Origin of the sequence: Streptomyces sp. Ru73, assembly GCF_002920575.1 — a bacterium.
GTDB lineage: Bacteria > Actinomycetota > Actinomycetes > Streptomycetales > Streptomycetaceae > Streptomyces.
In genome coordinates, this window is record NZ_PQSQ01000014.1 from 1 (window position 1) to 56,416 (window position 56,416).

Genomic DNA, 56,416 nt, shown 5'->3' on the forward strand with positions numbered 1-56,416 from the left:
TGGGCCGGGAATCGCATTTCCCGGCCCACCATTTTCCGTCACCGGACCGCCCGTATGCACTTGCGGCCGAGGGGGTATCGACCCACACAGCGTCCGCGGGTAAACTCCCCCGCAGCGCCGCCGGTAATTCCGTCGGCGCGCCGAGGGCCTTTGCAGCCCGAGACGAAAGAATTGTTGCAGGGAGGTGACGTGTTGATGAAGCCGCGGCAGAAGCCTGCCCAGCGCCGGGCCCAGTGCCTGACGGAGCGGCGCCACGTCGACCTCGTCAGGGTCTCCAGCGCCCTGTGTCGCCGCTCGGCCTGAGCGCCTTCCCCCCGCCACGGACGTCCACCGGTCCGGTAATTCCGCGTACGCGCGGGTCTCGTACGCGCGGGTCTCGTACGCGCGGGTCTCGTACGCGTACGTCTCGACCGGATGACGACTCATTCCGCCCGCATCCCGGGCGTGTCATTTCCCGCTGCCCGCGCGCATTTCGCGTGCCGGAAATCCTGCGGCGATTTCGCCTGCCCGGACGGGAAATTCCCGCGAATCCTCGCCCACTCCTCTCTCGATTCCCCCCTGCCCTTTTCCACCCTCCGGAGTTCTTCCATGTCCGCAACCGATCACGTTCCGCAGCCCGCCGGCGGCCCGGCGCGGTTCGCCTACTGGGTGCCCAACGTCAGCGGCGGCCTGGTCACCAGCACCATCGAGCAGCGCACCGACTGGGGCTACGAGTACAACCGCAAGCTCGCCCGGCTCGCCGAGGACAACGGCTTCGAGTACGCGCTCAGCCAGGTCCGCTACATGGCCAGCTACGGCGCCGAGAACCAGCACGAGTCCACCTCGTTCAGCCTGGCGCTGCTGCTCGCCACCGAGCGCCTGAAGGTCATCGCCGCGGTGCACCCGGGGCTGTGGCACCCCGGCGTGCTCGCCAAGTTCGGGGCCACCGCCGACCACCTCTCCGGCGGCCGGTTCGCCGTCAACGTCGTCAGCGGCTGGTTCAAGCAGGAGTTCACCGCGCTCGGCGAGCCCTGGCTGGAGCACGACGAGCGGTACCGGCGCGCGGAGGAGTTCATCCGGGCCCTCCGTGCGGTGTGGACCGAGGACCACGCCGAACTGGCCGGGGACTTCTACCGGATCCGGGACTTCTCGCTGAAGCCGAAGCCGCTGAACAGCCCGGACCGCCCGCACCCGGAGATCTTCCAGGGCGGCAACTCCACCGCGGCCCGTGCCATGGCCGGCCGGGTCTCCGACTGGTACTTCAGCAACGGCAAGGACTTCGACGGGGTCACCGAGCAGCTCACCGACGTCCGTGCGGCCGCCGCGGCCGCCGGCCGTACGGCCCCGAAATTCGGCCTGAACGGCTTCCTGATCGCCCGGGACACCGAGAAGGAGGCCCGGGAGGTCCTGCGCGAGATCGTCGCCAAGGCGGACAGTGAGGCGGTTCGCGGCTTCGGCCGGGCGGTCCAGCAGGCGGGCAGCTCCACCGCCGACGGCAAGGGCATGTGGCAGGACTCCTCGTTCGAGGACCTCGTCCAGTACAACGACGGGTTCCGTACGGGGCTGATCGGCACCCCGGAGCAGATCGCCGAGCGCATCGTGGCCTACAAGCGGCTCGGCGTCGACCTCTTCCTGCTCGGCTTCCTGCACTACCTGGAGGAGGTCGAGTACTTCGGCGAGCGGGTGCTGCCGCTCGTGCGCGAACTGGAAGCCCAGGACGAGAACCTCACCGAAGGAGCACTGGTATGAGCACCGCCGCACACACCGACTGGCAGCACCGCCCCGCCCCGGCCACCCCCGGGGCGTGGATCGACCGTGCCGCCGAGGTCGCCGCCGTCCTCGCGACGGACGCCGCGGCCCGGGACCGGGCCGGCGCCACCCCGTACGACGAGGTCCAGCTGCTCAAGGACTCCGGGCTGGTCACCCTGCTGGGTCCCGTGGAGCACGGCGGGGGCGGCCAGGACTGGCCGACCGCGTACCGGGTGATCCGCGAGGTCGCCAAGGCCGACGGCTCGATCGGCCAGCTGCTCGGCTACCACTACCTGTGGAACTGGGCCGCCCGGCTGGTCGGCACCCGGGAGCAGTGGGAGCACGTGGAGGCGGAGGCAGCGCGCCACCGCTGGTTCTTCGGGGGCGCCGTCAACCCCCGCGACAACGACGTCGTCGTACGGGACGAGGGTGAGACGCTCACCTTCACCGGCCGCAAGTCCTTCTCCACGGGCAGCAAGGTCTCCGACGTCACCGTGCTGGAGGGCGTCCTGGAGGGCAGCGTCGGACCGGACAACCCGGAGGGCGACCATGTCTTCGCCATCGTGCCGTCCGACAGCGCGGGCCTCACCTTCCACGACGACTGGGACAACATCGGGCAGCGGCTCACCGAGAGCGGCAGCGTGACGATCGACGAGGTGCGCGTCCCGTGGAGCGCCGCGGCCGGTTACGTCGACAAGTCGTTCCAGCGACGTGTCTACAACACGCTCAACGTGCCCACCATTCAGCTGGTGTTCGCGCACTTCTACCTGGGGATCGCGGCCGGCGCCCTGGAGACGGCGCGGACCTACACCCGTACCAAGTCGCGCTCGTGGCTGCACGGCGGGCACGAGCGGGCCGTCGACGAGCCGTACGTGATCGACACCTACGGCGACCTGACGGCGAAGCTGTGGGCGGCCGAGGCGCTGGCCGACCGGGTGGCCGAGGAGGGCTGGGAGCTGCATCAGGACCCCGACGCGGTGACCGAGCAGGCCCGCGGCGAGCACGAGGTGCGGGTCGCAGCCGTCAAGGCACGGGCCACGGACGTGGCCCTGGAGACGGCGAACCGGATCTTCGAGGTCACCGGTGCCCGGTCCACCGCCACCGCCGAGGGCCTGGACCGCTTCTGGCGCAACATCCGTACCCACACCCTGCACGACCCCGTCGCCTACAAGCGCCGCGAGGTCGGCCGCTTCGTGCTCACGGGTGAGCTGCCGCAGCCCACCTGGTACTCGTAGGACCGCCCGCCCCTCGTAGTGCGGAGGCGCGGGCCCCCTCAGGCACACGGGCCCGCGCCTCCGTAGGGCCGCGTTCCCGCGGCATCCGTAGCACCGCGTCCGCGCGCCCCCCGTCACCACGCACCGTCTCCGTTGGCGCGACCACAGATCCGCACGACACACAGACCCGCACGACCACACACCCCGAGGTGAAGTTCCATGGCCACCGTGCTGTCCCTCTCCGGCAGCCCCTCCCCCACCTCCCGTACGGCGCGCCTGCTGCGCCACCTGGACGCCGCGCTCGTCGCCCAGGGACACGAAGTGATCCCGCTGGACGTACGGACGCTGCCCGCCGAGGCCCTGCTGGGCGCGGACTTCGCCCACCCGGCGATCGTCCGGGCGACCCGCCTCGTCGAGCAGGCCGACGGCATCGTCATCGGCACGCCCGTCTACAAGGCGGCCTACTCCGGCCTCCTGAAGTCCTTCCTCGACCTGCTGCCCCAGTACGCGCTGGCCGGGAAAACCGTGCTGCCGCTGGCCACGGGAGGCTCCACCGCGCACGTCCTGGCCATCGACTACGCGCTGCGGCCCGTGCTGTCCTCGATGGGCGCCGCGCACATCGTGCAGGGCTGGTTCGTCCTCGACCGTGACATCACCGCGCAGGACGGCGGCGGGGTCCACGTGGCACCGCAGACGCGTGAGGCGCTGGACGGCGTGCTCGGCCAGTTCGCGGCCGCGCTGGACCGCGCGCCCCTGCGGGTGGCGGCATGACCGCCACCGCGCACGTGATCGGCGGCGACGCCGAGGCGCTGGCGGTCGCGGCCGAGCTGGCGGCGGAGTTCCGCACCGGCGCGGCCGGCCGGGACGCCCAGCGCCGGCTGCCGCGCGCCGAGCTGGACCGGCTCTCCGACAGCGGGCTGCTCGGCATCACCGTGCCGCGCGAGCACGGCGGCGCGGACGTCACGGCCGAGACGCTCGCCGGGGTCTTCCGGCTGCTGGCCGGCGCGGACGCGAGTCTGGCGCAGATCCCGCAGAGCCACTTCGTGTACGTGGCGGTGCTGCGCCGCCAGGGCGACGCCGAGCAGCGGAAGTTCTTCTTCCAGGAGGTGCTGGCCGGGCGGCGGCTGGGCAACGCGCAGTCGGAGGCGGGCACCAAGCACGTCCAGGACATCCGCACCCGGCTCGTCCCCCAGCCGGACGGCTCGTACGTCCTGGAGGGCACCAAGCACTACTCCACGGGCGCCCTGTTCGCCGACTGGATCCCGGTCCTGGCCCGCGGTGCGGACGAGGAGCTGCACGTCGCCTACGTGCCGCGGGAAGCGCCCGGGGTGACGGTCGTGGACGACTGGGACGGCATGGGCCAGCGCACCACCGCCAGCGGCACGGTGCGCCTGGAGTCCGTACAGGTGCCGCGCAACCGTGTGGTGCCGCACCACCTCACCTTCCGGGGCCCGCAGCTGCACGGCGCGCTCGCGCAGCTGCTGCACGCGGCGATCGACACGGGGATCGCCGAGGGGGCGCTCTCCGAGGCGGCGGAGTTCGTGCGGGCCAAGAGCCGGCCGTGGTTCGAGAGCGGGCTGGAGCAGGCCGCCGAAGACCCGCTGCTCATCCAGCAGTTCGGTGAGCTGGCGCTGGCCGTACGGGCCGCGGGCGCGCTGCTCTCCGAGGCGGCGCGTGCGGTCGACGCGGCGGCCGGTGGCCTCACCGACGACAGCGCGGCCGCGGCGTCCATCGCGGTGGCCGCCGCGAAGGTGCAGGCGGCGCGCGCCGCCGTGGAGACCGGCAGCGCGCTCTTCGAAGTGGCCGGCACCCGCGCGGCCCTGGACGGGCTGAACCTGCACCGGCACTGGCGCGACGCGCGTACGCACACGCTGCACGACCCGGTGCGCTGGAAGGTGCAGCACATCGGCCGGTACGTGCTGAACGGCACCCGGCCGCCCCGGCACGGCCTCCTCTGAACGGCGGGCGCACATCCGGTGAAGAGCCGGATGTGGTCGCAATCGGGAGGCGGGCGTGCTTCGCTGGCGGCATGGTGCCGTACGAGGAAGACGTGCCGCTTTCCGAAGCGCGTTCCGCAGCGGACGTGCCGTACTACGAAGACGTGACGCCGGGGAGCGGCTGCCTGCCGCCCGCCGCCCGGCTCCCCCGGTCGGACGCCCGGCGGCTGTCGCTGGACGGGACCTGGCGGTTCCGCCTGTCGCCGGCCGCGACCACCGAGGACGAGGACTTCGCCCGCCCCGAGTACGACGACTCGGCGTGGGCCGCACTGACCGTACCGGGGCACTGGGTCCTCCAGGGACACGGCGCCCCGGCCTACACGAATACCGCCTATCCCTTCCCCGTGGACCCGCCCCGGGTGCCGGACGAGAACCCCACCGGCGACCACCGGTACGCGTTCGACCTCCCGGCGGACTGGCCGGCGGGCTCCGCCGTGCTGCACTTCGGGGGCGTCGAGTCCTGCGCCCGGGTGTGGCTGAACGGCGCGGAGCTGGGCCACTTCAAGGGCAGCAGGCTGCCGCACGAGTTCGAGGCGGGGGCGCTGCTGCGCCCCGGGCGCAACGTCCTGGCCGTCCGCGTCCACCAGTGGTCCTCCGGCACGTACCTGGAGGATCAGGACCAGTGGTGGCTGCCGGGCGTCTTCCGTACGGTGGAGCTGCGGCACCGTCCCGAAGGCGCGGTGCTGGACCACTTCGTGCACGCCGGGTACGACCACCGCACCGGCAACGGCACCCTCCGGGTGGACTGCGCTCCGGCGGGCCGGGTGACCGTGCCGGAGCTGGGCCTGGACCTGGCGACCGGGGAGAGCGCGACGGTGCCGGCCGAGCCGTGGACGGCGGAGACGCCGAGGCTGTACGACGCGGAACTGGTCACCCCCGGGGAGCGCGTGCCGCTGCGCATCGGGTTCCGCACGGTGTGCGTCGAGGACGGGCTGCTGAAGGTCAACGGGCGGCCGCTGCTGCTGCGCGGTGTGAACCGGCACGAGTTCGACCCGGCGCACGGGCGCGCGGTGGGAGCGGACGTGATGCGGCGCGACCTGCTGCTGATGAAGCAGCACAACGTCAACGCCGTGCGCACCAGCCACTACCCGCCCGACCCGGCCTTCCTGGACCTCTGCGACGAGCTGGGGCTGTGGGTGGTCGACGAGTGCGACCTGGAGACGCACGGCTTCGCGCAGCAGGGCTGGCGGGGCAATCCCGTGGACGACGAGCGCTGGACGCCGGCGCTGCTGGACCGGGCGCGGCGGATGGTGGAGCGCGACAAGAACCATCCGTCGGTCATCCTGTGGTCCCTCGGCAACGAGTGCGGCACCGGGCGCGGGCTGACCGCGATGGCCGCGTGGATGCGGGAGCGCGACCCGTCCCGGCCGCTGCACTACGAAGGCGACCCCAGCTGTGCCGACACCGACGTGTACTCCCGGATGTACGCCGATCACGCCGAGGTGGAACGGATCGGGCGGCGTACGGAGGAGCCGCTGCCGGACGCCGCTCTGGATGCCCGGCGGCGCGGCCTGCCCTTCGTGCTGTGCGAGTACGCGCACGCCATGGGCAACGGGCCCGGCGGGCTGAGTGACTACCAGCGGCTCTTCGAGACGTACGAGCGCTGCCAGGGCGGCTTCGTGTGGGAGTGGATCGACCACGGCCTGCGGCGGCGGACCGCGGACGGCGTCCCGTACCACGCGTACGGCGGGGACTTCGGCGAGGAGCTGCACGACGGCAACTTCGTGTGTGACGGGCTCGTGTTCCCGGAGCGCACGCCCTCCCCCGGGCTGATCGAGTACAAGAAGGTCATCGAGCCGGTGCGCATCGAGGGGGCCGGCCCCGAGTCCGCCCCCGGAGCGGTGCGCGTCACCAACCTGCAGGACTTCGCCGACCTCTCGGCGCTCGCCTTCCCCTGGTCCTACGAGGTCGAGGGCGTGCCGGTCGCGGAGGGGACGCTCGCGGTGCCGCCCCTGCTGCCCGGTGAGAGCGCCGAGCTGAAGCTGCCGCCGCCTCCTCACGGAGCGCCGGCCGGTGAGGCGCTGTGGACGGTACGGGCCGTGCTGGCCGAGGACTCCGCCTGGGCGGCGGCCGGGCACGAGGTGGCGTGGGGCCAGTGGCCGGCCGCGCCGCGCCCGGAACCGCGTCCGGTCACGCCTGCCGTGCCGCCCCGGCGGGAGGCCGGCCGCACGATCACGCTCGGCCCCGGTGTCTTCGACGCCGCCACCGGCGTCCTGACCGGGCTGGGCGGCCGCCCCGTGACGGGCCCGCGGCTGGACGTCTGGCGGGCGCCCACGGACAACGACGAGGGCGCGCCGTGGCAGCCGGGACAGCGCTGCGGCCCCGAGTGGCGGCGGCTCGGGCTGCACCGGATGCGGCACCGTACGGACGCGGTGGCGGCGGACGGGAACGCGCTGGTCGTCCGCTCCCGGGTGGCGCCGGCCGCCACGTCGTCGGGGCTCGCGGTGGTGCACCGCTGGACCTCGGACGGTACGGTCCTGCGGCTGGAGGTGGCCGTGACGCCGGAGGGCGACTGGCCGGTGCCGCTGCCGCGGCTGGGGCTGCGGATGGCCCTGGACGGCGATCAGAGCGCCGTGGAGTGGTTCGGCGGCGGTCCGGGTGAGGCGTACCCGGACACGTCCGCAGCGGCCCGCGTGGGGCGTTGGAGGCTGTCCGTCGACGAGCTGCAGACCCCGTACGTCCGGCCGCAGGAGAACGGGGCGCGGACCGGGGTGCGGTGGGCCGAGCTGACCCGCGCTGACGGCACGGGGCTGCGCATCGAGGGAGAGCCGGACTTCTTCCTCACGGCGCGGCGGTGGACCACCGAGGAGCTGGACGCCGCCCGGCACACGCCGGACCTGGTGCCCGGCGACCGGGTGTGGGTCAACCTGGACCACGCCCAGCACGGCATCGGCAGCCAGTCGTGCGGCCCCGGCGTCCTGCCCCGGTACCGTCTGGAGGCCGCCCCGGCCACGTTCGCCTTCGCCTTCCGGCCGGTGGGGTGACAGGCTTCTCGGTATGAGCACTGCCAGCACCACCTCCCCCTTCGCAGCCGCCCTGGCCCGCGGCCCCGTCGCCCTCGACGGCGGACTCTCCAACCAGCTGGAGTCGGCCGGGCACGACCTCAGTGACGAGCTGTGGTCGGCCCGGCTGCTCGCCGAACAGCCCGAGGCGATCACCGCGGCGCACCAGGCGTACTACGAGGCGGGCGCGCAGGTCGCGATCACCTCCAGCTACCAGGCCACCTTCGAGGGCTTCGCACGGCGCGGCATCGGCCACGAAGCGGCGGCCGGGCTGCTGCGCCGCAGTGTGGAGCTGGCGCGGGAGGCCGCCCGCCGCGCCACGAAGGGCGGCGTTCCCGGGCCCCTGTACGTGGCGGCCTCCGCGGGCCCGTACGGGGCGATGCTCGCGGACGGCTCGGAGTACCGCGGCCGGTACGGGCTGAGCGTCGACGAGCTGGAGCGGTTCCACCGGCCGCGGCTGGAGGTGCTGGCGTCCGCCGAGCCGGACGTGCTCGCGCTGGAGACGGTGCCGGACGCCGACGAGGGCCGGGCGCTGGTGCGCGCCGTGCGCGGCCTCGGCGTGCCCGCCTGGCTGTCGTACAGCGTCGCTGACGGCCGGACGCGGGCCGGGCAGCCGCTGGAGGACGCGTTCGCACTCGCCGCCGAGGTGCCGGAGATCGTGGCCGTGGGCGTCAACTGCTGCGTGCCGGAGGACGCGGACGCTGCGGTGGAGGTGGCGGCCCGGGCGACCGGCAAGCCCGTCGTCGTCTACCCCAACAGCGGTGAGCAGTGGGACGCGCAGGCGCGTGCGTGGCGCGGACGGGCGACGTTCACGACGGAGCGGGTGGCGGCCTGGAGGGCGGGCGGCGCGCGCCTCATCGGTGGCTGCTGCCGCGTGGGGCCCGATGCCGTCTCGGCCCTCGCCGGCCTCCTCGCGCACTGACGCACCCTTGAGGCACCGCGGCCCCGCCCGTACGTGGCGGGGCCGTTCCCGTGCCTGCCGGACCAAGGTCGTTATGCAGACGCAACCCTCACGGCGGAGACACCGGACACGGCCGATGGCAGGATTCAGCGCAACTCGCCGTCAGCAGCCCGCTGTTGATCTTCACACTTCCCTGGAGGACCGGTGTCAGCTCGCTCGTCGCTGCCTGTCATAGCCGTCGTCGCGGCCGTCGCCCTGGCGACCGGCTGCACCAGCACGAAGTCCGAGGGGAAGCAGGGAGCCGGGTTGCAGCTGGTGTCCAAGGGGACGCTGAAGACCTGCACCCACCTGCCGTACGCGCCCTTCCAGGTGAAGAAGGGCGAGAAGATCGTCGGATTCGATGTGGATCTGGTCGACCTGGTGGCCAAGGACATGAAGGTCAAGCAGGAGATCGTCAACACGCCCTTCGAGGGCATCGAGACCGGCCAGGACTTCAACATTCGCAAGTGCGACCTGGCCGCGGCGGGCATGACGATCACTCCCGAGCGCAAGAAGGTCATGGACTTCTCGGACCCGTACTTCAACGCCACCCAGGCGCTGATCACCAAGAAGGGCGCGCCCTACAAGAAGATCTCCGACCTCAAGGGCAAGAAGCTCGGCTACCAGAAGGCCACCACCGGCGGCATCTACGCCAAGAAGCACGCGGGCAAGGACGTCGACCTCGTGGAGTACGAGGACCTCGGGCTGCTGCTCACCGCGGTGAAGACCGGCAAGGTGGACGCCGGCATCAACGACAACGGGGTGCTGTTCGACTACGTGAAGTCCAACCCCGACACCCAGGTCACCGCGGAGTTCGACACGGGCGAGCACTACGGGATCGGCGTGCGCAAGGGCAATGAGGCGCTGCTCGAGAAGATCAACGCCTCCCTGAAGAAGGCCCGGTCGGACGGCAGTTACGACCGGATCTACAAGAAGTGGTTCGGCACCACTCCGCAGAGCTGATCCGCGCCGCCCGTCCCGAGGAGCTCTACAGGCATGTCCCTGTCCAAACGGCAGCGGACCCGCGCGGTCCGCGGGTCGCAGTACGCACTCCTGGTCCTCGCAGTGGCCGTCCTCGCGGTGGTCGCCGACTGGGGACAGCTGCGCCGGGCCTTCTTCGACGTCAGCATCGTCCGGGACCTGTTCCCCGACATCCTCACCACCGCACTGGTCAACACCGTTCTCTACACCCTGCTCGGCTTCGGGTTCGGGCTGGTGCTCGGGCTGATCCTGGCGCTCATGCGGCTCTCCTCCGTGCCGCCGTACCGCTGGATCGCCGTCACGTACATCGAGTTCTTCCGCGGTGTGCCCGCCCTTCTGGTCTTCATCGCGCTGGGCTTCGGTGTGCCGCTCGCCTTCGAAGTGGCGCTGGACCAGTACGTCACCGTCATGCTGTCCCTCGGACTGGTCGGCGCCGCCTACATGGCGGAGACCATCAGGGCGGGCATCCGCGCGGTGCCCAAGGGGCAGACGGAGGCGGCCCGCTCGCTCGGCATGTCGCACGGCCGGGCCATGGTCTCCATCGTCATCCCGCAGGCGTTCCGCATCGTCCTGCCGCCGCTCACCAACGAGCTGATCCTGCTCACCAAGGACTCCTCGCTGGTGTACCTCCTGGGGCTTTCGATCGGCCAGTACGAGCTGGCCAACTTCGGCCGGGACGCGCTCAACCAGTACAAGAGCCTCACGCCCATCCTGGTGGCGGGGCTGCTCTACCTCGTGATCACCCTCCCGCTCGGCCATCTGGTGCGGCGGCTGGAGGCCCGTACGGCGAAGGCCAGGTGACCGGCATGACGACCGACAGCACCACCGCGGGCGAGGCGCCGGCGGGCGCGACCGCCATCGAGGTGTCCGCGCTGCACAAGTCCTTCGGCGACCTCGAAGTGCTCAAGGGCATCGACTTCACGGTGCGGCGCGGCGAGGTGGTGTGCGTCATCGGGCCCTCGGGGTCGGGCAAGTCGACACTCCTGCGCTGCGTAAACCTGCTGGAGGAGCCCACCTCGGGCCGGGTCACGGTGGCCGGTACCGAGGTCACCGACCCGGATGTGGACATCGACCGGGTACGGCGCCGGATCGGGATGGTCTTCCAGTCCTTCAACCTCTTCCCGCACCTGACCGCGCTGGAGAACCTCACGATCGCGCAGCGCCGGGTGCTGCGCCGCGAGAAGTCCGAGGCGGAGCGGATCGCGCGGGCCAACCTGGCGCGCGTCGGGCTGAGCGACAAGGAGCGCTCCTACCCTGCGCAGCTCTCCGGGGGCCAGCAGCAGCGGGTGGCGATCGCCCGCGCGCTCTCGATGGACCCGGAGCTGATGCTCTTCGACGAGCCGACCTCCGCGCTCGACCCGGAGCTGGTCGGTGACGTGCTCGCCGTCATGCGGTCGCTCGCCGACGAGGGCATGACCATGCTCGTCGTCACCCATGAGATGAGCTTCGCGCGGGAGGTCGCCGACCGGGTGGTCTTCATGGACGGCGGGGTGATCGTCGAGCAGGGGCCGCCCGACCGGGTGGTGGGCTCCCCACAGCACGAGCGGACCCGTACCTTCCTGGCCCGGGTGCTGGATCCGGCGGCGGCCGAGGTCGGCGAGGTGGCCGACAGCGGCCCGGAGGGCAAGCGCGTGGGCCAGTGAGCCACGTGGGCGCCCGGAGGCGGGCAGCCGGCCGGTGAGCGGTGCGGGCGGGTGGTGTGCGCGGACGCTCGCCGCCCGCCCCGTGGTCGCACCGGCCGCTCACGGGGCATGGTGTCCGGTGATCGGATTTCCCCGAGCCTCAGGAGCCCGCCGGTGTTCGTCGACATGCCCCTCGAAGACCTGCGTACCTACCGTCCCGAACGGCCCGAGCCGGCCGGTTTTGACGCCTTCTGGCAGCGCACCCTCAAGGAGACGCGCGCCTTCCCCCTCGATGCGCGGTTCACCGCCGTCGATATGGGCCTGGACCTGTTCGACACCTACGACCTGGAGTTCTCCGGGTTCGGCGGACACCGCATCCGCGGCTGGTTCCTCGCGCCGCGCGGTGCGGGCCGGCCGCTCCCGTGTGTCGTGCGCTATCTGGGCTACGGGGGCGGGCGCAGCCTGCCGCACGACTGGCTGCTGTGGCCGGCGGCCGGGTACGCCACCCTCGTGATGGACCCGCGCGGCCAGACGGGCCCCAACCGGCCCGGTGACACGCCCGATCCGGTGGGCTCCGCCAATCCGTCCGTCGGCGGGATGATGACGCGCGGGGTGCTCGACCCCGACGAGTACTACTTCCGGCGGCTGTACGCGGACGCCGTACGGGCCGTGGAGGCGGCGCGCGAGCACGCGGCGGTGGACCCGGACCGGATCGTCGTGGAGGGCAACAGCCAGGGCGGCGCACAGGCGCTGGCCGTGGCGGGGCTGGTGCAGGGGCTCGCGGCCGCGCTCGTGCGGGTGCCGTTCATGGCCCACATCCGGCGCGCCGTGGAGGTCGCCGAGGACGGCCCGTACACCGAACTGGCCGCGTACTTCGCCGGGGAGCGGCTGCACATCGACACCGCGCTGGACACGCTGGACCACTTCGACGGGCTGAACTTCGCCGCGCGCGCGACGGTTCCCGCGCTCTTCGGGACGGGCCTGGCGGACACCATCACGCCGGCGTCCACCGGCTTCGCCGCGTACCACCACTACGCGGGCCCGAAGGACCTCCGGGTGTGGCGCTTCAACGGGCACGAGGGCGGCGGGGTGCACCATCAGGCGGACGAGGTCGTGTTCGTGCGGGAGCTGTTCGCATGAGGCCGCGCGCGCAGGCCCAGGAGGCGACGGGTGCGCGGCACCTGAAGGAGGAGCGGCGATGAGCGCGTGGGGAGCGGGACCGCTGGTGGTCGGCGTGGACAGTTCCACGCAGTCCACCAAGGTGCTGGTCGTGGACGCGGCGACGGGCGAGGTGGCGGCGCGCGGCCAGGCGCCGCACACCGTCACCGCCGGCCCCGGCAAGGAGAGCGACCCCGAGGAGTGGTGGGCGGCGCTCGGCCGGGCGCTGGCGGAGTGCGGTGACGCGGCGCGGCAGGCGTCGGCGGTCTCCGTGGCGGGCCAGCAGCACGGGCTGGTCACCCTGGACGCCGCGGGGCGCCCGGTGCGGCCCGCGCTGCTGTGGAACGACGTACGGCCGGCGCCGCAGAGCCGCCGCCTCATCGAGGAACTGGGCGGCCCCGAGGCGTGGGCGGCGCGGGCGGGCAGCCTGCCGGGCCCGTCGTTCACGGTGGCCAAGTGGGCCTGGCTGCGGGCCGAGGAGCCGGCGGCGGCGCGGGCCACGGCCGCGGTGCGGCTGCCGCACGACTACCTCACCGAGCGGCTGACCGGCGAGGCCGTGACCGACCGCGGTGACGCCTCGGGCACCGGCTGGTGGTCCTCGGCCGACGAGACCTACGACGCGGAGGTCCTCGGCCATGTGGGGCTGCGCACCGAGATGCTGCCCCGGGTGGCGCGCCCCGGTGAGGCGGCCGGAACCGTACGGCCCGACGCGCTGCCGCTGCCGCGCGGCGCCCTCGTGGCCGCCGGTACGGGCGACAACATGGCGGCGGCGCTGGGCCTCGGGCTGCGCCCCGGGCATCCGGTGCTCAGCCTCGGCACCTCGGGGACGGTGTACGCGGTGACCGGCCGGCGCCCGGCCGATCCGACCGGCACGGTTGCCGGCTTCGCGGACGCGCGCGGCGACTGGCTGCCGCTGGCCTGCACGCTGAACTGCACGCTCGCGGTGGACCGGACGGCGGCGCTGCTGGGCCGGGACCGGGAGGCGGTGGAGCCGGGCGGCTCGGTGGTGCTGCTGCCGTTCCTGGACGGCGAGCGCACCCCGAACCTGCCGCAGGCCACGGGGCTGCTCCACGGACTGCGGCACGACACCACGGGCGGGCAGGTGCTGCAGGCGGCGTACGACGGCGCGGTGTTCGCGCTGCTGCGGGCGCTGGACTTGGTGGCGGGGCCGGAAACGGCCGCGGACGAGGCGCTGTTGCTGATCGGCGGCGGGGCGCGCGGGCGGGCCTGGCGGGACACCGTACGGCGGCTGTCGGGCCGGCCCGTGGTGGTGCCCGCCGAGGGCGAGCTGGTGGCGCTGGGCGCGGCGGCCCAGGCGGCGGGGCTGCTGCTGGGCGAGGATCCGGCGGCGGTGGCGCGGCGCTGGGAGACGGACCGGGGCGAGCGGTACGAGGCCGTGGAGCCCGACACGGCGGCGTGGGAACGGCTGTCGGGCACGCTGACGGCGGCGGGCCCGCTCCTCGGGGCCTGACGACGGCGGGACACGAAGGCACGGCGCACGGGGCCGCCTCCGGCGCGGCAGGCCGCGGCGCCCCGCGCGCGTGCCGTCGTACGCCCCGCGCGCCATTCCGACCGGTTCCGGCCCGCGCGCGCCCGAAGAGACAGCTATTCCTGCGAGCCTGTCCACCCAATTCCTATTTCATGCCACTCATTTGAGGGATTGTGCAGATAAAATCAAAGCTACTACCTTCTCTGTTCGGCGATAGACCGATTTCAACTTCTTCCAGAGATGGGTGGGGCAGCTGTGACGGTTCCGGAAGAAACACTCTCCGACACCGGGGGCGAAAGCCAAAATTCGGGCCCGACCAGTCTGGCCACTACCGCAGCGCGCAATCTCGCGACCACCACCAAGACCGTACCGCAGATGCAGAACATCAGCTCTCGCTGGCTGCTGCGCCTGCTGCCCTGGGTGGAGGTCTCCGGTGGCACGTACCGTGTCAACCGCCGCTTGACCTATGCCGTCGGGGACGGACACATCGACTTCGCCGCGGACGGCGGTGAGTTGCGCGTCATCCCGGACGAGCTGCGCGAGTTGCCCGCGCTGCGCAATTACACCGACAGTGAGGTACTCACGGCGCTCGCCGACCGGTTCGAGCGCCGGCAGTACGCGGCGGGCGACGTGATCGCCGAGGCGGGCGGCCCGGCCGACCGCGTCGTGCTCGTCGCGCACGGCAGGGTGGACCGGATCGGCACCGGCAAGTACGGCGACGAGACCGTGCTCGGCGCGCTGGCCGGCGGCGACCACCTCGGCGACCGGCCCTTCACCGACCCGGACGCCACCTGGGAGTTCACCTACCGGGCCGTGACCCGGGTGACCGTGCTGTCCCTGCCGAGCAGCGCGCTCGCCGAGGTCCGGGACCGCGCGGAGGGCCTGCGGGAGCACCTCGAAGCGGTGCGCTCCGGCGCCCCGACGCCGCACAACGAGAGCGGCGAGGCGGCCATAAAGATCGCTTCGGGGCACAGCGGTGAGCCCGTCCTCGACAGCACGTTCGTGGACTACGAGCTCAAGCCCCGGGAGTACGAGCTGAGCGTGGCGCAGACCGTGCTGCGCACGCACACCCGGGTCGGGGACCTGTACAGCGACCCGATGAACCAGGTCGAGGAGCAGCTGCGGCTGACCATCGAGGCCCTGCGGGAGCGGCAGGAGCACGAGATGGTCAACAACCGCGACTTCGGCCTGCTGCACAACGCCGACCCGCGCCAGCGGATCCCCACCCGCAGCGGCCCGCCCACCCCCGACGACATGGATGAACTCCTCGCCACCGTGTGGAAGGAGCCGACCTTCGTGATGGCGCACCCGAAGGCCATCGCGGCGTTCGGGCGGGAGTGCAGCAAGCGGGGCCTGTATCCGACGGCCGTGGACTTCATGGGCCACTCCCTGCCGTCGTGGCGCGGCGTGCCGATCTTCCCCTGCGGCAAGATCCCGGTGGCCGCCGACGGCACCAGCTCGATCATGGTCATGCGTACCGGCGAGGAGCGCCAGGGCGTCGTCGGACTGCACCAGACCGGAATTCCCGATGAATACCAACCGAGCCTGTCCGTCCGTTTCATGGGCATCGACGACAAGGCCGTTCTGAACTACCTCGTGAGTGCTTACTACTCCGCGGCCGTCCTGGTCCCGGACGCACTCGGAATTCTCGACGACGTGGCAATCGGTCACTGAGGCGGGTAATTCCAGCCAGCACGGCACACATTTCAGCCGCTGCACGGCGCACCACCGGGGGACGGTACCCCGCCACAATGCCGCCCGCGCCGCCGGGCGGGGCTTCGGCCGCACGTAACACACCGGCACAGGAATAGGTGAGCATCTCCATGACCACTTCGCTCGACCCGACATCCGGCCTCGACGACTCCGCGAACGAACAGGCCCGGTCGAGCCTCGCCACGGCGGCGGCCCGGAATCTGGCCACCACGACCAAGACCGTGCCGCAGATGCAGGGGATCTCCTCCCGCTGGCTGCTGCGCGTACTGCCCTGGACGGAGGTCTCCGGCGGCACGTACCGGGTGAACCGGCGGCTCACCCACACCCTCGGCGACGGCCGGGTGGAGTTCACCAGCACCGGCAGCGAGGTGCGCGTCATCCCCGTGGAGCTGCGGGAGCTGGCGCCGCTGCGCGGCCTGACCGACCAGGCGGCGCTGGAGGCCCTGGCCGGCCGCTTCGAGCAGCGTGACTTCGCCCCGGGCGACGTGCTCATCGAGCGCGGCACGCCGACGGACCAGGTGGTGCTCATCGCGCACGGCAAGCTGGAGCGCGTGGGCCAGGGCAAGTACGGCGACGACACCGTCCTCGGTGTGCTCGCCGACGGCGACCACACGGGCGTCACGGCGCTGCTCTCCGGGGAGGGTACCTGGGAGTACACGGTACGCGCCGTGACCCGGGGCACCGCGCTGGTGCTGCCCCGTGCCGCGTACGAGGAGGTGGCCGGGCGGTCCGAAGCGCTGCGCAGCCACATCGAGCAGTTCCGCGCCGCACTCGTCCCGGCGCAGAACAAGCACGGTGAGGCGGCCATCGAGGTGGCCTCGGGCCATGTCGGCGAGCCGCAGCTGCCGGGTACGTTCGCGGACTACGAGCAGGCGCCGCGGGAGTACGAACTCAGCGTCGCGCAGACCGTGCTGAAGATCCACAGCCGGGTCGCGGACCTCTACAACGACCCGATGAACCAGCTGGACCAGCAGCTGCGGCTGACGGTCGAGGCGCTGCGCGAGCGGCAAGAGCACGAGATGATCAACAACAAGGAGTTCGGCCTGCTGCACAACGCCGACCTCAAGCAGCGCATCCACACCCGCTCGGGGCCGCCCACCCCGGACGACCTGGACGAGCTGATCACCCGCCGCCGGAAGACCCAGGTCCTGCTGGCGCACCCGCGCACCATCGCGGCCATCGGCCGGGAGTGGAACGCCCGCGGCATCTACCCCACGGGCGTGGAGTTCGGCGGCCAGGAGGTACGGGCCTGGCGCGGCATCCCGCTGCTGCCCTGCAACAAGATCCCGGTCAACGCCGACCAGACCAGCTCCATCATCGCCATGCGTCTGGGCGAGGAGAACCAGGGCGTGGTGGGCCTGCACCAGACGGGCCTCCCGGACGAGTACCAGCCCGGCCTGTCGGTGCGCTTCATGGGCATCAACGAGCAGGCGGTCATCAAGTACCTGGTCAGCGCGTACTTCTCGGCGGCCGTGCTGGTGCCGGACGCGCTGGGCATCCTGGAGGACGTCGAGATCGGGCACTGAGAGGCCCGCCGGTCCCTGCCGACGGTGCGGTGTCTCCGCAGGGACCGGTCCCCTCCCCGTACGTGCCTCACCGCCTCCCCCGTTCCCCTGCCCGGTCGCAGGGGGCGGGGGATCGGCGGTTCCCGGCGGGGTGCGGCGGCGTGCGGCGGGACGGTGCCGGTCAGGGTCCGGGCCGCCGCCGGGAAACTTTCCCGCGATTGTTGGTCGAGCCATGGGCGGACCGGGCAGAACCCTGTCAGGAGGCGTGCGGTTCCGCGTGACGGCGGAGCCGCACGTCCCTGACATCGCGCCACGGTCAGCGGGCCGTGGCAGGTACGCGAGCATCCCTCCCCCCATGGCACTCTGGCAGGAGATCGCATGCAGCACGAGAGCCCCCAGCCGTCCCGCCGCAGGCTGCTCACCGGCGCCGTCGCCGCGGCCGCCGCCCTCGTCCCGCTCGGCACCGGCCTGGCGCACGCCGCCCCCCACCGCTCCCGCGGCGCCCTGCGCGCCGCCTACCCCGACGTGCACTGGACGCCGGCAGCCGCCGCCAACTTCACCGCGGCCAACCGGCCCGAGCAGTACGCCATCGACAGGGTGATCATCCACGTCACCCAGGAGACGTACGCGGACACCGTGGAGATCTTCCAGAACCCGAAGAAGGGCGTCTCCGCGCACTACTGCGTGCGCTCGGCCGACGGGTACATCGGCCAGTTCGTCCGCGAGAAGGACGTCGCCTGGCACGCGGGCAACTGGGGCTACAACACCCGCAGCATCGGCATCGAGCACGAGGGCTGGGTGGACCGGCCGCAGTGGTTCACGGACGCGATGTACGAGCAGTCGGCGCTGCTCACGGCCGCGATCTGCACTCGGTACGGCATACCGAGAGACCGTACGCACATCATCGGGCACGTGGAGGTGCCCGGGACCGATCACACGGACCCGGGCCCCTACTGGAACTGGGCGCGCTACATGGACCTGGTGCAGGCCGCCTGAGAGCCGGCGCCCGGCCCCGCGGGCTCACCCCGACGCGCGCAGGAAGCGCTCCAGGCCGGCCAGGTCGTCGGTGTTGAGGTGGTCAACGCCCGCCGCGAGCAGTTCCCGCCACACCGCCTCGCGTGCGGGCCCCGGCGCGTCGGGCGTCGCCCAGAACCGCAGCCGCCGCCCCTCGCCGTGCGCTGCGGCCACGATCCGGTGCAGTTCGGCGCGCTCGGCGGCGGGCATCGGCCCGGTGCCCGCCCAGCGGAACCGCTCGGACCAGTCGGCGGAGACCAGCGGCGCGAACGAGGCGGGCGCCGCGGTACCCAGGTCGGACAGCCGGCCGTCGTAGAAGGCGCGGCGCACCCGTTCCGCCGCCATCGGCGCCCGCGCCCCGCGGTCGCCCGACACCACCGCGGTGACGGCACGCGTGAAGACCCGGCCCGCCGCGCAGACGGTGAGCATCGGCGCGTACGGCCGCAGCCTGCGGGCCAGCTCGCGGTAGGCCGGCGCGCCCGCGGTCTTGAGGTCGACCAGCAGCTGCAGGGACAGCCGGTGGCCCCGGTAGACCGTGCCGCCGTTCGCCCTGACCAGCGACCACAGCGGATCGAGGTACAGCGCTTCCAGGGTGCGCAGCGGATCGAGCTCGGCCTCCTCGTGACCGACCAGCAGCTGCCCGTCCACGAGCCAGACGTCGGCCTCGACGCTGCCGAAGCCGTGGTCCAGCGCGTCGAACAGCGGACGGTCGTGCGCGTAGTCGTTGTGCGCGTGCGCCCGGCGCAGCGGTGCCGGGTCGCGCCCCGGCACCCGGCGCGGCTCTCCGCCACGCGCCGCGGCGGCCGGCGTCGCCACCGCCAGCAGGGCGGCGCATATCGACACCACGGCGCTTCTGCGCGTGAACGGGCCGGTGCCGGTGTACGAACGACTGCGGGCGGACACATTTCTCGGAATGTAGACACTCATGACATCTCCGGGATTCCCGAGACTTCGGTCGGTGGTGTACTTCGTTGGCCCAAAGAACAGTTGGCGTGACAACTGGGGTGATCGTGAAGCAGCGATTCGGTCGTGTTCGCGCGGTACTGACGGTCCTGGTGGCGGCCGGCCTGCTGGCCGGCGGAGGGGTGGCGGGCGGCGGGAGCGCCGCCGCCTCGGGAGACGTACTCCGTACGGGCCGGGCGGCCCCGGCGGCGTCCGGTGTGACGTACCGGCAGTTCTCGGTGGAGGTACCGCGGGGCACGGCGCGCGGTCATCTGCTGACGGTGGACCTGGCGAGACCGGGTGTCTCGGTCGACCTGCTGTACGCGGGAGCGGTCGGGGCCCGGCAGCCGGTGTCCGCGATGGCCGCCGCACAGGGCGCGGTGGCCGGGGTGAACGGTGACTTCTTCAACATAACGGAGACCCAGCACCCGGGCGTCGAGCCGACGGGCGCTTCCGACGGGCCCGCGATCGCCGCGGGGCAGCGGCTGAAGTCGGCGGTGCCGGACGGGCAGCGGTTCGGGCCCGCGCTGCCGCCCGGCACGACCACGGAGGACGTCCTGACGGTGGGCGTGGACCGGCGGGCGCGGCTGGACCGGCTGTCGCTGCGCGGCTCGGTGGTCACGCCGGACGGCCGGCTGCCGCTGCGCGGGCTGAACCTGTACGCGCTGCCCGTGGGCGGCATCGGCGCGTACACCCCGCAGTGGGGCACGACGTCGCGGGTGCGCGCCACGTGCGGCACGGACACCGACCGGGCGGCGCCGTGCAGTACGGACACCGCCGAGGTCACGGTGCGCCGCGGGCGGGTCGAGAGCGTCGCGGACACGCCGGGGCGCGGCGGCGTGCCCGCGGGGACGACCGTGCTGGTCGGCCGCGAGGAAGGGGCGCAGCAGCTGCGGAAGCTGTCGGTGGGCGAGCCGGTGCTGGTCACCGACCGGCTGGTGGGTCAGCGGCCGGTGCCGCCGCGGTTCGCTGTGGGCGGCTTCCCGCTGCTGCGGGACGGCACCCCGCTGCCCGGTCTCGACAGCGTCGCCTCGGCGGTCCGCACCGCCGCCGGCATCGGCGGGGACGGGCATGTGCTGTATCTGCTCGCGCTGGACGGCACGAAGGGGAACGCCGGACTGACGATCAGTGAACTCGCCTGGCTGATGCAGCGGCTCGGCGCGCGGGACGCGCTGAACCTGGACGGCGGCGGCTCCTCGACGCTGGTGCTGCGGGATCCGGAGAGCGGCGCGCCGACGCCGCGCAACCATCCTTCGGGCGGCGCGGAGCGGCCGGTGCCGAACGGGATCGGGGTGTTCGCGCGGTAGTTCCGCCGCCGACGGGCCTGTTGGCGGCTCCGCCACCGGGCCCCCGTGCGGCGGGCCTGTGGGCGGCTTCGCCCTCAGGGCCCGCGTGCGGCGGCCCTGAGGGTGCCCCCTCAGGGCCGTACGCTGCTGACCAGGTCGGCCGCCCCCGAGAGGCCGTTGCTGATGTCCGGTGCGAGGCTGCTGCCGGCCAGGAAGAAGCCGAGGAGCATGCACACGAGGGCGTGCGAGACCTTCAGCTGGCCGCTGCGCAGGAAGACGACGGCGAGCACGACGAGCAGCACGACGACCGAGATCGAAATAGCCATGGCGAACCTCCCTCAGTGGCCCGAACGGGCCATCACCGGCGCCAGTTTGGCGTATTTCGCGGCCTTCACCCGGCTGTCGGGCGTCCGCTGAACGGGTGATCACTGCGGGTCACCGTACGGCTGTCCACGGCGTACGGGCCGGTCGCACATCCGCGCGACGACCCTCAGGGCGCGTCCTGTTCCAGCGCCTCCCAGCGCACCGTGCGGTCGCACCACCGTTCGAGGAGGACGCGGTCGTGGCCCACCGCGAGCAGCCCGGCACCGGACTCCGCGCGGTACTTCTCGACGGCCGCGACCAGCGCGGCCGTCGTGGAGGCGTCCAGCATCGCGGTCATCTCGTCGCAGATGAGCCAGCGCGGCCGGAGGACCAGGGCGCGGGCCAGGCAAGCGCGTTGCAGCTGGCCGTCGCTCACCTCGTGCGGGCGGCGGCCGAGCAGGTCGGCGCTCAGCCCCACTTCCGGTACCAGTTCGGCGAGCCGTGCGGCCGTCTCGCCGCGGCGCCCTGCCGCGCGCAGCGGCTCGGCGATCAGGTCGGCGAGCCGCAGGCGCGGGTCGGCGGCGAGCCGGGGCTGCTGGAAGACCACGCCGAAGGCGGTGCGGAGCGCGCGCGGGGCGCGGTGCCGCCAGCCGGGCGCGGCCCGCCCGTCCACGACGACGCTCCCCCGCTCCGGCCGGTGCAGCAGGGCCGCGACCTTGGCGAGCGTGGACTTGCCGCAGCCGCTCGGCCCGAGGAGCCCGACCGCCTCGCCGGGCGCCACCCGCAGGGAGACGCCGCTGACGACGGGCCGGCCGCGGTCGTACCCGGCGGTGACGTCGGTCAGTTCAAGCATCGGCGGGCTCCTGCGCGCGGCCTCGCGCTTCGGTCGGTACGTGGTGGCAGGCCACGCCGTCGACCGGTTCGGGAACGGCCTCGCAGACGTCGGTGGCATGCGGACAGCGGGCGGCGAAGGCGCAGCCGTCCGGGAGCGCGCCCAGCTCGGGCGGCAGTCCGGGAATGGGTGTGAAGGCGCGTTCGGGGAGCGCGTCGAGCAGGCCGCGCGCGTACGGGTGCCGGGGCCCCGGCGTGCCGAAGAAGGCGTCCGCTTCGGCGATTTCGACGAGCCGGCCCGCGTACATGACGGCGACCCGGTCGGCGATCCGCTCGGCGGCCGCGAGATCGTGCGTGATCATCAGCAGCGCGCGTCCGTCGTCCGCGTGCCGGCGCAGTTCGTCCGCCGTCCGGTCGACCAGGTCGCGGTCCAGCCCCGTGGTGGGCTCGTCGGCGATCAGCAGCGGCGCCTCGCCGACCAGCGCCAGCGCGGTGGCGGCGCGCTGCGCGAGGCCGCCGGAGAGCTGGTGCGGATACCGGTCGAGGTGGCTCGCGGGGAAGGCCGCGCGCTCGGCTGCCCCCTCTGCGGCCGAGCGCAGTGCGTGGCGGGGGACGTCCGTCAGTTCGCGGACGGTCTCCTCCAGCTGGGCCCGTACGGTCCGCACGGGCGTGAGGTGCGCCGCCGGGCTCTGCGGGACCAGCCCGGCCCGCCGGCCGCGGACGTGCCGGGCCAGCTCCCGCTCGGTGGCGGTGAGCAGGTCGGTGCCGGGCTGTCCTGCGGGGCCGGCGAGCCGGGCCGAGCCGGCGGTGCGCGCGTTGCCGGGCAGCAGGCCGAGCAGCGCGGAGGCCAGTACGGACTTGCCGCAGCCGCTCTCGCCGACCAGGGCCAGGCACTCGCCGGGCGCCAGGTCGAAGGAGGCGTCGGTGACGGCCGCGATGTGCCGGCCGCCGCGCATCCGGAAGCGTACGGAGAGGCCGCGGACGGACAGCACGGGAGGCGCTTCTCCGGTACTCACAGCATCAGCTCCGATCGGCGGCGCGGGTCGAGCCGTTCCCGCCAGGCGCCCGCGAGGCCGGCGACGGCGAGGGTGGGCACGATGAGGAACAGGCCGGGGAAGAGCGTGGGCCACCAGTCGCCCGCCAGCAGGGAGCCGCGCGCGGAGTTGACCATGATGCCCAGGCTCGCCTCGTGGGCGGGCAGGCCGAGTCCCAGGAAGGACAGCGCGGACTCGTGCCAGATGGCGTGCGGCACCATCAGGACGGCGGCGAGCCCGGCCCGTGGCAGCACACCGGGGAGGAGGTGGCGTACGGTCACCCGCCACCGCGAGGCGCCTCCGGAAATGGCGGCGTCGACGAACGGGCGGCCGCGCAGCGACAGCAGTTCGGCCCGCACGATGCGCGCGGTGGACAGCCAGTGGGTGAGCCCCACCGCGATGATCACCGGCCAGACGCCCGGCCGGAACATCGCCACGACGAAGATGCCCAGCAGCAGGTGCGGCACGGACGAGAAGAGGTCGACGACGCGCATCACGGCGCGGTCGGCCCAGCCGCCGAGCGCACCCGCCAGCGCGCCGACGGCGGTGCCGACGACCGTGGCGGTGAGCGCGGCGACCACACCGATGAGGAGCGAGACGCGCAGCCCGTAGACGCAGCGCAGCAGCAGGTCGCGGCCGACCTCGTCGGTACCGAAAGGGTGCGCGGGCGACGGCGGTTGCAGCTTGGCCGCGAGGTCGACGGCCTGTGCGTCCACCGGGACGAGCGGCGGTACGAGGAGGACGGCGAGCACGACGGCCGCCATGATGACGGCCGAGGCGGCGAGCCTCAGGGTGCGGTTGCCGCGGTCCCTTACGGTGCCGGGCCGCGCCGGGTGCCAGGTGAGCTCAGCCATCGAACGCCACCCTCGGGTCGGCGAGTCCGTACAGCAGGTCCGACAGCAGGTTCCCGATCAGCACCGCGATGGTGGCCAGCACCGTCAGCGCGGCGAGCAGCGGGAAGTCGACGCTGGTGGCGGCCTGGACGGTGGCAGCGGCAATGCCCGGCCAGCTGAAGACGGTCTCCACCAGCAGCGCGCCGGTGATGAGTTCGGGCACCCGGGAGCCGATCAGGGTGAGTACCGGCAGCAGGCCGCTGCGCAGCGCGTGCTGCACCAGGACGGTGCGCTCGCGCAGCCCCCGGGAGCGCGCGCCGCGCACCGCATCCTCGGCCAGCGCGTCGCCGACCCCTTGGCGCACGTACAGCACGAACCACGGGAGCTGCGAGACGGCCAGCACGAGGGCGGGCAGGGTCACATGACGGGCGACTTGGCCCGCGGTGACGGCGGCGCTCCCGGTGTCGGTGAGGCCGCCGGCCGGCAGCACGCCGAGCTTCAGTGCGCACAGCCAGATGGCGAGCAGGCCGAGCCAGAAGGGCGGCGCGGCCTCCAGGGCGTACGCGGCGCCGGTCACCGTACGGTCGAACATGCCGCCGCGCCATCGGGCGGCGAGCACGCCCAGTACGGTGCCGAGCAGGACGGCCGCCACGAAGGCCAGCGCGCACAGCAGCACGGACCAGCCGAGGCGTTCGCCGATCACCTGGGAGACCGGCGCGCGCAGCGTCGCGGAGTCGCCGAGGTCGCCGGTGAGGGCGCCGGTCAGCCAGTCCCACCAGCGGGCGAGGAGCGGCTGGTCGGCGCCGAGGTTGTGGCGGATCTGGTCGAGGTTCTCCTGGGACGCGGTCAGGCCGGCGGCCCCGGCGTACGCCTTGACCGGGTCGAAGGGCGAGGCCGCCGCGACGGCGAACACCCCGAGGGTGACGGCGAGGAGGACCGGGACGGCGAGCAGCACCCGCCGCCCCGTCATCCGCGCCATCGGCCCCCAGGGCAGGGTCGACAGGGTGCTCACTTCGCGGGCTGCCAGTCCTCGACGTTCCACCAGGGCCCGGAGGCCAGCCCGTGGTCGTGCGGCTCGACCTGCGTGGTCAGGCCCTTGGCGCCCGGGACCCGCCAGCCGTCGCGGACCACGTAGAGGTGGTCGATGTGGGTGAGGAAGACGTACGCGGGGTCTTTCTGGAGCTCGCGCTGGACCGTGTCGTACGCGGCCTTGCGGCGGTCGCGGTCGTCGGTGCGCCGGGCCTCGACGAGCTTCCGGTCGACCGTGCGGTTCGCGTACCGGGACATGTTGTTGAAGCCGTCGCCCGCGAGCGAGGAGTGCAGCAGCAGGTACTGGTCGAAGTCGGGGTCGGCGGGGCTGCCGCCGCCCGCGAGCACCGCGTCGTGCTTCATGCGGGGCTCGATGACCTCCCAGGTGCCGGACTCGACCTTGGCCTCGATGCCGGCCTTCTTGGCGTCGGAGGCGAAGGCGAGGGCGTGCTCCTGGCGGAGCTTGTCACCGGAGAGGTACCAGAGGGTGAAGGAGGCGCGCTGCTTCCCCTTCCGGCGGATGCCGTCAGGGCCCTTCTTCCAGCCCGCTTCGTCGAGGATGTGCTCGGCGCGCTTCAGATCGTGCGGGCGCTCGGTGCCCTGGGTGAACCAGGGGCTGTCGGTGGGCACGGGCCCGTAGGCGGGCTTGCCTGCGCCGTTGAGGATGCCCTTGACCATGGCGTCGCGGTCCACGGCGAGGTCCAGGGCGCGGCGGACGGCCTTGGCGCCGGTGACCGGATTGGCGGTGGGCAGCGTGACGTTGCGGTAGTCGAAGGTCTGCGCGGTGTACGTCTTCGTGTCCTGCGCGGACTTGAAGGTCGCGGCGAGGTTGGGCGGCAGGATGGCGCCGTCGAGGTCGCCGGAGCGCAGCCGGGTGGCGCGCACGTCGTCGTCCTTGATGATCGCCATGGTGAACGTCTTCACCTTCGGCGCGCCGCCCCAGTAGTGCGGGTTGGCCTTGAAGCTCAGCTTCTCGCCCTTGGACCAGCCGGTGAGGACGTACGGTCCCGTGCCGACCGGGTGGGTGGTGAAGGAGCCGTGGTTCACGTCCTGCCTGCCCGCGATGTGCTGCGGGGCGATCGGCAGGACGGTGCGCTCGGCGAACGGCGCGTAGGGGTACTTGAGGCGGAAGACGACGGTGTGGTCGTCCTTCTTCGACACGCTCTCGATGGCGTCGAGTTCGGCCTTGGAGGCGTTGTTGGTCTTCGCGTCGAGGATGGTGCGGTAGGTGAAGACCACGTCGTCGGCGGTGAAGGGCTTGCCGTCGCTGAACTCCACGCCCTTGCGCAGGGTGTAGGTGTAGGTCCGGCCGTCGTCGGTGACCTCGGGGAGCTTCGCGGCCAGCGCGGGCTTGAGCCGCATGTCCGCGTCGTGGGTGAGCAGCCCGTCGAAGATCTTGGAGTTGCCGTCCTTGCCGTAGCCCAGCAGCGGGCTGAGGCTGTCCGGTTCGTACGCGATGCCGACCACGGCCGAGTCCCCAGTGCCCGCTGCGGCCTTGCCGTCGGACGGGGTGGAGCAGGCGGCGGTACCGAGGGCCAGCGTCGCCGCCAGGGCCGCCGCGGCCGCTCTTCGTATGGACCGCGCTGACATGCACCACTCTCCTCTTGCCGCGTGCTGTCTCATGCCGTCGCAAAGCTTTTGCGAACGAATTGCAATTAAACAACACGTAAGAGAGTGCGGACAGACGTGGTCCTTACCGGTCCTGCGGTCCCGCGGTCGTGGCGTCAGTCGCCGAAGCCGCCGCCGAATCCCCCGCCGTCACCCCCGAAGCCCCCGCCGTCACCGCCGAAGCCGCCGCCGAAGTCACCGCTGTTGAAGTCGCCGCCGGAGTAGTCACCGCCGCCGAGCACGTCCCCGCCGTACCCGCCGTCGCCCCACCCGTAGGCGGCGGGGCCCATCATCGAGGAGCCGAGCAGCGTGCCGAGGAAGAGGCCGGGCAGCAGGCCGCCGCCCATCATGCCGTAGTAGCCGCCCGCCCAGGGGGCGTAGACGGGCCCGGCGTCCCAGTACGGGCGGTCCTCGCCGTACGGGGTGCGCACCGTGCGGGCCATCGGTTCCTGGCCGTCCGCGAGCCGCGCCTGATCGGCCGCGCACACGGGGACGGTGCGCTCGGCGCCTCCCGGTGGCGCCCACCGCTCGTCCGCCACGGAGGGGCCGTGGCGCGGGTCGAAGAAGCACGGCGGGCGGCGCTCGGGCAGCGGCCGGCCCGCACGCCGCGCGGCCAGTGCGGCCAGCGCGAACCGGCCGTCCTCCAGCACCTCGGTCACCCGGCGCACGTCCTCGGGGTGCCGGGCCCGCGCCATGGTCTGCTTGGCGTTCTCGTACGCGTCCAGGGCGTGCGCGTAGTCCGCGCGCATCGCGTCGTCGGCGCCCGGCTCGCCCGGCCGGAAGTCCAGCCGGTCCAGCTCCTCGCCGTACGCGGTGATGTCCTCGTCGACCACCACCCGCAGCGAGTCCAGCGCGGCCTGCTCCTCGGCCTCGCGGCGGCGCCTGGCCCGCCGGCGCACGGTGTACGCGCCGCCGGCCCCGAGGAGCACCAGAGCCCCGAGCCCGACCAGCGCGCCACTGCTCACCCCGTTCCCGCCGGCGTCGTGCCAGGACTCCGGCGTGCCCTTCCCGACCTGCTTCTGCGCCTGCGCGGCGAAGTCCTTCAACTGGGCCGTGGCGTCGTGCGGGTGCGCCCGCTGGGCGGCGCCCACGAGGTGGCGCACCGACTCCCGCGACATCACGTCGGCGTCGGCCCGCGCGTCGAAGCGGTCGCCGAGCTGCACCGCGTACACGCCGCGGATGCCGACCCGGGTGCGGAGGTCCTCGAAGAGCGTGGCGGGCGGATAGTCCGAGGTCGCGGGCAGCACGGCCACGAAGACCGGCTTGCCCGACTCCTCGATGTCGTGCGCCAGCGCGTCCGCCTGCGCGACGGGGAGCCGGCCCTCGGCCCGCGGGTCGACGTACACGGGTCCCTTGGTCAGCGCGTCGGCCGCCTCCTGCAGCCCTCCGCGGTCCCGCGGGACGGCGCCGTACGCGGCCGCAGGGGCGCCGTACGCGGCCGGCGGGGCCGCGGTGGCGGCCGGGGCGGCGGCGAGCAGCAACGCCGCGGAGGCGGCCGTCAGGGCCGGTACCGCCCGGCGCCGGGGTCGTCCGGGTACGCCCTTCATGCCTACGACGCTACTCCGAACTTCACTTATCCGACATGCGGGCCGGGGCGCCCGGAGAAGACGCCCGGAAAACCGTTGTCCGCATCAACCGTCGAGCGCGATCGCGTTCTTGGCCCGCTCGATCGCCTCCTCACCGGCGGGCCCGGCGTCGTCCGGGACCAGCGCCTGATTGCGGGCCACGAACGGCCGCATCCGCGCTTCGTAGCGGCCGAAAGCGCCCTGGTGGTCGTCACCCGTCCGGCCGAGTTCGTCGGCGAGCACGTAGGCGCCCACGAGGGCCAGGCTGGTCCCCTGGCCGGACAGCGGCGAGGCGCAGTACCCCGCGTCACCGACGAGGGCGACCCGGCCCGTGCTCCAGCGGTCGAGCCGCACCTGCGCCATGGCGTCGCAGTAGAAGTCGGGCGCCTGCCACATGGCCGCGAGCAGCTTCGGCGTCTCCCACCCCAGATGGCCCAGCCGCTCCTGGAACAGTGCCTTCTGGTGCTCGGTGTCGCGGTGATCGAAGGCGAGCGGCGCGGACCGGAAGCCGAGTGTCGCCCGCAGTTCGCCGTTGCCGCGCGCCGGATACACGCAGTACGTGGCGTCGCCGTCCTGGAGCCATACCTGCCAGTCGTCGAGGCCGAGGAAGTTGCCGGTACTGAACACGGCCACATAGGCGGAGAGGTGACGGAGGAACCGCTCCTCGGGGCCGAAGGACAGCCTGCGCACCGTGGAGTGGAGTCCGTCGGCGCCGATCACGAGGTCGAAGGTGCGGCTGCCGCCGCTCTCGAAGGCGGCGCGTACGCCGTCGGGCTCCTCCTGGAGGGAGGCGAGGGAGTCACCGAAGAGGTACTCGACGCCCTCGTCGGCCCGGCCGTGCAGCAGCCCGGTGAGGTCGTCGCGCAGCAGTTCGATGTCGTCGCTGTCGAGCCGGCCACTGCTGTAGGTCATCTCGGTGGACCGCCACAGCTCCTCGCCCGCGCCGTCGAGCATCGACATGCCGCGCATCCGAGTACGCAGCCGGCGCGCGTCCGCCAGCAGGTCCATCCGGTCCAGCACGTCGAGCGCCACGCCTCGTACGTCGATCGCCTGGCCGCCGGGACGGATCGCGGGAGCCCGCTCGACGACGGTCGGCGCGAAGCCCCGGCGGCGCAGCCAGTGGGCGGTGGCGAGGCCGGCGATCCCGGCACCGGAGACGAGCACGGTTTTCATGGTTCCCCCTCGGGTGACACGTACGGTGTACACAGCTGAATGTACGGCGTACGCGCCTGCTCGCCAAGGGCGTTTTCGCTGCATGCTGGCGGCCAGCGCTCAGGTTCTGTACTAGCTCAGGCAGGCTTCGGAGCCTCCCGTCCCTGGTAGCCTCTGTGCTAGTACAGCCGAGGGAGGGGCCCGATGGCCGCAGAGAAAAACGTGCCGCCGTACCGGCGCATCGTGGCGGAGATCCGGCGGCGCATCGAGGACGGCGAGCTGGCACCGGGCGACCGGGTGCCGTCCACCCGGCGGATCGCCGAGGAGTGGCAGGTCGCGCTCGCCACGGCCACGAAGGCGCTGACCGCCTTGCGGCAACTGGGGCTGGTGGAGGCGCGGCCACGGGTGGGCACGGTGGTGGCGCCCGCCCGGGAGGCCGCGGGCCCGGCGCGTGCTCCCCGTGCCGCGGCGGCGTCCGACCACGACCTGACACGTGCCCGGATCGTGCGCGCGGCCGTGGAGATCGCCGACGCGGAGGGGCTCGCCGCGCTGTCGATGCGGGGCGTCGCGGCACGTCTGGGGACCGCGGCGATGTCGCCCTACCGGTACGTGGCCGGCAAGGAGGAGCTGGTCCTGCTGATGGCGGACAGCGTGCACGGCGAGATCGCGTACCCCGCCGAGCCGCCCGGCTGCCGTCGGGCGCGCCTGGAGGCGGGCGCCAGGGCCCTGTGGGCGCTGCACCGGGCCCACCCCTGGCTGGCGCAGCTCGCGCCGCTCACGCGCCCGCTGGCGCTGCCGAACCTGATGGCGTACTCGGAGTGGATGCTCACCGGGCTCGACGGCCTGGGCCTCGACGGGACCGCCATGCTGAACATCAACGTGCTGCTCTACAGCCACGTCCAGGGGCTCGCCGTCCACCTCGAGCGGGAGGCCCAGGCCGAGAGCCTGACGGGCCTTTCCCAGGAGGAGTGGCTGGCCGGGCAGGAGGCGGCGTTCGCCGCGCTCGCCGCTTCGGGGCGGTACCCGATGTTCGGCCGGCTCCGGGAGTCCTTCGGGCCCGACGGCTACGACCTGGATCTGGACGGGCTCTTCGAGAGCGGGCTGCAGGCCCTCCTGGACGGCCTGGTCGCGCCGCATCTCGCCTGAGGGCCCGGCCGCGTCGCTCCTCCGGTGCCGGGGCGACCGGGTGCTCCGCCGCGCACGGAGCGACGCCGGCCGGCGGCCCCCACAGCCGCCGGCCGGCGTCCGTCCCTGCTCCGCGTCCCCGGCCGGGCGCGGCCGCCGTCCCGAGGCGCTACGGCGCCGCCAGGTCCACCAGTTCGGCGAGGGCCGCCCGGTGGTGGCCGGGGGCGCCGAGCGCGATCTCGTCGCTCTTGGCGCGCTTCAGGAACAGGTGCAGCGGGTGCTCCCAGGTCATGCCGATGCCGCCGTGCAGCTGGAGGCATTCCTGTGCGGCGCGGACCGCGACCGGGGCGCAGTACGCCTGCGCGACGGCCACCGCCACGGGCGCGTCCGGGCTGTCGGACGCCAGCGCGTCCGCGGCGTTGCGCGCCGCCGCCCGCGCCGACACCACCTCCAGCCAGAGCGCGGCCATCCGGTGCTTGAGCGCCTGGAACGAGCCGACGGCACGGCCGAACTGGTGGCGCTGCTTGGTGTATTCCACGATCTCGGTCAGGCACCACTCGGCGAGGCCCAGCTGCTCGGAGGCGAGCAGCCCGGCGCCCGTGAGCAGCGCCTTCCGTACGGCGGCACCGGCCCGGTCGGCGCCGGCGAGCCGGCGGCCCGCCGCCCCGTCGAAGGTGACGCGGGCCAGCCCGCGCGTGAGGTCCAGCGGGGTGACCGTCTCGATGTGCAGCCCCGGCGCACCGGCGTCCACGGCGTACAGCTCGATGCCGTCGGCCGCGCGTACCGGTACCAGCAGCACGTCGGCCGCCGCCGCGTCCGCTACCGAGGTGACGGTGCCGAGCAGGGCGCCGTCGGCCCCGGCCCGTACGGACGGCTCCAGCGGTCCGCCGGGCGCCGCCGTGAGCGGCAGCGCGAGCACGCCGACGCGCTCGCCGCCGGCCAGCGCGGCCAGCAGCCGGGCGGGCTCCTCCTCGGTGGTGTCGCAGCCCAGCAGGGCGGTGACCGCGAGGACGGCGCTCGTCAGATACGGCACGGGCGTCACGGCCCGGCCCAGCTCCTCCAGGACGACCGCCGCTTCCCGGGGCCCCGCGCCCTGGCCGCCGAGCTTCTCGGGGACGAGCAGTCCGGCCGCCCCGATGCCGCCGGCGAGCGAGCGCCAGAGAGCGGCGTCGTGGCTGCGCCCGGATTCCAGCTCGGCGAGCACCCCGGCCGGGCCGCCCCGGTCGGCCAGCAGGGACCGCACGGCGGCGCGCAGGTCGTCCTCGTGCTCCGAGTAGAGGAGGTCCGGGCCCTCGTGCGGGCCGGTCGCCGGGCCCTCTTGGAGCGTCTGCTGGTCGGTCATCGGGGCAGGTCCTTCCACGCGACGTCCTTGTCGGTGCGCGGCTCGGAGGGCAGTCCGAGCACGCGTTCGGCGACGATGTTGAGGAGCACCTCGGAGGTGCCGCCCTCGATGCTGTTGCCCTTGGCGCGCAGGTAGCGGTAGCCGGCCTCGCGCCCGGTGAAGTCCACGCCCTCGGGGCGGCGCAGCGTCCAGTCGTCGTACGTGAGGCCGTCCTCGCCGAGGAACTCCACCTCCCAGCCGCTGATCTCCTGGGCCAGCCGCGCGAAGGCGAGCTTCATGCCGCTGCCTTCGGGGCCCGGGTGGCCCAAGGTCAGCTGCTGGCGCAGCCGTTCGCCGGTGAGCCGGGCCACCTCGGCGTCGACCCAGAGCCGCAGCAGCCGCTGGTGCAGGTCGTGGGTGCGCAGTTCGGGCCGCTCGCGCCAGTCGGCGGCGGCAACGCCGATCATGCCGCCCTCGCGCGGGATGCGGGCGCCGCCGATGGCGACCCGCTCGTTCATCAGGGTGGTCTGGGCGACCTTCCAGCCCTCGCCCACCTCGCCGAGCCGGTGCGCGTCGGGGATGCGCACGTCGCTGAGGAAGACCTCGTTGAACTCCGCCTCGCCGGTGATCTGGCGCAGCGGGCGGACGTCCACACCGGGGTCCGTCATGTCGCACACGAAGTACGTGATGCCGCGGTGCTTCGGGGCCTCGGGGTCCGTGCGGGCGATGAGGATGGCCCAGCGGGCCTTGTGCGCGCCGGAGGTCCACACCTTCTGGCCGTTGACGGTCCAGGTGCCCTCGTCGTCCCGTACGGCGCGGGTGGCGAGGGCCGCGAGGTCGGAGCCGGCGCCGGGCTCGCTGAAGAGCTGGCACCACACCTCCTCGCCGGTCCACAGGGGCTTGAGGAACCGCTGCTTCTGTTCCTCGGTGCCGAAGCGCAGGATGGTCGGCGCCGCCATGCCCAGGCCGATGCCGATCCGGCGCGGGTCGTTGTCCGGCGCGCCGGCGGCCGTCAGCTCCTCGTCGACGACGGCCTGCAGGGCGCGGGGCGCGTCCAGGCCGCCGAGCCCCTCGGGGAAGTGCACCCAGGCGAGCCCGGCGTCGAAGCGGGCGCGCAGGAAGTCCATGCGGTCGGTGGTGGCGGGCGGGTGCGCGGCGAGCAGTTCGGCGGTGCGCCGGCGCAGTTCCTCGGCTCCGATGCTCATCGCGCCGCCGCCTCTCCGGGGACGACGACCACGCGGCCCGTGGTGACGCCGTCGGCGACCCTCTGTACGGCGTCCGCCGTGCCCTCCAGGGGCACGCGGTCGCCGATGAGCGGCTTGATGACGCCCTGCGCCGCCAGCTTGGTCAGCTCCTCGTGGCAGGCGCCGATCGCGGACGGCTCCTTCGTGGCGTACAGGCCCCAGTGGAGGCCGAGGATCGAGTAGTTCTTCACCAGGGCGTGGTTGAGCGCGGGGCTCGGGATGGTGCCGCTGGCGAAGCCGATGACGACGATGCGGCCTTCGAAGGCCACGCACTTGGCGGACTGGGCGTACGCGTCGCCGCCCACCGGGTCGTAGATCACGTCGGCGCCGCGGCCGCCGGTGGCTTCCTTGACGGTCTTGATGACGTCCTCGCTGCGCCGGTCGACGACCACGTCGCAGCCGAGTTCGCGGGCGACGGCCGCCTTCTCGGGGCCACCGACGACGCCGATGACGCGGGCGCCCGCGGCCCGGCCGAGCTGGACGGCCGCGCTGCCGACGCCGCCCGCCGCCGCGTGCACCAGCAGGGTCTCGCCGGCCTGGATGTGCGCGCGGCGGTGCAGCGCGAACCAGCCGGTCTGGTAGCCGATGTGCAGCGCGGCAGCCTCGGCGTCGTCCAGCGCGTCCGGTGCCGGCAGGACCGTCTTCGCGTCCACGACGGCCAGTTCGGCGAAGCCGCCGTCGGGCAGCGGCGGCTGGGCCAGCACCCGGGTGCCCTCGGCGACCCCGGCGCCCTCGCCCGCCGCGAGCACCTCGCCGCAGATCTCCACGCCGGGCGTGAAGGGCAGCGGCGGGCGCACCTGGTACTGGCCTCGGCACAGCAGCGCGTCGGGGAAGTTGACGTTCGCGGCCTTCACCCGGAGGAGCAGCTGTCCGGGGCCCGGCTGCGGGTCCGGGACCTCTTCGAGCCGCATCGCCTCACGTGGCTCGCCGTTCGCGTGTACCCGCCATGCCTTCACTGAGCTTCCCCTCACGACGTCGGTCGGCCTCGGTGCCATCGGCATACTAAGCGGTCGGTATGGCTGAGGGAACAGGTGTCAGGGAGGCAATCGGGGCGGGGTCGGCGCTTCTGGCGCGGCGGGCACCGGCCCTTCCAGACGCGGCCGTGGGGGCAGCCCTTCAGGCACCGCGGGCGTCAGCCCCTTCAGGCACCGCGGGCGTCAGCCCCTTCAGGCACCGCGGGCGTCAGCCCCTTCGGGACCGCGGGCGTCAGCCCTTCAGGCGCCGCACCTTGACCGTGTTGTCGGTACGGACGACCGACCGGCCGTCAGGGGCGGTCTGGACGCGCTCGTGCTCCGCGCAGACCAGCACCTCCCACTCCCCCTCGGCGAGCCGGAGGTCGGCCAGCACCTCCTCGGGGCCGGGCAGGCGCACGTCCGAATGCGCGTCCGTCTCCCACGGAGGCATCCCGGAGTGCCCCGTCACCAGCAGCGTCCCGCCGGGTGCCACCGCACCCGCCGCGGTGCGCAGCACCTCCTCCCGCGGCAGTTCGCCGAGCGTGTGCAGGAAGTGCGAGGTGACCAGGTCGAAGGTGCCCTCGGGGAAGGTCTCGCCCAGGGTGTGCCGCTGCCAGTCGATCCGGTGCGCCACCCCGGCGTCGGCCGCGTGCCCGGCCGCGCGGTCCAGCGCGACACGGGAGACGTCGACCGCCGTGACCTCCCAGCCCTGCCGCGCGAGCCAGATCGCGTCGCCGCCCTCCCCGCAGCCCAGGTCCAGGGCCCGGCCCGGCGTCATGCCGGCCACCTCCCTGACCAGTGCCGCGTTGGGCTCGCCGCTCCAGATCCGCTCGCTCTCGCCGTACCGGGCGTCCCAGAACTCCTCGTCCGAGATCTGTGCTTCGGTCATCGGCGCACACTCCTTCTCGTGTTCGTACCGGTGTGTCGGGCAGTACGGACGCGTCACGTACTGCTGCCGATGTTCCGGACCTCCGCGCCCCTTGGCGAACTTTGTTGCCGGGACGGCAAAGAGCCGCCTGCGCGCCCGCCGGCCAGGCCCGCCCGCACATGGCCGCAAGGCATCTGGAGGGCCGTCCGCGCCGCGCCCATAATGCGCAGCAGGCCGGTCCGCGCACGACCGGGACGCGGCGCGCGAGACCTGCCGCACCGGTGTCGGCCAGCGCTGCCGGAGGTGTCCGACCATGACGGTGACCAGCGCCTTCCGTACGGCCCCTGACCGGCCCCCGACATCCCTCGGGCGGCGGGCGGCGGCGAGCGCGGCGGCGGTGGCCGCCGGGGCGCTGCTGCTGGCGGCGTGCGGTGGCGGGGGCGGTGACACGGGCGGCCGCAAGGACACCGGCTCGGCGGCCCCACTGGCCACCGCGCTGCCGCAGAGCATCCGCGACAAGGGCTATCTCGACGTCGGCTCGGACATCGCGTACCCGCCGGTGGAGTTCAAGGACGCCAAGGGCCGGGCGGTCGGCCTCGACCCCGACCTGGCAGCGGCCCTGGGCAGGCAGCTGGGCGTGGAGTTCCGGTTCCGCATCGGTACCTTCGACACCCTGCTCACCGGGCTGCGCGCCAAGCGCTACGACATCGCCATGTCGGCCTTCACGGACAACAAGAACCGGCAGAACGGCATCGATCCGGCCACCGGGAAGAAGGTCGGCGAGGGGGTGGACTTCGTCGACTACTTCAGCGCCGGTGTGGCGATGTACGTCAGGAAGGACGCCCCCAGCCCGGTCAAGGGCTGGGGCGACCTCTGCGGCAGGAAGGCCGTGCTCCAGCGCGGCAGCGTCTCGGAGGACCTGGCCAGGAAGCTGTCGGCGAGGTGCGTGGCGGCCGGGAAGGCCCCGATCGCGCTGGAGCCCTTCGACAACGACCAGCAGGCCCAGACCCGGCTGCGGTCCGGCGGCGGCGACGTCGGCATCTCCGACTACCCGGTCGCCGAGTACGCGGCGCGGACCTCGGGCGGCGGCCGCGACTTCCGGCGCGTCGGCGGGCAGGTGCAGGCGGCGCCGTACGGCATCGCCGTCGCCAAGGGCAACACGCAGTTGCGGGACGCGCTGAAGTCCGCCGTGGACGCGGTGATGGCGAGCGGCGAGTACACCAGGATCCTGAAGAAGTGGGGCGTCACCGGTGGCGCCATCCACCGGGCCGAGATCAATGGCGGCAGCTGAGCGGCCGGACACCGCGCCGGCCGGCGGTCCGGTTGCCGTCACGGCGGTTCCGGTGCGCCACTGGGGCCGCTACGTCGCCGCCGTCCTCGCCGTCGGGGCCCTCGTCGCGCTCGTCGTCGCCTTCGCCCGGGGCCGGATCAACTGGGGCGCGGTGCCCGCCTACTTCTTCGACGACCGGATCCTGGAGGGCGTCGGGCAGACCCTGCTGCTGACCGTCCTGTCCATGGCGATCGGCACGGCAGGCGGCATCACCCTCGCGGTGATGCGGCTGTCCAGGAACCCGGTGACCGCGTCGATCGCGTGGTTCTACATCTGGTTCTTCCGCGGCACGCCGGTGCTGGTCCAGCTGATGGTCTGGTTCAACCTGGGGCTGGTCTTCCAGTACGTCCGGCTCGGGCCGCTGTACAGCGGCGAGTGGGCCGGCTTCATGACGCCGTTCCTGACGGCCCTGCTGGGGCTCGGGCTCAACGAGGCCGCCTACATGGCGGAGATCTGCCGCGCGGGCCTGCTCGCGGTCGACGAGGGCCAGACGGAGGCCGCGATGGCGCTGGGGATGCGCCATGGCAGGACGCTGCGCCGGATCGTGATCCCGCAGGCCATGCGGGTCATCGTGCCGCCCACGGGCAACGAGGTCATCACCATGCTCAAGACGACCTCGCTGGTGGCGGCGGTGCAGTACTACGAACTGCTGCGGTACGCGCAGGACATCGGGCAGCTCTCCGGCGCCCCGGTGGAGATGCTCTTCCTCGCGGCCGCCTGGTACCTGATCCTGACCTCGGTCCTCTCCGTCGGCCAGTACTACCTGGAACGCCACTACGCGCGCGGCTCCTCGCACCGGCTCCCGGCCACGCCGTGGCAGAAGGTGCGGGCGAACCTGCTCGTGCTCCGTCCGCGGAAGGCCGCGCGGGCGTCTGCGCGCCGGTGAGCGCAGCGGACCGTACGCGGCCTCAGGTACGCCCCTCCCGCTCCTGTGCGTCCGTGAGGGCGGCCGAGTGGGTGGCCCAGCCGGCGCGGACGACCGGGAAGCCGGCGGCCTCGACCGCGTCACAGACCAGCTCGTCGTCGTCCACGACGACCCGGACCTCGCGGCCGCGGGCGAGCTTGCTGAGCAGTTCGAGCTTGGTGAGGCGGGCCGGGCGGCGGTCACCGGACGGGCGCATCCAGACGCGGCCCTCGGGGAGGCCGTGCCGGGCCAGCCAGTCCAGGGTGTCGGCGCGGCACTTCTCGGGCCGCCCGGTCAGGTAGACGATCTCGCACTCGGCGGCGCTCTCCAGGGCCAGCGCGACGCCCTCGGGCAGCGGCGGGTCGTCCGGTGCCGCGGCGAAGAAGCCGTCCCAGTCGCGCGGTCGCCGCTCCAGGTAGTGCTGCCGGTGTGCCGTGCCCGCCAGGGTGTTGTCCAGGTCGAAGACCGCCAGGGGTGCCGCTGCCATGTGTCATCCCGTCGCCGTGCGTGCGGCCGCGGCGCCGGCACCGGCCGGCTCGCCGCGGTCCGTGGCCCGGATGCGGCCGGTGCCGATCCCGTCGGCCAGTGACAGCCGATCGTAGATCACCTCGGCGCACGCCGCCGTGTCCAGCTCCAGCACCACGTCGGGCGCTGCCGCCGGGCCGTCCGCGTAGCCGTACGCCTCCGTCGCCCCCGCGCCCGCCTCGTCCAGCGTGACGTGGAACGTCCCCTCGTCCAGCCGCACCTCCACGACGCGTACGGGCCCGTGCTCCGCCGGCCGCGCGGCGAAGTACCGGGCGAGCCGGGGCATCAGCGGTACGGCGAACCAGTGGGCGCGCATCGCGTCCGTGGGCCCGGGCGCGCCCAGCTCGGGCGCGCCCCAGTCGGCCAGTGCGGTGAGGACGGGGAGCAGGGCCCGGCCGCGCGGGGTGAGTTCGTACACGTGGGCTGCGGCGGGCGGGTCGAGTCTGCGGCGGACGGTCAGGCCGTCGCGCTCCATGTCCTTCAGGCGCCCTGCGAGCATGTCCGTGCTGACGCCCGGCAGGTCGGCGTGGAGGTCGGTGTAGCGCCGGGCCCCGGCCAGCAGCTCCCGGACGATCAGCAGGGTCCAGCGGTCGCCCACGGTGTCCAGGGCGCGGGCGACGGGGCAGTACTGGTCATAACTTCGGCGCGGCATGATCCCCAGCATAGACAAGAAGTTGGACTTTCCAAGTTGCCGCTTGGTAAAACCAAGTAGAGCCACAGACGCGCCGCGCCGCGGCGAGCGAGGGACCGGGAGGCCGCCGCATGGAGTTCAAGCAGTCGAACAAGATGACCGACGTCTGTTACGAGATCCGCGGTCCGGTGATCGAGCACGCCGACGCGCTGGAGGAGGCCGGGCACAGCGTGCTGCGGCTGAACACCGGCAACCCCGCGCTCTTCGGCTTCGAGGCGCCCGAGGAGATCCTCCAGGACGTGCTGCGCAACCTGTCCCGGGCGCACGGCTACACCGAGTCCCGCGGCATCCTGCCGGCGCGCCGGGCCGTCGCCCAGCACTACCAGTCGCTCGGCATCGACGTCGGCGTGGACGACGTCTACCTCGGCAACGGCGTCTCCGAGCTGGTCTCGATGGCGGTCCAGGCGCTCCTGGACGACGGCGACGAGGTGCTGATCCCGGCCCCCGACTTCCCACTGTGGACCGCGGTGACCACGCTCGCGGGCGGCAAGGCGGTGCACTACCTGTGCGACGAGTCCGCCGACTGGCTGCCGGACCTGGACGACATGGCCGCGAAGATCACCGACCGGACCCGGGCCCTGGTGATCATCAACCCGAACAACCCCACGGGCGCCGTCTACCCCCGTGAGCTGCTGGAAGGCATGCTCGACCTGGCCCGCCGGCACGGCCTGATGGTCTTCGCCGACGAGATCTACGACCGCATCCTCTACGACGGCGAGGTGCACCACAACGCCGCGGCGCTCGCCCCCGACCTGGTCTGCCTCACCTTCAGCGGCCTCTCCAAGGCGTACCGCGTGGCCGGCTTCCGCTCCGGCTGGCTGGTGGTCTCCGGGCCCACCCAGCACGCGGCCGACTACCTGGAGGGGCTGGGCACGCTGGCCGCGATGCGGCTGTGCCCGAACGCCCCGGCGCAGTACGCCATCCAGGCGGCGCTCGGCGGCCGTCAGTCGATCAACGACCTGGTGCTCCCCGGCGGCCGGCTCCGCGAGCAGCGCGACCGGGCCTGGGAACGGCTGAACGAGATCCCCGGCGTCTCGTGCGTGAAGCCCAAGGGCGCGCTCTACGCCTTCCCCCGCCTGGACCCGGCCGTGCACAGGATCCACGACGACGAGAAGTTCGTCCTCGACCTGCTGCTCCGGGAGAAGATCCAGGTCGTGCAGGGCACCGGCTTCAACTGGCCGCGTCCGGACCACTTCCGTATCCTGACACTCCCGCACGCCGATGACCTCGACGCCGCCATCAGCCGCATCGGACGCTTCCTGGCGGGGTACCGGCAGTGAGAGACTCCCCGTGCGGGCGCGCCGTCGTGCACCGGCGCGACCGCGGGCGGGCCGTGCGCGGTTCGTGCTCCGCCGGGCGCTGATGCGCCCTTGAGTGCGCCGCTCGCACCCGCTTAGGTGGGAGGCCCGTAACCGGCCCCGGCCACGGAGGGAGTGAGGTCCATGCCCGCACAGCGCGTGGTCACGGAGAGCGAGCTGGCAGCCCATCTGCACGGCATATGTTTCAAGACCGGGCCGCCGCGGCGCATCGGGGTGGAGATCGAGTACCTCCTCCACGACGCGCACAACCCCCGATGTCCCCTCCCGCGCGAGCGTGTCCGCAGCGCGATGACCGCCCTGCACGCGCTCCCCCTCCACTCGGCCCTCACCTTCGAGCCGGGCGGGCAGCTGGAGCTCAGCTCGCTCCCCGCCGGCTCACTCACCGAGTGCGTCACCACCGTCTCCGCCGACCTGGCACTGGTGCGCACGGCGCTGCGCGCCATGGGCCTGGGCCTGGCGGGCCACGGTCACAACCCCTGGCATCCGCCGCACCGCATCCTCGACGAGCCCCGCTACGACGCCATGGAGGCGTACTTCGACCGCTGGGGGCAGGCCGGGCGGTCGATGATGTGCGGCACCGCCTCCGTGCAGGTGTGCCTGGACGCCGGACACGAGGAGCCGGGGCCGCTGGGCCACGGCCGGCGCTGGCGGCTGGCCCACCTCCTCGGCGCCGTGCTCACCGCGGCGTTCGCCAATTCCCCGACCAGCGAGGGGTGCCCGACGGGCTACCGCTCCACCCGCCAGGCCGTCTGGTCGCAGCTCGACCCGGCCCGTACCCTCGCCCCCGCCGACGGGTCCGACCCGCGCGCCGCCTGGACCGCGTACGTCCTCGACGCGCCCGTCATGTGCCTGCGCACCCCGGGCGGCCCCTGGGACGCCCCCGAGGGCCTGACCTTCCGCGACTGGGTGCGCACCGGCGGCCCACGGCCCCCCACGCAGGAGGACTTCGACTACCACGTCACCACCCTCTTCCCGCCGGTCCGGCCGCGCGGCCACCTCGAACTGCGCATGATCGACGCGCAGCCGGGCGACGGCTGGATCGTGCCGCTCGCCGTGACCGCGGCCCTGTTCGACGACCCCGAGGCGGCGGAGACCGCGTACCGCGCGGTCAAGCCGCTCGCCGAGACCGCGGGCGAGCGTCCCGCGCCCCGCAATCCGCTGTGGCGGCGCGCGGCGCGGCACGCGCTGACCGATCCGGAGCTGGCCGCCGCCGCGACGGCCTGCTTCGCCGCGGCCCGCGAGGCGCTGCCGAGGCTCGGCGCCGGGCCGGACGTCCTCGCCGCCGTCGAGGAGTTCACCGAGCGCTATGTGGCGCTCGGCCGCTGCCCGGCCGACGACCTGCTGGACGCGGCGTACGCGGCACCCGAGTACGCCGCGCCGCCCACGGAGAGCGCGGCGGCCCGGCAGGCCGCCGACGCGCAGGAAGCCGCGCTCGCCGCGGAGTACGCCCGCACCGCCGAGCGCACCCCAGGGAAGGACAGCCAGTGATCCACGATCCCGAAACGCTCCGGGACCGCGCGGCGACGGCGCTGCTCGCCGCGCGCACCCGTACGCAGGCGCTGACCACCTGCGTCGACGAGCCCGACCTGACCGCCCAGCACTCGCCCCTGATGTCGCCCCTGGTGTGGGACCTCGCCCACATAGGCAACCAGGAGGAGCAGTGGCTGATGCGGGCCGTGGGCGGCCTCGAAGCGCTGCGCCCGGAGATCGACTCGGTCTACGACGCGTTCGAGCACCCCCGCGCCGAGCGGCCCTCGCTGCCGCTGCTGCCGCCCGCCGAGGCCCACCGGTACGTCGCGGAGGTGCGCGGCCGGGTGCTGGACGTCCTGGAGAAGACCCCGCTGCACGGCGACCGGCTGGTGGAGCAGGCGTTCGCGTTCGGCATGGTCGCGCAGCACGAGCAGCAGCACGACGAGACGATGCTCATCACCCACCAGCTGCGGCGGGGCCCGGCCGCGCTGACCGCTCCCCCGCCGCCGGACACCTCGGGCGGCGTGGTGGAGGACGAAGTGCTGGTGCCGGCCGGGCACTTCACGATGGGCACCTCCGACGAGCCGTGGGCGCTGGACAACGAGCGGCCCGCGCACCACCGGCTGCTGCCCGCGTTCCACATCGACACGACGCCGGTGAGCAACGCCGCGTATCTGCGGTTCGTCGAGGACGGCGGCTACCGGGAGCCGCGCTGGTGGGCGCCCGAGGGCTGGCGGATGGTGTGCGAGAACGACCTCGCGGCCCCGCTGTTCTGGCGGCGGGAGGGCGGTGGGTGGGTGACCCGCCGGTTCGGCGTGACCGAGCCCGTCGCTCCCGAAGAACCGGTTCTGCATGTGAGCTGGTACGAAGCCGACGCGTACGCGCGCTGGGCCGGGCGGCGACTGCCCTCGGAGGCCGAGTGGGAGAAGGCGGCCCGCTGGGACCCGCGGACCGGACGCAGCCGCCGCTACCCGTGGGGCGACGCGGACCCGCGTCCCGAGCACGCCAACCTCGGCCAGCGCCACCTGCGGCCCGCGCCGGTCGGCAGCTATCCGGACGGCGCGTCGCCGCTGGGCGTCCGGCAGCTCATCGGGGACGTGTGGGAGTGGACCTCCGGGGACTTCCTGCCGTACCCGGGCTTCCAGGTGTTCCCGTACCCGGAGTACTCCGAGGTGTTCTTCGGCGGCCGGTACAAGGTGCTGCGCGGCGGGTCGTTCGCGGTGGACCCGGTGGCCTGCCGCGGCACGTTCCGCAACTGGGACCTGCCGGTCCGGCGGCAGATCTTCGCCGGCTTCCGCACCGCGCGCGACGCGGCCCCGGAGGAGGCGTGAGGTCCCGGTCCGGGCGCGCCGGGCGGTGGTGCTGATGTGCCGTCACCTCGCCTACGTGGGGCCCGAGGTGCGCCTCGGCGACCTCCTCACCGCACCCGAGCACAGCCTGTACCGGCAGTCCTGGGCGCCCCGCCGGCAGCGGTACGGCACGGTCAACGCGGACGGCTTCGGCGTCGGCTGGTACGCGCCGGACGACCCGGTGCCGGCCCGCTACCGCCGCGCCGGGCCGATCTGGGCGGACGCCTGCCTGCCCGACCTCGCCCGGGTGGTGCGCAGCGGTGCCGTGCTGGCCGCCGTACGCGACGCCACGCTCGCCTGCCCGGACGGTGAGGCGGCGGCCGCGCCGTTCGCCGGCGGGCCCTGGCTGTTCAGCCACAACGGCGCGGTCAAGGGCTGGCCCCGTTCGCTCGGCCCGCTGGCCGCCACGCTGCCTTCCGAGGCGCTGCTGGGGCTGGAGGCGCGGTGCGACGCGGCGTTCCTGTGGGCGCTGGTCAAGCACCGCCTGGAACAGGGCGCCGACATGGCCGGGGCGCTGTCGGAGACGGTGACCGAGGTGGCCGCGGCGGCGCCCGGCTCGCGGCTGAACCTGCTGCTCACCGACGGCGCCACCATCGCCGCCACCACCTGGGGCGACACGCTCTTCCACCGCGCCCTGCCGGGGCCAGCGCCCGGCATGCTGGTCGCCTCCGAGCCCTCCGACGACACGGACGCCTGGACCGAGGTCCCCGACCGCACCCTGCTGGCCGCCACCGCCACCGATGTCCTGCTCACCCCGCTCAAGGAGCCCGCCGCGTGAGTCCCCTCGCCGTCACCCGCACCCTGCCCCCCGACGCCACCGCCGCCGCCCTCCGCGCCGACGTCGCACACGGCCTGACCGGCACCCCCAAGACGCTGCCGCCCAAGTGGTTCTACGACGCCCGGGGCAGCGAACTCTTCGAGGACATCACCGCACTGCCCGAGTACTACCCGACCCGCGCCGAGCGGGAGATCCTGGTGGCACGCGCCGGGGACATCGCCGCCGCCACCGGCGCCCGCACCCTGATCGAGCTGGGCTCCGGCTCCTCCGACAAGACCCGGCACCTGCTGGACGCGCTCACCGGCCTGCACACCTACGTCCCCGTCGACGTGAGCGAGAGCGCGCTGGCCGCCGCGGGCGAGGCGCTGCTCACCGAGCGCCCCGGGCTCACCGTGCACGCCCTGGTGGCCGACTTCCAGGGCGGCCTGACGCTGCCCGAGACGCCGGGGCCCCGGCTGCTGGCCTTCCTCGGCGGGACGATCGGCAACCTGCTCCCCGCCGAGCGGGCCGGCTTCCTGCGCTCCGTGCACGACCTGCTGGCGCCGGGCGACGCGCTGCTGCTCGGCACCGACCTGGTCAAGGACGAGGCGACGCTGGTGGCCGCGTACGACGACGCCCGGGGCGTCACCGCCGAGTTCAACAAGAACGTCCTCGCCGTCATCAACCGCGAACTGGCCGCCGACTTCGACCTCTCGCGGTTCGCGCACCGCGCGGTCTGGGACCCCGGGCACGAGTGGATCGAGATGCGGCTGCGGTCCCTCAAGGAGCAGACCGTGAAGATCCCGGCGCTGGACCTCGCGGTCCACTTCGACGAGGGCGAGGAGGTGCGCACGGAGGTCTCGGCGAAGTTCCGCGAGGCGGGCGTGCGCACCGAACTGGACGCCGCTGGGCTGGAGTTGCGCGAGTGGTGGACCGACGAGGCGGGCCGCTTCGCGCTGTCCCTGGCCGTACGGCGGTAACCCCGCTCAGACCCGTACGGGCAGGTGCTTGAGCCCGTTCTGGAAGTTGGAGACGAGCCGGACCGGCTCCCCGGCGGGCGCGAGGCCGGGGAGCCGGTCCAGCACGTGCCGCAGCACCGCGCGCATCTGCACCCGGGCCAGGTGCGAGCCGAGGCAGAAGTGCGGCCCGAAGCCGAAGCTGACGTGGTCGTTGGGGGTGCGCCCGACGTCGAAGCGGTCGGGGTCGTCGAAGACGGTCTCGTCACGGTTGGCGGAGACGTGGTAGACCACGACCTTCTCGCCCGCCCTGATCCGCTGCCCGGCCAGCTCGGTGTCGCGCACGGCGGTGCGCCGGAAGTCCATCACGGGCGGCCAGTACCGCAGCATCTCCTCGACGGCGGTGGGGAGCAGCCCCCGGTCGGCGCGCAGCCGCGCGAACTGGTCCGGGTGGCACAGCAGCGTATGCAGCCCGCCCGGTATGCCGTTGCGCAGCGTCTCGTTCCCGGCCACCGCGAAGAGGAAGAACATGTTCTCGAACTCCTCGCGGGTCAGGCCGCCTTCGCGCAGGTGCGCCAGGACCGTGCCGGGGCGCGGGTCGTCGGCGAGCGCGTGGGCGTACGCGAACATGTCGGCGAGCGCTTCCCGGGAGCGCGGGTTGACCGGCCGGCCGTCCGGGCGGGCCCGCATCGCCGGGCGGTGCGCGAGCGCGGCGCGTGCCATCGGGGTGAGCGTCCCGGGGTCCGCCGTCGTCAACTCCGCGTATTCCGCGTCCTGGTAGCCGATGACCCGGCTCGACCAGTCGAAGAGCAGCCGCCGGTCCTCGTCCGGCACGCCCATGACATGGGCCAGGGTCCACACCGGCAGGTCGGCCGCGACGTCCACGAAGTCCGCCTCGCCCGCCTCCGCGACCCGCCCCACCAGCTCGGCGGCGCGCGCGTCGATGACGGCCTCCAGCTCCCGTACGGCACGCGGGGTGAAGGCGGCAGCGACGACCTTGCGGATGCGGGAGTGCTCCGGCGGGTCCTGGTTCAGCATCATGGCCCGCACGAAGGCCAGATCCGCCTCGGTGTCGGGGTCCCTGATCTGGGTCGCACCCGCGTACGAGGAGAACACGTCCGGGGTACGCAGGACGTGCTTGACGTCCGCGTGCCGCAGCACCGCCCAGTAGCCGGGACCGGCCGGCCAGCCGGCCAGCGCGGGCTCCTCGATCCAGCAGACGGGGCTGGTCAGGCGCAGTCGGCGGAACAGGTCGTAGGGCACGCCGGTGGCGTAGGTCTGGGGTGAGAACACCTCGGTGGCCATCACGCACCCGACCGTACGGTAATCCGCACTATCAGGGGAATCACCCGTCCGGCAGGCTTGGCGGTCCGGGGCGCTGCGCAGAGTCCTGGCGTGTACGGATCGCATCGCGCGGGACTGGCCCTGACGGCCGCCGTGTTCGTGGCAGGGGTGGGCTGGGCGCCGGCGGCGGCCGCGCACGGTGACAACTGTTCCTACGCCGGGACTAAGCCGCCGGTGACGGCCCCGACCGGGGTACCGGGGCTGCCCGACCACTGGCACTGGCCCTGTACGTCACCCACCCCCCGGCCGCCGGCGCCGAAGCCGCCGCCGAAGCCCGCGCCGCCCCCGCCGCCGAAGCCCGCACCTCCGAAGCCGGCGCCGCCCCCGCCGGCCACCACGCCGCCCGCGCCACCGCCCCCGCGGCCCGCACCGCCGAGGCCGGCACCGCCCCGGCCGGCCCCTTCGACTCCCCCGCCGACGACCGAGGCACCGAAGCCTTCGCCGTCCCTGGCTCCGCGGTCGTACGCGGTCAGCAGCAGGCCACCGGAGAACCACCGCTCCATGGTCACCAACATGCTGCTGCTCACCGCCCCGGCCGTGCTCGCCGCCGCCGCGCTGCGCCCCCGCGGCTCGTCCGGCTCCCGCGGCCGCCGCTCCTGACCACGGGCCCGCTCCCCCGCGCTCTCTCTTCCCTGGAGGTCTTTCATGTCCGACTGGCTCGTGCTGGCCATCGCCATCGCGGCGACGTGCGGTGTGGTGCTGCTCGTCACCGTGCTGCACCAGCGGCGGATCGACGAGGAGGAGGACGACCCGACCGAGACGCCGGACGTCATGGAGTACATGACGATGATGGTCGGGGTGGTCTACGCGATCGTGCTGGGCCTGGCCATCGCGGGCGTGTGGGAGTCGCGCGGCGCCGCGGAGGACACGGTCCGCACGGAGGCGCAGGCGCTGCACGAGGTGAGTGCGCGGGCCCGCGCGTACCCGGAGCCGGTGCGCGACCGGATCCGGGCCGACGTGGCCGCGTACGCCTCGTACGTGGTGCACAAGGAATGGCCGGTGATGGCCGCCAAGAGCGAGCTGACGCCCCGTGGGGACGCGCTGCTGCTGAAGGTGCGCGCCGACGTCTCCGACTACCACCCGCGCAACGACTTCGAGAACCAGACCTACCAGCCGCTGGTGGACCAGGTCGCGGTGGCGGACGGCGCGCGGTCGGCCCGGGGCCAGGGCGCCGGGCCGACCCTGCCGCCGGTGGTGTGGTTCGGTCTGCTCGCGGGTGCCGTGGTCACCGTCGGCCTGATGTTCACGCTGCAGATCCGGCGGTCGGCGCGTGAACTGCTGATGGCCGGCGTCTTCACCGCTCTGATCGCCTTCCTGCTGTTCCTGGTGTGGGACTTCGACGATCCGTGGCTGCGCAGCACCGACGCCATCCAGCCGCTGAAGGACCTGCTCCCCTAGCCGGGGCCGGCCCCGCTGGTCAGGTGGCGGAGCCGGCCGCGGCGCCGGTCGCGAGGTCGGGGCCCCAGCGGCGCAGCGCGTCCGTCAGGTCGAGCGGGAGGACGGTGGCACCGCCCTCCTCCGCGCTCGGCCAGTCCTCGCGCGGCACCCGCCACATCACCTCGAACTCGATGCCGTCCGGGTCCTTGGCGTACAGGGACTTGGAGACCAGGTGGTCGCTGGCGCCGACCAGGGCACCGGCGGCCTGGAGGCGCTCGGCGGTACCGGCCAGCTCGCCGAGCGTGCCGACCTCCCAGGCCAGGTGGTACAGCCCCGCGCGGCCGGACTCGGGGCCGGGTGCCTGGTCGCCGACGGCGAAGAGGCCGAGGTCGTGGTCGTTCCGGGTGTCCTGGGCGCGCAGGAAGGCGGCGCGCCCGGGGATCTCGGTGTCCACGGTGAAGCCGAGGACGTCGGTGTAGAAGGCGACGGAGCGCGACAGCTCGCGCACGTAGAGGACGGCGTGGTTGAGACGGCGTACGGGCATGGGGAACCTCCGGTGAGGGGTTACTTGCGCAGCAGCAGGACGAGGAAGGCCACGACGAGGCCGAGGGCGACGGCGGCGATGCCGTAGGCGGCACGCTCGCGGCGCAGCCCCGGCAGCAGCCGGTCGGCGGCCCAGCGGCCGGGCCCGGCGAGGGTCAGCGCGGCGGCGGCCAGGGTGAGCAGCAGCTCGTACTCAATGCCCTTGGGCGCGAAGAAGCCGCCGCCCCACTTCACGGCGAGCGCGTTGACCATGGTGCCGAGGACGGCGGCGCCGGCGAGCGGGGTGAGCAGGCCGAGCGCGAGGCCCAGGCCGCCGAGGGTCTCGCTGAGCCCGGCGATCACGGCCATGGCCTTGCCGGACGGGTAGCCGCTCATGGTGAAGAACTGCCCGGTGCCGTCCAGGCCGCCACCTCCGAACCAGCCGAAGAGCTTCTGCGCGCCGTGTGCCGCCACGGTCAGGCCGACGGCGAGCCGGAGCACCAGCAGGCCGAGGTCGTGGGCGGGCGAGTGCGCGGGCGCGGCCGTCCCGGAGCGGGCGACGGTCAGGGCGGGGGACGTCATACAGGCTCTCCCTGTCGGCAGATCGGAAAGTACTTGAAAGTTCAAGCCATGCTCCGACCATACACAGTGCTTGAAACCTGTACAACATCCACCGCGCCCGCCGCGCCGCCCGCTGCCGGTACCCGCCGGCCCGCTCCGGCCGGTCCGCTCAGCCGCGCGGCACCACCGTGCCGAGCACGCCGGGAAGCGGGTACCAGTCGGCGGTGAGCACGCTCGCGTGCGCCTTGGCCAGCAGCGCGACCCGGTCCCTGGCCTGCTGCTCCGTCGGCTTCGTCCCGTCGATCGCCGGCGCCACCTTGTGCGCGTCCGTCATGATCACCAGGTAGTGGCGGGTGTCGTACCAGGCCGTGTCGATGCCGCCGGCGTACGCCGAGGCGTCCCCGTCGAAGACCACGAACCAGGGGCGCAGCGCGGGGTCGGTGTAGCGGGAGCGGGGGTCGCCGGCCTCGGCGCCGTGCACGGCGGGGAAGGCGGTGGCGGTGGACAGCTGCCCCTGCCCCGCGAGGGTGCGCAGATGGGTGGCGTACTCGCGGTCGGTCCACAGCTTGTCGGCCGGATTGCCCTCCTCGACCGTGCCGGGTATCAGCTCGATCAGGAACTTGCCCGCGAGCGCGGACCGCTCCGGCCAGCCGTCAGCGCGCACCGCCTCGTCCAGCGTCGCGTACCCGCCGATCAGGTCGCCGGGGCCGAAGACCGCGTCCCCCAGCTTCTGGCGCACCAGCGCGTCGAACTCGTCCGGGCCGCGGCCGCCCTTGTCGTTGAAGCCGTCCTTCAGCTCCATCTTGAGCAGCACGGGCCGGTGGCCGGGGTGCGCGTCGTGCCAGGCACGCAGGTCGGCGAGGCAGCCGCCGAGCGGCTGGTTGCGGGACTTGGTGCGCAGCTCCGCCGGGGACGCGGCGTTCTCGCAGTTGTTGTCGTTGCCGAGCGGATTGCCGTGCGAGACCCGCCAGGACTTCCCCAGCCCGTTGGTCCACACGTCCAGCTCCAGCAGCCCGGCCCCGGAGTCCAGCGCGTCCGCGAAGTAGGGGTACTTGTCCTTCTCGTACGCGTTGTGGACGCCCACCGCCGTGGTCGTGTCGTACGTCGTGCCCGCCGCTGCCGCGGTCCCGGTGCCGGCCGGCCACACCACCGCCGCCGCCACCATCGCCGCACCTGCCACACCCGCCACCATCGTCCCCGTACGCCGATGTGCGCCCATGTGTCCCTGCTTCCTCGTTGGTCAGTCGATCAGGCGGCAGCGTACGGGACTTGGGGTACGGCGGGGACTTCTCGAACGGACGTCCGTCGCACCGTTCCCAGGCGTTCCCCGGCCGTCTACGATGGCGCCATGGTCGGCAGACGAACCGCGGCGTCCAGCCTCGCCGCCGGCGCCCTCACCGGTACGGTCGCGCTCTACATGGCGCTCGTGGCCTTCGGCAACATCACCGACTTCGACACCAACCGCGCGTTCGTGCAGCACGTCCTCGCGATGGACACCACCTTCAAGGACCCGGACCTGATGTGGCGGGCCGTCACCTCCCGCTCCCTCCAGGACGCCGCGTACGTCGCGATCATCGTCTGGGAGACGGCGTCCGCAGCCGTGCTGGTCGTGGCCACCGTCCTGTGGGCGCTCCGCCGGGACCTGGCCCGCCGGCTCAGCGGCCTCGGGCTGGTGATGGTCCTGCTGCTGTTCGGCGCCGGCTTCCTCGCCATCGGTGGCGAGTGGTTCGCGATGTGGCAGTCCAAGACGTGGAACGGCCTGGAGGCCGCCACCCGCAACATCGTGCTCGCGGGCATCGCCCTCCTGGTCGTCCAGCTGACCCCGGCCGCCGCCGCGCGGCGGACACCGGCACGGCCGGACCCCGGCCAGGAATAGCCGCGCGGGGCCCCCGGTTGCCCCCGGTATGCGAGCAATCGGAGTGGAAGAATTCGGCGGACCCGACGCTCTCCGGGTCCTGGACGTACCGGAACCGCAGGCCGGTCCCGGCGAGGTGCGCATCAGGGTGCACGCCGTTGCGGTGAACCCCACGGACACGCTGCTGCGGGCCGGCGCGCACGCGCACCGGCTCACCGACCGCGAGCCGCCCTACGTACCGGGCATGGACGCGGCCGGCGTGATCGACCAGCTCGGCCCGGACGCCGACGGCCGGCTCTCCGTCGGCCAGCGGGTGGCCACCGTGGCCGTGCCGACGGGGCCGCGCGGCGGCACGTACGCGGACAAGATCGTGGTGCCCGCCGCCTCCGTGGTGCCCGCGCCCGAGGGCACGGACTTCACCGCCGCGGCCACCCTCCTGATGAACGCACTGACCGCCCGGCTCGCCCTCGACGAACTGGCGCTCTCGCCCGGCGACACGCTCGCCGTCGTCGGCGCCGCCGGCGCCCTCGGCGGCTACGCGGTCGAGCTGGCGAAGGCCGACGGGCTGCGGGTCGTCGCCGACGCCAAGCCGGCCGACGAGAAGCTGGTGCGCGAGCTGGGCGCCGACGAGGTCGTCCCGCGCGGCGACGAGGTGGCACAGCGCATCCGGGAGCTGGTGCCGAACGGTGTGCCCGGGCTCGTGGACACGACGCTGCAGGGCGAGAAGCTGTTCGGCGCGATCGCCGACGGCGGCCGGATGACGGTGTTCCGCGGCTGGTCGGGCGGCACGGAACGGGACATCGAGGTGCGCCCGGTGCTCGTCTCGGACTTCGCCACCGACACCGCGCGGCTGGACCGGCTGGCCCGCCAGGCCGAGGAGGGCGTCCTCACGCTGCGGGTCGCCGAGGTCTTCCCCGCCGAGCGGGCGGCCGACGCGCACCGGCTGCTGGAGGCCGGCGGCGTGCGCGGCCGCCCCGTGCTCGACTTCTCCTGACCGCTGACCGGCCGTCAGGGCCCCGCCCGCCGTGCCGTGCGGGCGGGGCCGCGGTCACCACTCGATCCGGTACGACGTGAGCCAGTCGGCCGCGCCCGCCTCGCTGCGCAGGGCGCGGTGCGGCAGCACGGTGTCGCGGACGACGCGGCGCACGGGACCCACCGCGGTCCGCCGGGCCATCTGCGCGCTGGCCGCCACGACCTTCTCCACGCGCTCCCTGCGCAGTTCCTCGTACGCCTTGAAGGCGCGGCGGTTGCCGGCCTGGTCGCGCAGTGACTTCGCGAGCACGATGGCGTCCTCGACGGCCATGGAGGCGCCCTGGGCCGCGTTGGGCGCCGCGGCGTGCGCGGCGTCCCCGATGATCACCATGGTGTCGGTCCACCAGCGCGGGGTCGAGGCGATGTCGTAGGAGTTGGAGCCCACGATGGTCTCGCCGGTGGACCGGATGATGTCGGCCGCCGGGGTGTTGTCCTCGTCGAAGAGCCCGGCCAGCCGGTGCCGCCACTGGTCCGCGGTGGTCCCCGCCAGGTCCTCTCGGGAGAGTTCGGGGCCCGGCGCGTTGGCGAACCACCAGGTCTCGCCGTCCGGCGCGCGGGTGCACCCGAAGAACGCCTTCTTGCCGAAGAACATGCTGTACGTGCCGTGGTCCGGCGCGTTCTTCGCGTCGCGGGTGTAGCCGCAGACGGTGTTGTGGCCGGTGTACCGGGGCCGCGCCGCCGCCGGGTCGATGAGCTTGCGGGTGACGGAGTGGATGCCGTCGGCCCCGATGAGCAGGTCGCCCTCGGCGCGGGTGCCGTCGGAGAAGGTGGCGACGATCCGGCCGTTCTCCACCGTCTCGGCGGCCACCAGCCGCTTGCCGTGCTGGACGCTGATGCCGCGCCGGGTCGCCTCGTCGTGCAGCACCCGGTAGAGCGTGGCGCGGCGCATCGTACGCGGCCCGGGGCCGTCCGGCGCGCCCCCGGCGTCGCCGTCCGCGCGCTCCGCGCCCGCCAGTGGGCGCTCGCCGAGCCGCTTGCCGGTGTAGCTGAGGAACTCCACCCGGCCGGCCGGGAAGGAGCTCTCGATCACGGGCCGGTCGGCGTCGATGACGCGCAGCGCCGCCAGGCCGTTCTCGAAGACGACGAGGAAGGCCCCGACGTCGTCGGCGCCGCTCGCGTACGCCTCGAAGACCTCCGATTCGATGCCGGCTTTCTGCAGGGCCATCGCGGTCACCGCTCCCGCGATGCCACCACCGATGATCAGGGCGTGGGTCATGACGCTCCAAGGTCGGACGGCCGGTCTCCGGGGCGCCTTCCGTACGCCCCGGCGGCGGGTGCGGCCCCCTCGGCGCCTGTGTCCGAGGGGGCCGCACCCGTCGCACGGGTCCACCTTGGCGCGCCGGGCGCGCCGGGACCAGAGCGGGAACGGGCATGTCTGCGCCGGTCCGCACTTCTCGTCGTACGGGGTCCGGCCCCCGCCGTCCGCACCCGCCCGCGCGCCCCCGGGATCAGCCCGCCGCGTACACGTCCTCGATGTAACGGCCCTCGGTGGTCAGCCCGGTGAGCCAGGTCTCGGCGTCCTCGGCGGTGCCGCCGCCGTGCCGTACGTACAGCTCGCGGAAGGCGGCGCGCACGCCCGGCGCCATGCGGCTGCCGTCCCCGCAGACGTACACCCGGGCGCCGGACTCCAGCAGCCGCCAGACCTCTTCGCCGTCGGCGGCGATGCGGTGCTGGACGAACCGGCGGCCGTCCTCCGGGCGTTCGCTGAAGGCGGGGCGCACCCCGACGGCACCCGCTGCCTCGGCGGCGCGCAGCTCCTCGGCGTGCAGGAAGTCCGCGTCGGGCGCGTCGCAGCCGAAGAAGAGCAGCGCCGGGGCGAGCGGTCCGGCGGCCGCCACGCGGTCGGCGACGGCACCGCGGAAGGGCGCCAGGCCGGTACCGGCCGCGACCATGATCACCGGCGTGGGATCGGCCGGATCGATGCGGAAGGCGTCCCGGCACGGCTGCACGCGGGCGAGCACGGTGTCCCCGGCCTTCAGGGAGTGCAGATGGCTCGAACCGGTGCCGCCCGGCAGCAGCGACACCATCAGCTCGGCGTGGCGGCCGTCCTTCGCCGGGGAGGACGAGACGGAGTAGTGCCGGGGCCGCATGGGCGGCAGCAGGTCCAGCACCACCGGCCAGGGCAGCGCGCCGCGCAGCGCGGGGTACGCCTCGATCAGCTCCAGCGTCGTACGGGTGTCGTCCTCGGCGGGCGCTTCGAGTGCGGCGCGCTCCGGCGGGCAGGGGTTGTGCGCGGCCAGCAGGGCCCGCTGCCCGGCGGTCGGCCTGGCATTCAACTCCAGGTGGTACGTGAGGAGTTCGTGCACGGACAGCGGCCGGTCGACGGGCAGCGCGTTCCGGCCCGCACCCGGTTGACGGATGCTCAGTACGGCCGCCGGGTCCACGCCGAGCGCCTGCGCCGCGCGGGCGACCCGCTCCGGGGTGTTGGCGGGCAGCACGGCAAGGTGATCGGCGGTGCGGTAGGTGACGCCCTCGGGGAGGGCGAGCCGCAGGAACCGCTTCTTGCGCGGATAGCCCTCGGCGGTCAGGTCGTACGCCTCGGTGACGGTCATCGGGGTGAGGCCGTGCCGGGCGGCGAGCGCGTCCAGCGGACCGCCGGTGATCTCGGTGACGGTGCACGCGGCCTCTTCGGGCGCCGCGGTGGCGCCGACGCTCGCCGGGTCGCCGTACCGGGTCAGCAGTTCGGTGCGCAGCGCCGCGGTGAAGTCCTGGACGGTGCCGGCCATGTCACCGGAGGCGTCGGCCGCGGCGCGCGGCAGCAGCCGGTCGCCGCCGAGCGCGGCCAGCCGCTCGTCGAGGAGGGTGGGAACGCGCTGGTAGGTCGCGGCCCAGTTGCGGTCGCCGACGCCGAGGACCGCGTACGGGACTCCGTCCGCGGCACCCTCGGGCGCGCCCTCCAGCCAGGACACGAAGGCGGCCGCGTCATCGGTCGGACGGCCGTTGTAGGACGCGGCCACCAGGACCACCGGGCGGTCCGTGGGCAGTCCGCCCGCGTACGCGTCCAGCGGTGCGACCTCGGTGGCGCAGCCGAGCGCCGCGGCCTCGTCGGCCAGCCGCTCGGCGAACTCCTTGCAGGTGCCGTAGTTGGTGCCGTGCAGGAGCAGCAGGCCGGTGTCCTGGTGGATGCGGGTGGGCAGCCCGTCGTCGGCCGCGGGGCCCTCGTCCGCCGCCGCGCTGCCGGGCAGTACGGCGAGCGCCGCCCGGTCGGCCGCGCGGTGCGCCTCGGTGCGCTCGGCGAGCCGGACCGTGAAGCCGTCCGGCTTCAGCGTCAGCGTCTCCTTGATGGTCAGCGCGTAGTCACCGTGGTCCTCGAAGCGGTACCTGTGCACCAGCAGCGCCAGCAGCATGGTCGCCTCGTGCAGCGCGAACTGCCGCCCGATGCAGGCGCGTTCGCCGGTACCGAAGGGCTTGTACGCGTGCGGGGAGCGGGCCGCCTCCGCCTCGGGCGCGAACCGCGCCGGGTCGAACAGCTCGGGGTTGTCGCCCCACACCGGGTCGCGGTGGAGCATCGGGGTGAGCACGGTGAAGATGTCCCCGGCCTTGACCGGGTACCGGCCGCCGAGCACCGTGTCCGCCTTCGCGCGCCGGCTGAACGCGGCCGCCGTGGGCCACAGCCGCAGCGCCTCGTTGAGCACCTGCCGGGTGAAGGCCAGCTTGCCGATGTCCTCGAAGGACGGGTCGGGGTCGGCCGCGTCGCCGAACAGCTCGTCGGCCTCGCGGCGCGCCAGCCGCAGCGCGACCGGGTCCTTGAGCAGGTGGTACAGCGCGAAGGAGAGCGCGCCGGAGGTGGTCTCGTGACCGGCGATCAGGAAGGTGATGACCTGGTTGCGGATGTTGGCCGGGTCCAGCGTCGTGCCGTCCTCCGGGTGCGGCGCGCCCAGCATCAGGCCGAGCAGGTCGTCGGCGGAGGTGTTGCCGGAGGCGGTACGCGCGCTGATCACCTCGTCCACCACCGACGCGAGGTAGTCGGCGTCGGCGCGGAACGCCTCGTCCTTCTCGGAGTAGTCCACGCCCGGCTTGCGGGCCAGCCGCGTCATGCTCCACTCCAGGCAGCGCACCATCGCGTCCACGAAGGGGTGCGGCTGCTCCCGCCCGAAGGACTCGAAGTCGAAGCCGAACCCGGCGAGCCCGATGGTGTCGAGCGTCATCCGGGTCATGTCGTCCGGCACGTCCACCGGCGCGCCGTCCGCGATCCGGCGGTCCCAGCTCGCCATCAGCCGGCGGGCGACCTTGAGCATCGCCGGGTGGTAGGTGCGCATCGAGCCCAGCGCGAAGGCGGGCATGAGGATGTCGTGCGCCTTGGCCCAGTTGGGCTCGTCGTTGTAGGCGGTGAAGAGGCCGTCGGCGGCGAACTCCCGTACGTTCTCCAGCGCCGGCCCGATGGCCTTCTCGAAGCGGGTCTCGTCGGCCAGCTCGGTCACCAGGTCGACGGAGGTCACGAAGGTGGCGTCCCGGCCGTGCAGCCGGCGCCGGAAGATGGGACCGTGCGCGCGGGCCAGGCCCATGGCTCGCTGGAGGGGGGTGCGGGAGAGGCCCTTGGCGGTGATGTCCACCACGGGAATCCCGTCGTCGCCGAGGGTGACGGTGTCGGCGCTCTGCAGCTGCGTGTCGCTCATGACTCCACAGTGACCGGCCCGGCGTGCCGTGCTCCCCGCGGTAACTGCATGATTGTGCAGTGATTTCTTCGGTACGGGCCTTGCGGTCCGGGCGAAGATGATCATTGCGGCACGGTGTCCGGCCGGCCGCGGAGCGGACGGAGCCGATGGACGACGAAAGGGACGGGAACCGGCGGCCGATGAGTGACGACCTCTTCGCGCACCCGGCGGTGCCGGGGCCCGCCGCCGCGCCCTGGCACAACTACTTCCTGATCCTGCTGGACCGGATGCCACTGCCGGTCGCGGTGTGCCGCGCCGACGGCGAGGTACTGATCGCCAACCCGGCGATGGCCGCGGTCTGGGGCACCACCCGCGGCCAGCTGCGCGGCCGCAACCTGCTGGACCACTTCCGTCCCCGGGCGATCTCGCAGGTCGGCCGGCTCGTGGAGGCCGTACGGGCGGGCCGCCGCTCCCGCTACCCGGTCGAGGTCCGCTGGCGCGAGGGCGCCGACGGGCCCGAGCGGGAGGGGATGCTGACCCTGGACCCGGTCGGCGACCCCTCCGACGAGCCGCCCGCACTGCTCGCCATCCTCCGCATCCACGAGTCCCGCCCGGCCCCGCGGCGGACCGCGGACGTCAGCCCCATGGAGTCCCGCATCCTCGCCCTCGCAGCGGCCGGCGCCACCACCGCCGCCATCGGCAAGGACCTCGGCCTCACCGTCGACGGCGTCAACTACCACCTGACCCGGCTGACCCGCCGCTTCCGCGTCCCCAACCGCACCGCCCTCATCGCCCGCGCCTACACCCTCGGCCTCCTCTCCCCCACGACCTGGCCCCCGGCGGCGACGGACGAGGAGGACGGCTGACGCTGTTGCGTAGCGCACCTTCACTCCGGACACCATCCGGTTGTCGGTACCGCGTCCTAGAGTGGGTGCTCCTGAGTCTGTGCACCGCGCTGGACGATCCGGGATCGATATCGGGGGCTGTCATGGAATGGCGGACAAGCTGTCGTAAGAGGCGAGGGACCACACCTCCCAGGTCAGGACGAGCGCATGCGGCGGGCTCCGGACCGATAGTGGTGATGCATCCCGACCGAGCGCGCACCGAGCGATGAGCACCGGCGAGTGGGGCGACGATGCCGTCTCCAAAGGCATGTACGCGAGCGCTTCCGACCACTCCGAGATTTATCAGGCCGGCCGGGACCAGCACATCACCGAGAACCACTTCCACGTGGCGTCGCCTCCGGTGTTCGACCCGTACGACGACGATGAGGACGAAGACGACTCGGACTACGGCTACGTCGGGGCTGACGGCTGGTACCACTTGGGCACCGTGGCCCTCTTCATCGCTTCACTGCTTCCCGTACTGGTCG

At 73.5% G+C, this 56,416-nt stretch carries 51 protein-coding genes (1 of these 51 cut by a window edge); 29 read left to right on the plus strand and 22 right to left on the minus strand.

What is annotated here, in order from left to right; all coding sequences use genetic code 11:
• The first annotated feature begins 195 nt into the window (after positions 1-195).
• The 15 genes from C3486_RS38745 (at position 196) to C3486_RS09160 (ending at position 18,345) form a co-directional block, all read left to right on the plus strand.
• Positions 196-303 carry a putative leader peptide gene (locus C3486_RS38745; protein ID WP_374936847.1) on the plus strand — a complete coding sequence of 36 codons (108 nt, stop codon included), beginning with the start codon at positions 196-198 and terminating at the stop codon, positions 301-303.
• Between the two features lie 285 nt (positions 304-588).
• Entirely contained in the window at positions 589-1,728 is a 1,140-nt protein-coding gene (gene sfnG / locus C3486_RS09095) for a dimethylsulfone monooxygenase SfnG (protein ID WP_103832091.1), read from the plus strand.
• A complete protein-coding gene (locus tag C3486_RS09100) occupies positions 1,725-2,963 on the plus strand; it encodes an acyl-CoA dehydrogenase family protein (RefSeq protein ID WP_103832092.1) in 1,239 nt (412 codons plus the stop codon). The genes sfnG and C3486_RS09100 overlap by 4 nt, the downstream gene beginning before the upstream one ends.
• A 198-nt stretch (positions 2,964-3,161) precedes the next feature.
• Entirely contained in the window at positions 3,162-3,713 is a 552-nt protein-coding gene (gene ssuE / locus C3486_RS09105) for an NADPH-dependent FMN reductase (protein ID WP_103832093.1), read from the plus strand.
• A complete protein-coding gene (locus C3486_RS09110; protein WP_103832094.1) occupies positions 3,710-4,900 on the plus strand; it encodes an SfnB family sulfur acquisition oxidoreductase in 1,191 nt (396 codons plus the stop codon). The genes ssuE and C3486_RS09110 overlap by 4 nt, the downstream gene beginning before the upstream one ends.
• Before the next feature lie 92 nt (positions 4,901-4,992).
• Positions 4,993-7,923 carry a glycoside hydrolase family 2 TIM barrel-domain containing protein gene (locus tag C3486_RS09115; protein WP_258052678.1) on the plus strand — a complete coding sequence of 977 codons (2,931 nt, stop codon included), beginning with the start codon at positions 4,993-4,995 and terminating at the stop codon, positions 7,921-7,923.
• 13 nt (positions 7,924-7,936) lie between these two features.
• Entirely contained in the window at positions 7,937-8,863 is a 927-nt protein-coding gene (mmuM, locus tag C3486_RS09120) for a homocysteine S-methyltransferase (protein WP_103832096.1), read from the plus strand.
• Between the two features lie 183 nt (positions 8,864-9,046).
• On the plus strand, positions 9,047-9,844 hold the full coding sequence (locus C3486_RS09125) for a basic amino acid ABC transporter substrate-binding protein (RefSeq protein WP_181138492.1): 798 nt from the start codon (positions 9,047-9,049) through the stop codon (positions 9,842-9,844).
• 33 nt (positions 9,845-9,877) lie between these two features.
• On the plus strand, positions 9,878-10,663 hold the full coding sequence (locus C3486_RS09130; RefSeq protein ID WP_103832097.1) for an amino acid ABC transporter permease: 786 nt from the start codon (positions 9,878-9,880) through the stop codon (positions 10,661-10,663).
• A 5-nt stretch (positions 10,664-10,668) separates the two neighbouring features.
• Positions 10,669-11,505 (plus strand): amino acid ABC transporter ATP-binding protein, encoded by an 837-nt coding sequence (locus tag C3486_RS09135; RefSeq protein WP_103832180.1) that lies wholly within the window; start codon positions 10,669-10,671, stop codon positions 11,503-11,505.
• A 153-nt stretch (positions 11,506-11,658) separates the two neighbouring features.
• The gene (locus C3486_RS09140; RefSeq protein ID WP_103832098.1) at positions 11,659-12,624 is read left to right on the plus strand and encodes an acetylxylan esterase; all 966 of its coding nucleotides are present in this window, start codon (positions 11,659-11,661) and stop codon (positions 12,622-12,624) included.
• Positions 12,625-12,682: 58 nt separating this feature from the next.
• Positions 12,683-14,113: a xylulokinase gene (gene xylB / locus C3486_RS09145; RefSeq protein ID WP_103832099.1), complete on the plus strand. Its 1,431-nt coding sequence runs from the start codon at positions 12,683-12,685 to the stop codon at positions 14,111-14,113.
• Between the two features lie 258 nt (positions 14,114-14,371).
• On the plus strand, positions 14,372-15,805 hold the full coding sequence (locus tag C3486_RS09150; RefSeq protein ID WP_103832100.1) for a family 2B encapsulin nanocompartment shell protein: 1,434 nt from the start codon (positions 14,372-14,374) through the stop codon (positions 15,803-15,805).
• A gap of 149 nt (positions 15,806-15,954) precedes the next feature.
• Positions 15,955-17,370 carry a family 2B encapsulin nanocompartment shell protein gene (locus C3486_RS09155; RefSeq protein WP_103832181.1) on the plus strand — a complete coding sequence of 472 codons (1,416 nt, stop codon included), beginning with the start codon at positions 15,955-15,957 and terminating at the stop codon, positions 17,368-17,370.
• Between the two features lie 357 nt (positions 17,371-17,727).
• A complete protein-coding gene (locus C3486_RS09160; RefSeq protein ID WP_103832101.1) occupies positions 17,728-18,345 on the plus strand; it encodes an N-acetylmuramoyl-L-alanine amidase in 618 nt (205 codons plus the stop codon).
• A 24-nt stretch (positions 18,346-18,369) separates the two neighbouring features.
• Here C3486_RS09160 and C3486_RS09165 read toward each other — a convergent pair whose 3' ends face one another.
• Complete coding sequence (locus C3486_RS09165; RefSeq protein WP_103832102.1) at positions 18,370-19,290, minus strand: phosphatidylinositol-specific phospholipase C/glycerophosphodiester phosphodiesterase family protein; 921 nt, start codon at positions 19,288-19,290, stop codon at positions 18,370-18,372.
• Between the two features lie 65 nt (positions 19,291-19,355).
• On the opposite strand from C3486_RS09165, the gene C3486_RS09170 reads away from it, so the two are divergent.
• Complete coding sequence (locus tag C3486_RS09170; protein WP_258052679.1) at positions 19,356-20,612, plus strand: phosphodiester glycosidase family protein; 1,257 nt, start codon at positions 19,356-19,358, stop codon at positions 20,610-20,612.
• Positions 20,613-20,722: 110 nt separating this feature from the next.
• Here the strand turns inward: C3486_RS09170 and C3486_RS09175 are convergent, their stop codons facing one another.
• The 8 genes from C3486_RS09175 to C3486_RS09210 form a co-directional block, all read right to left on the minus strand.
• Positions 20,723-20,917 (minus strand): hypothetical protein, encoded by a 195-nt coding sequence (locus C3486_RS09175; protein ID WP_103832104.1) that lies wholly within the window; start codon positions 20,915-20,917, stop codon positions 20,723-20,725.
• A 164-nt stretch (positions 20,918-21,081) separates the two neighbouring features.
• Entirely contained in the window at positions 21,082-21,747 is a 666-nt protein-coding gene (locus C3486_RS09180) for an ABC transporter ATP-binding protein (protein WP_103832105.1), read from the minus strand.
• Positions 21,740-22,681, minus strand: coding sequence for an ABC transporter ATP-binding protein (locus tag C3486_RS09185; RefSeq protein ID WP_103832182.1), 942 nt, complete (start codon positions 22,679-22,681; stop codon positions 21,740-21,742). The genes C3486_RS09180 and C3486_RS09185 overlap by 8 nt, the downstream gene beginning before the upstream one ends.
• 56 nt (positions 22,682-22,737) lie before the next feature.
• Positions 22,738-23,613, minus strand: a complete 876-nt coding sequence (locus C3486_RS09190; protein ID WP_103832106.1) for an ABC transporter permease — start codon at positions 23,611-23,613, stop codon at positions 22,738-22,740.
• Positions 23,606-24,562 carry an ABC transporter permease gene (locus C3486_RS09195; protein ID WP_103832183.1) on the minus strand — a complete coding sequence of 319 codons (957 nt, stop codon included), beginning with the start codon at positions 24,560-24,562 and terminating at the stop codon, positions 23,606-23,608. Before C3486_RS09195 ends, C3486_RS09190 begins: the two co-directional genes overlap by 8 nt.
• Before the next feature lie 38 nt (positions 24,563-24,600).
• Entirely contained in the window at positions 24,601-26,211 is a 1,611-nt protein-coding gene (locus C3486_RS09200; RefSeq protein WP_103832107.1) for an ABC transporter substrate-binding protein, read from the minus strand.
• 134 nt (positions 26,212-26,345) lie between these two features.
• Entirely contained in the window at positions 26,346-27,776 is a 1,431-nt protein-coding gene (locus C3486_RS09205) for a hypothetical protein (protein WP_103832108.1), read from the minus strand.
• Between the two features lie 84 nt (positions 27,777-27,860).
• On the minus strand, positions 27,861-28,967 hold the full coding sequence (locus C3486_RS09210; RefSeq protein WP_103832109.1) for an FAD-dependent monooxygenase: 1,107 nt from the start codon (positions 28,965-28,967) through the stop codon (positions 27,861-27,863).
• Positions 28,968-29,150: 183 nt separating this feature from the next.
• On the opposite strand from C3486_RS09210, the gene C3486_RS09215 reads away from it, so the two are divergent.
• A complete protein-coding gene (locus C3486_RS09215) occupies positions 29,151-30,092 on the plus strand; it encodes a TetR/AcrR family transcriptional regulator C-terminal domain-containing protein (RefSeq protein WP_103832110.1) in 942 nt (313 codons plus the stop codon).
• Positions 30,093-30,240: 148 nt separating this feature from the next.
• Here the strand turns inward: C3486_RS09215 and C3486_RS09220 are convergent, their stop codons facing one another.
• The 4 genes from C3486_RS09220 to C3486_RS09235 all read right to left on the minus strand — a co-directional run bounded on the left by C3486_RS09220 (position 30,241) and on the right by C3486_RS09235 (position 34,478).
• A complete protein-coding gene (locus C3486_RS09220) occupies positions 30,241-31,413 on the minus strand; it encodes an acyl-CoA dehydrogenase family protein (RefSeq protein WP_103832111.1) in 1,173 nt (390 codons plus the stop codon).
• Positions 31,410-32,597, minus strand: a complete 1,188-nt coding sequence (locus tag C3486_RS09225; protein ID WP_103832112.1) for an acyl-CoA dehydrogenase family protein — start codon at positions 32,595-32,597, stop codon at positions 31,410-31,412. Before C3486_RS09225 ends, C3486_RS09220 begins: the two co-directional genes overlap by 4 nt.
• Complete coding sequence (locus tag C3486_RS09230) at positions 32,594-33,592, minus strand: NADPH:quinone oxidoreductase family protein (RefSeq protein WP_103832113.1); 999 nt, start codon at positions 33,590-33,592, stop codon at positions 32,594-32,596. Before C3486_RS09230 ends, C3486_RS09225 begins: the two co-directional genes overlap by 4 nt.
• A 250-nt stretch (positions 33,593-33,842) precedes the next feature.
• Positions 33,843-34,478 carry a bifunctional 2-polyprenyl-6-hydroxyphenol methylase/3-demethylubiquinol 3-O-methyltransferase UbiG gene (locus tag C3486_RS09235; RefSeq protein WP_103832114.1) on the minus strand — a complete coding sequence of 212 codons (636 nt, stop codon included), beginning with the start codon at positions 34,476-34,478 and terminating at the stop codon, positions 33,843-33,845.
• Positions 34,479-34,770: 292 nt separating this feature from the next.
• On the opposite strand from C3486_RS09235, the gene C3486_RS09240 reads away from it, so the two are divergent.
• Complete coding sequence (locus tag C3486_RS09240) at positions 34,771-35,748, plus strand: ABC transporter substrate-binding protein (RefSeq protein WP_103832115.1); 978 nt, start codon at positions 34,771-34,773, stop codon at positions 35,746-35,748.
• The gene (locus C3486_RS09245) at positions 35,735-36,673 is read left to right on the plus strand and encodes an amino acid ABC transporter permease (RefSeq protein ID WP_103832116.1); all 939 of its coding nucleotides are present in this window, start codon (positions 35,735-35,737) and stop codon (positions 36,671-36,673) included. The genes C3486_RS09240 and C3486_RS09245 overlap by 14 nt, the downstream gene beginning before the upstream one ends.
• Before the next feature lie 22 nt (positions 36,674-36,695).
• On the opposite strand, the gene C3486_RS09250 is transcribed toward C3486_RS09245, so the two are convergent.
• Both C3486_RS09250 and C3486_RS09255 read right to left on the minus strand, forming a co-directional pair.
• Entirely contained in the window at positions 36,696-37,178 is a 483-nt protein-coding gene (locus tag C3486_RS09250; protein ID WP_103832117.1) for a hypothetical protein, read from the minus strand.
• Positions 37,179-37,181: 3 nt separating this feature from the next.
• Positions 37,182-37,871 (minus strand): helix-turn-helix domain-containing protein, encoded by a 690-nt coding sequence (locus C3486_RS09255; protein ID WP_103832184.1) that lies wholly within the window; start codon positions 37,869-37,871, stop codon positions 37,182-37,184.
• Between the two features lie 107 nt (positions 37,872-37,978).
• Between C3486_RS09255 and C3486_RS09260 the strand changes: the two genes are divergently transcribed.
• From C3486_RS09260 to egtD, 5 genes are all read left to right on the plus strand, one after another.
• Positions 37,979-39,187: a pyridoxal phosphate-dependent aminotransferase gene (locus tag C3486_RS09260; RefSeq protein ID WP_103832118.1), complete on the plus strand. Its 1,209-nt coding sequence runs from the start codon at positions 37,979-37,981 to the stop codon at positions 39,185-39,187.
• A gap of 162 nt (positions 39,188-39,349) precedes the next feature.
• Positions 39,350-40,714 carry an ergothioneine biosynthesis glutamate--cysteine ligase EgtA gene (gene egtA / locus C3486_RS09265; RefSeq protein ID WP_103832119.1) on the plus strand — a complete coding sequence of 455 codons (1,365 nt, stop codon included), beginning with the start codon at positions 39,350-39,352 and terminating at the stop codon, positions 40,712-40,714.
• The gene (gene egtB, locus C3486_RS09270) at positions 40,711-42,027 is read left to right on the plus strand and encodes an ergothioneine biosynthesis protein EgtB (protein WP_103832120.1); all 1,317 of its coding nucleotides are present in this window, start codon (positions 40,711-40,713) and stop codon (positions 42,025-42,027) included. The genes egtA and egtB overlap by 4 nt, the downstream gene beginning before the upstream one ends.
• A 34-nt stretch (positions 42,028-42,061) precedes the next feature.
• Positions 42,062-42,823 carry an ergothioneine biosynthesis protein EgtC gene (gene egtC, locus C3486_RS09275; protein WP_103832185.1) on the plus strand — a complete coding sequence of 254 codons (762 nt, stop codon included), beginning with the start codon at positions 42,062-42,064 and terminating at the stop codon, positions 42,821-42,823.
• Positions 42,820-43,782: an L-histidine N(alpha)-methyltransferase gene (gene egtD / locus C3486_RS09280; protein ID WP_103832121.1), complete on the plus strand. Its 963-nt coding sequence runs from the start codon at positions 42,820-42,822 to the stop codon at positions 43,780-43,782. The genes egtC and egtD overlap by 4 nt, the downstream gene beginning before the upstream one ends.
• 6 nt (positions 43,783-43,788) lie before the next feature.
• Here egtD and C3486_RS09285 read toward each other — a convergent pair whose 3' ends face one another.
• Positions 43,789-45,063: a cytochrome P450 gene (locus C3486_RS09285; protein ID WP_103832122.1), complete on the minus strand. Its 1,275-nt coding sequence runs from the start codon at positions 45,061-45,063 to the stop codon at positions 43,789-43,791.
• Between the two features lie 191 nt (positions 45,064-45,254).
• Positions 45,255-45,605: a hypothetical protein gene (locus C3486_RS37195; protein ID WP_181138494.1), complete on the minus strand. Its 351-nt coding sequence runs from the start codon at positions 45,603-45,605 to the stop codon at positions 45,255-45,257.
• Positions 45,606-45,747: 142 nt separating this feature from the next.
• Between C3486_RS37195 and C3486_RS09295 the strand changes: the two genes are divergently transcribed.
• Positions 45,748-46,500 carry a DUF4239 domain-containing protein gene (locus tag C3486_RS09295; RefSeq protein ID WP_103832123.1) on the plus strand — a complete coding sequence of 251 codons (753 nt, stop codon included), beginning with the start codon at positions 45,748-45,750 and terminating at the stop codon, positions 46,498-46,500.
• Positions 46,501-46,519: 19 nt separating this feature from the next.
• On the opposite strand, the gene C3486_RS09300 is transcribed toward C3486_RS09295, so the two are convergent.
• From C3486_RS09300 to C3486_RS09310, 3 genes are all read right to left on the minus strand, one after another.
• A complete protein-coding gene (locus tag C3486_RS09300; protein ID WP_103832124.1) occupies positions 46,520-47,023 on the minus strand; it encodes a VOC family protein in 504 nt (167 codons plus the stop codon).
• 20 nt (positions 47,024-47,043) lie between these two features.
• Positions 47,044-47,583, minus strand: a complete 540-nt coding sequence (locus C3486_RS09305) for a DoxX family protein (protein ID WP_103832125.1) — start codon at positions 47,581-47,583, stop codon at positions 47,044-47,046.
• A 148-nt stretch (positions 47,584-47,731) separates the two neighbouring features.
• The gene (locus tag C3486_RS09310) at positions 47,732-48,781 is read right to left on the minus strand and encodes a phosphatidylinositol-specific phospholipase C domain-containing protein (RefSeq protein ID WP_374936846.1); all 1,050 of its coding nucleotides are present in this window, start codon (positions 48,779-48,781) and stop codon (positions 47,732-47,734) included.
• A 129-nt stretch (positions 48,782-48,910) separates the two neighbouring features.
• On the opposite strand from C3486_RS09310, the gene C3486_RS09315 reads away from it, so the two are divergent.
• Entirely contained in the window at positions 48,911-49,438 is a 528-nt protein-coding gene (locus C3486_RS09315; protein WP_103832127.1) for a DUF2165 domain-containing protein, read from the plus strand.
• A gap of 28 nt (positions 49,439-49,466) precedes the next feature.
• Complete coding sequence (locus tag C3486_RS09320; RefSeq protein WP_103832128.1) at positions 49,467-50,411, plus strand: NADP-dependent oxidoreductase; 945 nt, start codon at positions 49,467-49,469, stop codon at positions 50,409-50,411.
• A 54-nt stretch (positions 50,412-50,465) separates the two neighbouring features.
• On the opposite strand, the gene C3486_RS09325 is transcribed toward C3486_RS09320, so the two are convergent.
• Both C3486_RS09325 and C3486_RS09330 read right to left on the minus strand, forming a co-directional pair.
• On the minus strand, positions 50,466-51,665 hold the full coding sequence (locus C3486_RS09325) for an FAD-dependent monooxygenase (protein ID WP_103832129.1): 1,200 nt from the start codon (positions 51,663-51,665) through the stop codon (positions 50,466-50,468).
• 232 nt (positions 51,666-51,897) lie between these two features.
• Positions 51,898-55,065, minus strand: coding sequence for a cytochrome P450 (locus C3486_RS09330; protein WP_103832130.1), 3,168 nt, complete (start codon positions 55,063-55,065; stop codon positions 51,898-51,900).
• A gap of 179 nt (positions 55,066-55,244) precedes the next feature.
• On the opposite strand from C3486_RS09330, the gene C3486_RS09335 reads away from it, so the two are divergent.
• Positions 55,245-55,910, plus strand: coding sequence for a PAS domain-containing protein (locus C3486_RS09335; RefSeq protein ID WP_181138495.1), 666 nt, complete (start codon positions 55,245-55,247; stop codon positions 55,908-55,910).
• 244 nt (positions 55,911-56,154) lie between these two features.
• A protein-coding gene (locus C3486_RS09340) for a hypothetical protein (RefSeq protein ID WP_103832132.1) crosses the window boundary here: on the plus strand, positions 56,155-56,416 show its 5' portion. The gene runs 251 nt beyond the window's last position; only the first 262 of its 513 coding nucleotides appear in the window; the start codon lies at positions 56,155-56,157; its stop codon lies beyond the right edge, outside the window.

Excerpts from the sequence above, each read along its gene's own strand:
- C3486_RS38745 (WP_374936847.1), top strand. The coding sequence starts at position 196 with ATGAAGCCGCGGCAGAAGCCTGCCCAGCGCCGGGCCCAGTGCCTGACG.
- sfnG (WP_103832091.1), top strand. The coding sequence starts at position 589 with ATGTCCGCAACCGATCACGTTCCGCAGCCCGCCGGCGGCCCGGCGCGG.
- C3486_RS09100 (WP_103832092.1), top strand. The coding sequence starts at position 1,725 with ATGAGCACCGCCGCACACACCGACTGGCAGCACCGCCCCGCCCCGGCC.
- ssuE (WP_103832093.1), top strand. The coding sequence starts at position 3,162 with ATGGCCACCGTGCTGTCCCTCTCCGGCAGCCCCTCCCCCACCTCCCGT.
- C3486_RS09110 (WP_103832094.1), top strand. The coding sequence starts at position 3,710 with ATGACCGCCACCGCGCACGTGATCGGCGGCGACGCCGAGGCGCTGGCG.
- mmuM (WP_103832096.1), top strand. The coding sequence starts at position 7,937 with ATGAGCACTGCCAGCACCACCTCCCCCTTCGCAGCCGCCCTGGCCCGC.
- C3486_RS09130 (WP_103832097.1), top strand. The coding sequence starts at position 9,878 with ATGTCCCTGTCCAAACGGCAGCGGACCCGCGCGGTCCGCGGGTCGCAG.
- C3486_RS09135 (WP_103832180.1), top strand. The coding sequence starts at position 10,669 with ATGACGACCGACAGCACCACCGCGGGCGAGGCGCCGGCGGGCGCGACC.
- xylB (WP_103832099.1), top strand. The coding sequence starts at position 12,683 with ATGAGCGCGTGGGGAGCGGGACCGCTGGTGGTCGGCGTGGACAGTTCC.
- C3486_RS09150 (WP_103832100.1), top strand. The coding sequence starts at position 14,372 with ATGGGTGGGGCAGCTGTGACGGTTCCGGAAGAAACACTCTCCGACACC.
- C3486_RS09155 (WP_103832181.1), top strand. The coding sequence starts at position 15,955 with ATGACCACTTCGCTCGACCCGACATCCGGCCTCGACGACTCCGCGAAC.
- C3486_RS09160 (WP_103832101.1), top strand. The coding sequence starts at position 17,728 with ATGCAGCACGAGAGCCCCCAGCCGTCCCGCCGCAGGCTGCTCACCGGC.
- C3486_RS09165 (WP_103832102.1), bottom strand. The coding sequence starts at position 19,290 with ATGAGTGTCTACATTCCGAGAAATGTGTCCGCCCGCAGTCGTTCGTAC.
- C3486_RS09175 (WP_103832104.1), bottom strand. The coding sequence starts at position 20,917 with ATGGCTATTTCGATCTCGGTCGTCGTGCTGCTCGTCGTGCTCGCCGTC.
- C3486_RS09180 (WP_103832105.1), bottom strand. The coding sequence starts at position 21,747 with ATGCTTGAACTGACCGACGTCACCGCCGGGTACGACCGCGGCCGGCCC.
- C3486_RS09185 (WP_103832182.1), bottom strand. The coding sequence starts at position 22,681 with ATGCGCGGCGGCCGGCACATCGCGGCCGTCACCGACGCCTCCTTCGAC.
- C3486_RS09190 (WP_103832106.1), bottom strand. The coding sequence starts at position 23,613 with ATGGCTGAGCTCACCTGGCACCCGGCGCGGCCCGGCACCGTAAGGGAC.
- C3486_RS09195 (WP_103832183.1), bottom strand. The coding sequence starts at position 24,562 with ATGACGGGGCGGCGGGTGCTGCTCGCCGTCCCGGTCCTCCTCGCCGTC.
- C3486_RS09200 (WP_103832107.1), bottom strand. The coding sequence starts at position 26,211 with ATGTCAGCGCGGTCCATACGAAGAGCGGCCGCGGCGGCCCTGGCGGCG.
- C3486_RS09205 (WP_103832108.1), bottom strand. The coding sequence starts at position 27,776 with ATGAAGGGCGTACCCGGACGACCCCGGCGCCGGGCGGTACCGGCCCTG.
- C3486_RS09210 (WP_103832109.1), bottom strand. The coding sequence starts at position 28,967 with ATGAAAACCGTGCTCGTCTCCGGTGCCGGGATCGCCGGCCTCGCCACC.
- C3486_RS09215 (WP_103832110.1), top strand. The coding sequence starts at position 29,151 with ATGGCCGCAGAGAAAAACGTGCCGCCGTACCGGCGCATCGTGGCGGAG.
- C3486_RS09220 (WP_103832111.1), bottom strand. The coding sequence starts at position 31,413 with ATGACCGACCAGCAGACGCTCCAAGAGGGCCCGGCGACCGGCCCGCAC.
- C3486_RS09225 (WP_103832112.1), bottom strand. The coding sequence starts at position 32,597 with ATGAGCATCGGAGCCGAGGAACTGCGCCGGCGCACCGCCGAACTGCTC.
- C3486_RS09235 (WP_103832114.1), bottom strand. The coding sequence starts at position 34,478 with ATGACCGAAGCACAGATCTCGGACGAGGAGTTCTGGGACGCCCGGTAC.
- C3486_RS09240 (WP_103832115.1), top strand. The coding sequence starts at position 34,771 with ATGACGGTGACCAGCGCCTTCCGTACGGCCCCTGACCGGCCCCCGACA.
- C3486_RS09245 (WP_103832116.1), top strand. The coding sequence starts at position 35,735 with ATGGCGGCAGCTGAGCGGCCGGACACCGCGCCGGCCGGCGGTCCGGTT.
- C3486_RS09250 (WP_103832117.1), bottom strand. The coding sequence starts at position 37,178 with ATGGCAGCGGCACCCCTGGCGGTCTTCGACCTGGACAACACCCTGGCG.
- C3486_RS09260 (WP_103832118.1), top strand. The coding sequence starts at position 37,979 with ATGGAGTTCAAGCAGTCGAACAAGATGACCGACGTCTGTTACGAGATC.
- egtA (WP_103832119.1), top strand. The coding sequence starts at position 39,350 with ATGCCCGCACAGCGCGTGGTCACGGAGAGCGAGCTGGCAGCCCATCTG.
- egtC (WP_103832185.1), top strand. The coding sequence starts at position 42,062 with ATGTGCCGTCACCTCGCCTACGTGGGGCCCGAGGTGCGCCTCGGCGAC.
- C3486_RS09285 (WP_103832122.1), bottom strand. The coding sequence starts at position 45,063 with ATGGCCACCGAGGTGTTCTCACCCCAGACCTACGCCACCGGCGTGCCC.
- C3486_RS37195 (WP_181138494.1), bottom strand. The coding sequence starts at position 45,605 with ATGGAGCGGTGGTTCTCCGGTGGCCTGCTGCTGACCGCGTACGACCGC.
- C3486_RS09295 (WP_103832123.1), top strand. The coding sequence starts at position 45,748 with ATGTCCGACTGGCTCGTGCTGGCCATCGCCATCGCGGCGACGTGCGGT.
- C3486_RS09300 (WP_103832124.1), bottom strand. The coding sequence starts at position 47,023 with ATGCCCGTACGCCGTCTCAACCACGCCGTCCTCTACGTGCGCGAGCTG.
- C3486_RS09305 (WP_103832125.1), bottom strand. The coding sequence starts at position 47,583 with ATGACGTCCCCCGCCCTGACCGTCGCCCGCTCCGGGACGGCCGCGCCC.
- C3486_RS09310 (WP_374936846.1), bottom strand. The coding sequence starts at position 48,781 with ATGGGCGCACATCGGCGTACGGGGACGATGGTGGCGGGTGTGGCAGGT.
- C3486_RS09315 (WP_103832127.1), top strand. The coding sequence starts at position 48,911 with ATGGTCGGCAGACGAACCGCGGCGTCCAGCCTCGCCGCCGGCGCCCTC.
- C3486_RS09320 (WP_103832128.1), top strand. The coding sequence starts at position 49,467 with ATGCGAGCAATCGGAGTGGAAGAATTCGGCGGACCCGACGCTCTCCGG.
- C3486_RS09325 (WP_103832129.1), bottom strand. The coding sequence starts at position 51,665 with ATGACCCACGCCCTGATCATCGGTGGTGGCATCGCGGGAGCGGTGACC.
- C3486_RS09330 (WP_103832130.1), bottom strand. The coding sequence starts at position 55,065 with ATGAGCGACACGCAGCTGCAGAGCGCCGACACCGTCACCCTCGGCGAC.
- C3486_RS09335 (WP_181138495.1), top strand. The coding sequence starts at position 55,245 with ATGAGTGACGACCTCTTCGCGCACCCGGCGGTGCCGGGGCCCGCCGCC.